Origin of the sequence: Cupriavidus sp. UGS-1, from assembly GCF_021213615.1 — a bacterium.
Lineage (GTDB): Bacteria > Pseudomonadota > Gammaproteobacteria > Burkholderiales > Burkholderiaceae > Cupriavidus.
This window is the reverse complement of sequence record NZ_JAJQJF010000013.1, coordinates 56,872-114,542: the sequence shown is the minus strand read 5'-3', so window position 1 is coordinate 114,542 and position 57,671 is coordinate 56,872. Positions and strand designations below refer to the sequence as shown.

48 protein-coding genes (2 of these 48 only partly in view) are annotated in these 57,671 nt (G+C 66.9%); 25 read left to right on the top strand and 23 right to left on the bottom strand.

Translation table 11 applies throughout. From position 1 onward, the window contains the following. Positions 1-724, top strand: partial view of a serine protease gene (locus LRR16_RS17170; protein WP_232206624.1) — the 3' portion only. Its footprint begins 266 nt before the window's first position; 724 of the gene's 990 nt are visible here — the last part of the coding sequence; its start codon lies off the left edge, out of view; its stop codon occupies positions 722-724. A 59-nt stretch (positions 725-783) separates the two neighbouring features. On the opposite strand, the gene LRR16_RS17165 is transcribed toward LRR16_RS17170, so the two are convergent. Then, complete coding sequence (locus LRR16_RS17165; RefSeq protein WP_232206623.1) at positions 784-2,766, bottom strand: tetratricopeptide repeat protein; 1,983 nt, start codon at positions 2,764-2,766, stop codon at positions 784-786. 436 nt (positions 2,767-3,202) lie between these two features. On the opposite strand from LRR16_RS17165, the gene LRR16_RS17160 reads away from it, so the two are divergent. Next, positions 3,203-3,619 (top strand): VOC family protein, encoded by a 417-nt coding sequence (locus LRR16_RS17160; RefSeq protein WP_232206622.1) that lies wholly within the window; start codon positions 3,203-3,205, stop codon positions 3,617-3,619. Here the strand turns inward: LRR16_RS17160 and LRR16_RS17155 are convergent. Further along, entirely contained in the window at positions 3,597-4,526 is a 930-nt protein-coding gene (locus LRR16_RS17155; protein ID WP_232206621.1) for a LysR family transcriptional regulator, read from the bottom strand. The genes LRR16_RS17160 and LRR16_RS17155 overlap by 23 nt on opposite strands. A 137-nt stretch (positions 4,527-4,663) precedes the next feature. On the opposite strand from LRR16_RS17155, the gene LRR16_RS17150 reads away from it, so the two are divergent. Beyond that, positions 4,664-5,809, top strand: a complete 1,146-nt coding sequence (locus tag LRR16_RS17150; protein ID WP_232206620.1) for a pyridoxal-phosphate dependent enzyme — start codon at positions 4,664-4,666, stop codon at positions 5,807-5,809. 25 nt (positions 5,810-5,834) lie between these two features. Beyond that, positions 5,835-6,803: a tripartite tricarboxylate transporter substrate binding protein gene (locus LRR16_RS17145; protein WP_064574039.1), complete on the top strand. Its 969-nt coding sequence runs from the start codon at positions 5,835-5,837 to the stop codon at positions 6,801-6,803. Positions 6,804-6,832: 29 nt separating this feature from the next. Here LRR16_RS17145 and LRR16_RS17140 read toward each other — a convergent pair whose 3' ends face one another. The 10 genes from LRR16_RS17140 to LRR16_RS17095 all read right to left on the bottom strand — a co-directional run bounded on the left by LRR16_RS17140 (position 6,833) and on the right by LRR16_RS17095 (position 19,558). Beyond that, on the bottom strand, positions 6,833-8,251 hold the full coding sequence (locus tag LRR16_RS17140) for a 3-deoxy-D-arabino-heptulosonate 7-phosphate synthase (RefSeq protein WP_232206619.1): 1,419 nt from the start codon (positions 8,249-8,251) through the stop codon (positions 6,833-6,835). Positions 8,252-8,320: 69 nt separating this feature from the next. After that, entirely contained in the window at positions 8,321-9,427 is a 1,107-nt protein-coding gene (locus LRR16_RS17135) for a nitronate monooxygenase family protein (protein WP_232206618.1), read from the bottom strand. A gap of 26 nt (positions 9,428-9,453) precedes the next feature. Then, entirely contained in the window at positions 9,454-10,341 is an 888-nt protein-coding gene (locus tag LRR16_RS17130) for a LysR substrate-binding domain-containing protein (protein WP_232206617.1), read from the bottom strand. 180 nt (positions 10,342-10,521) lie between these two features. Then, positions 10,522-11,988: an MFS transporter gene (locus LRR16_RS17125; RefSeq protein WP_006575754.1), complete on the bottom strand. Its 1,467-nt coding sequence runs from the start codon at positions 11,986-11,988 to the stop codon at positions 10,522-10,524. A gap of 144 nt (positions 11,989-12,132) precedes the next feature. Then, complete coding sequence (locus LRR16_RS17120; protein ID WP_232206616.1) at positions 12,133-13,074, bottom strand: VOC family protein; 942 nt, start codon at positions 13,072-13,074, stop codon at positions 12,133-12,135. 178 nt (positions 13,075-13,252) lie between these two features. Then, on the bottom strand, positions 13,253-14,605 hold the full coding sequence (locus LRR16_RS17115) for an MFS transporter (RefSeq protein ID WP_232206615.1): 1,353 nt from the start codon (positions 14,603-14,605) through the stop codon (positions 13,253-13,255). A 285-nt stretch (positions 14,606-14,890) separates the two neighbouring features. Then, on the bottom strand, positions 14,891-15,697 hold the full coding sequence (locus LRR16_RS17110) for an alpha/beta fold hydrolase (protein WP_232206614.1): 807 nt from the start codon (positions 15,695-15,697) through the stop codon (positions 14,891-14,893). Further along, positions 15,694-17,427, bottom strand: coding sequence for a benzoate-CoA ligase family protein (locus LRR16_RS17105; protein ID WP_232206613.1), 1,734 nt, complete (start codon positions 17,425-17,427; stop codon positions 15,694-15,696). Before LRR16_RS17105 ends, LRR16_RS17110 begins: the two co-directional genes overlap by 4 nt. A 71-nt stretch (positions 17,428-17,498) precedes the next feature. After that, positions 17,499-19,067, bottom strand: coding sequence for a 3,4-dehydroadipyl-CoA semialdehyde dehydrogenase (locus tag LRR16_RS17100; protein ID WP_232206612.1), 1,569 nt, complete (start codon positions 19,065-19,067; stop codon positions 17,499-17,501). Beyond that, positions 19,064-19,558 carry a DUF4863 family protein gene (locus LRR16_RS17095; RefSeq protein ID WP_006575749.1) on the bottom strand — a complete coding sequence of 165 codons (495 nt, stop codon included), beginning with the start codon at positions 19,556-19,558 and terminating at the stop codon, positions 19,064-19,066. The genes LRR16_RS17100 and LRR16_RS17095 overlap by 4 nt, the downstream gene beginning before the upstream one ends. A 395-nt stretch (positions 19,559-19,953) precedes the next feature. On the opposite strand from LRR16_RS17095, the gene boxC reads away from it, so the two are divergent. The 3 genes from boxC (at position 19,954) to boxA (ending at position 24,570) form a co-directional block, all read left to right on the top strand. Next, entirely contained in the window at positions 19,954-21,612 is a 1,659-nt protein-coding gene (gene boxC / locus LRR16_RS17090; protein WP_232206611.1) for a 2,3-epoxybenzoyl-CoA dihydrolase, read from the top strand. A gap of 132 nt (positions 21,613-21,744) precedes the next feature. Then, complete coding sequence (gene boxB, locus LRR16_RS17085) at positions 21,745-23,172, top strand: benzoyl-CoA 2,3-epoxidase subunit BoxB (RefSeq protein ID WP_232206610.1); 1,428 nt, start codon at positions 21,745-21,747, stop codon at positions 23,170-23,172. A 108-nt stretch (positions 23,173-23,280) separates the two neighbouring features. Next, positions 23,281-24,570, top strand: a complete 1,290-nt coding sequence (boxA, locus tag LRR16_RS17080) for a benzoyl-CoA 2,3-epoxidase subunit BoxA (protein ID WP_232206609.1) — start codon at positions 23,281-23,283, stop codon at positions 24,568-24,570. Between the two features lie 111 nt (positions 24,571-24,681). Here the strand turns inward: boxA and LRR16_RS17075 are convergent, their stop codons facing one another. From LRR16_RS17075 to LRR16_RS17060, 4 genes are all read right to left on the bottom strand, one after another. Beyond that, on the bottom strand, positions 24,682-25,830 hold the full coding sequence (locus LRR16_RS17075) for a CaiB/BaiF CoA-transferase family protein (RefSeq protein WP_232206608.1): 1,149 nt from the start codon (positions 25,828-25,830) through the stop codon (positions 24,682-24,684). 13 nt (positions 25,831-25,843) lie between these two features. Further along, positions 25,844-26,827 (bottom strand): tripartite tricarboxylate transporter substrate binding protein, encoded by a 984-nt coding sequence (locus tag LRR16_RS17070; protein ID WP_232206607.1) that lies wholly within the window; start codon positions 26,825-26,827, stop codon positions 25,844-25,846. Between the two features lie 105 nt (positions 26,828-26,932). Beyond that, a complete protein-coding gene (locus LRR16_RS17065; RefSeq protein ID WP_232206606.1) occupies positions 26,933-28,144 on the bottom strand; it encodes an acyl-CoA dehydrogenase family protein in 1,212 nt (403 codons plus the stop codon). 38 nt (positions 28,145-28,182) lie between these two features. Continuing rightward, complete coding sequence (locus LRR16_RS17060) at positions 28,183-29,736, bottom strand: AMP-binding protein (protein WP_232206605.1); 1,554 nt, start codon at positions 29,734-29,736, stop codon at positions 28,183-28,185. Positions 29,737-29,842: 106 nt separating this feature from the next. Here LRR16_RS17060 and LRR16_RS17055 point away from each other — a divergent pair, with 106 nt between their 5' ends. Next, positions 29,843-30,733 (top strand): LysR family transcriptional regulator, encoded by an 891-nt coding sequence (locus tag LRR16_RS17055; RefSeq protein WP_232206604.1) that lies wholly within the window; start codon positions 29,843-29,845, stop codon positions 30,731-30,733. Positions 30,734-30,858: 125 nt separating this feature from the next. Next, entirely contained in the window at positions 30,859-31,470 is a 612-nt protein-coding gene (locus LRR16_RS17050) for a LysE family translocator (protein WP_232206603.1), read from the top strand. Between the two features lie 56 nt (positions 31,471-31,526). Here LRR16_RS17050 and LRR16_RS17045 read toward each other — a convergent pair whose 3' ends face one another. Further along, complete coding sequence (locus tag LRR16_RS17045) at positions 31,527-31,952, bottom strand: hypothetical protein (protein ID WP_232206602.1); 426 nt, start codon at positions 31,950-31,952, stop codon at positions 31,527-31,529. A gap of 79 nt (positions 31,953-32,031) precedes the next feature. Next, entirely contained in the window at positions 32,032-34,125 is a 2,094-nt protein-coding gene (locus tag LRR16_RS17040) for a TonB-dependent siderophore receptor (RefSeq protein WP_232206601.1), read from the bottom strand. A 353-nt stretch (positions 34,126-34,478) separates the two neighbouring features. Here LRR16_RS17040 and LRR16_RS17035 point away from each other — a divergent pair, with 353 nt between their 5' ends. Continuing rightward, positions 34,479-35,084: a DUF2062 domain-containing protein gene (locus LRR16_RS17035; protein WP_232206600.1), complete on the top strand. Its 606-nt coding sequence runs from the start codon at positions 34,479-34,481 to the stop codon at positions 35,082-35,084. Positions 35,085-35,255: 171 nt separating this feature from the next. Beyond that, complete coding sequence (locus tag LRR16_RS17030) at positions 35,256-35,441, top strand: hypothetical protein (protein WP_006575737.1); 186 nt, start codon at positions 35,256-35,258, stop codon at positions 35,439-35,441. Positions 35,442-35,589: 148 nt separating this feature from the next. Here LRR16_RS17030 and LRR16_RS17025 read toward each other — a convergent pair whose 3' ends face one another. The 4 genes from LRR16_RS17025 to LRR16_RS17010 form a co-directional block, all read right to left on the bottom strand. Further along, positions 35,590-35,985: a 2Fe-2S iron-sulfur cluster-binding protein gene (locus LRR16_RS17025; RefSeq protein ID WP_064574001.1), complete on the bottom strand. Its 396-nt coding sequence runs from the start codon at positions 35,983-35,985 to the stop codon at positions 35,590-35,592. Positions 35,986-36,033: 48 nt separating this feature from the next. Then, positions 36,034-36,327: a hypothetical protein gene (locus tag LRR16_RS17020; RefSeq protein WP_006575735.1), complete on the bottom strand. Its 294-nt coding sequence runs from the start codon at positions 36,325-36,327 to the stop codon at positions 36,034-36,036. A 25-nt stretch (positions 36,328-36,352) separates the two neighbouring features. Beyond that, on the bottom strand, positions 36,353-36,706 hold the full coding sequence (locus LRR16_RS17015) for a 2Fe-2S iron-sulfur cluster-binding protein (RefSeq protein WP_006575734.1): 354 nt from the start codon (positions 36,704-36,706) through the stop codon (positions 36,353-36,355). Between the two features lie 77 nt (positions 36,707-36,783). Then, positions 36,784-38,334, bottom strand: a complete 1,551-nt coding sequence (locus LRR16_RS17010) for a hypothetical protein (RefSeq protein ID WP_006575733.1) — start codon at positions 38,332-38,334, stop codon at positions 36,784-36,786. Between the two features lie 348 nt (positions 38,335-38,682). Between LRR16_RS17010 and LRR16_RS17005 the strand changes: the two genes are divergently transcribed. The 14 genes from LRR16_RS17005 to LRR16_RS16940 all read left to right on the top strand — a co-directional run bounded on the left by LRR16_RS17005 (position 38,683) and on the right by LRR16_RS16940 (position 55,893). Further along, positions 38,683-39,480 carry a sulfite exporter TauE/SafE family protein gene (locus LRR16_RS17005; protein ID WP_232206599.1) on the top strand — a complete coding sequence of 266 codons (798 nt, stop codon included), beginning with the start codon at positions 38,683-38,685 and terminating at the stop codon, positions 39,478-39,480. Between the two features lie 65 nt (positions 39,481-39,545). Beyond that, positions 39,546-40,466, top strand: a complete 921-nt coding sequence (locus LRR16_RS17000; protein WP_232206598.1) for an ornithine cyclodeaminase family protein — start codon at positions 39,546-39,548, stop codon at positions 40,464-40,466. Between the two features lie 251 nt (positions 40,467-40,717). Next, positions 40,718-41,449, top strand: coding sequence for a TenA family transcriptional regulator (locus LRR16_RS16995; RefSeq protein ID WP_064573995.1), 732 nt, complete (start codon positions 40,718-40,720; stop codon positions 41,447-41,449). Positions 41,450-41,527: 78 nt separating this feature from the next. Beyond that, complete coding sequence (locus LRR16_RS16990) at positions 41,528-42,973, top strand: aldehyde dehydrogenase family protein (RefSeq protein ID WP_006575729.1); 1,446 nt, start codon at positions 41,528-41,530, stop codon at positions 42,971-42,973. Positions 42,974-43,031: 58 nt separating this feature from the next. After that, positions 43,032-43,511, top strand: a complete 480-nt coding sequence (locus tag LRR16_RS16985) for a heme-binding protein (protein ID WP_006575728.1) — start codon at positions 43,032-43,034, stop codon at positions 43,509-43,511. 76 nt (positions 43,512-43,587) lie between these two features. Beyond that, positions 43,588-44,589, top strand: coding sequence for a 2Fe-2S iron-sulfur cluster-binding protein (locus LRR16_RS16980; RefSeq protein ID WP_232206597.1), 1,002 nt, complete (start codon positions 43,588-43,590; stop codon positions 44,587-44,589). Between the two features lie 165 nt (positions 44,590-44,754). After that, the gene (locus LRR16_RS16975; RefSeq protein WP_023264630.1) at positions 44,755-45,459 is read left to right on the top strand and encodes a GntR family transcriptional regulator; all 705 of its coding nucleotides are present in this window, start codon (positions 44,755-44,757) and stop codon (positions 45,457-45,459) included. A 369-nt stretch (positions 45,460-45,828) separates the two neighbouring features. Beyond that, positions 45,829-46,020: a hypothetical protein gene (locus LRR16_RS16970; RefSeq protein ID WP_232206596.1), complete on the top strand. Its 192-nt coding sequence runs from the start codon at positions 45,829-45,831 to the stop codon at positions 46,018-46,020. Positions 46,021-46,484: 464 nt separating this feature from the next. Next, the gene (locus tag LRR16_RS16965) at positions 46,485-47,960 is read left to right on the top strand and encodes an amidase (protein ID WP_232206670.1); all 1,476 of its coding nucleotides are present in this window, start codon (positions 46,485-46,487) and stop codon (positions 47,958-47,960) included. 109 nt (positions 47,961-48,069) lie between these two features. After that, complete coding sequence (locus LRR16_RS16960) at positions 48,070-49,404, top strand: MFS transporter (protein WP_232206595.1); 1,335 nt, start codon at positions 48,070-48,072, stop codon at positions 49,402-49,404. A 217-nt stretch (positions 49,405-49,621) separates the two neighbouring features. Then, complete coding sequence (locus LRR16_RS16955) at positions 49,622-50,077, top strand: hypothetical protein (protein WP_006575723.1); 456 nt, start codon at positions 49,622-49,624, stop codon at positions 50,075-50,077. A 154-nt stretch (positions 50,078-50,231) separates the two neighbouring features. Then, positions 50,232-51,605 carry a TolC family protein gene (locus LRR16_RS16950; protein WP_232206594.1) on the top strand — a complete coding sequence of 458 codons (1,374 nt, stop codon included), beginning with the start codon at positions 50,232-50,234 and terminating at the stop codon, positions 51,603-51,605. A 2-nt stretch (positions 51,606-51,607) separates the two neighbouring features. Further along, positions 51,608-52,768 carry an efflux RND transporter periplasmic adaptor subunit gene (locus LRR16_RS16945; RefSeq protein ID WP_006575722.1) on the top strand — a complete coding sequence of 387 codons (1,161 nt, stop codon included), beginning with the start codon at positions 51,608-51,610 and terminating at the stop codon, positions 52,766-52,768. A gap of 5 nt (positions 52,769-52,773) precedes the next feature. Further along, entirely contained in the window at positions 52,774-55,893 is a 3,120-nt protein-coding gene (locus LRR16_RS16940; protein WP_043440510.1) for an efflux RND transporter permease subunit, read from the top strand. A 220-nt stretch (positions 55,894-56,113) separates the two neighbouring features. Here LRR16_RS16940 and LRR16_RS16935 read toward each other — a convergent pair whose 3' ends face one another. Further along, on the bottom strand, positions 56,114-57,671 hold the 3' portion of the coding sequence (locus LRR16_RS16935; protein WP_232206593.1) for a hypothetical protein. The gene runs 86 nt beyond the window's last position; only the last 1,558 of its 1,644 coding nucleotides appear in the window; its start codon lies beyond the right edge, outside the window; it ends in the stop codon at positions 56,114-56,116.

Here is a 57,671-nt window from a genome sequence, read left to right as displayed (position 1 = left end):
GCTTGAAGTGGAGGGGATCAGGTTCGGCCGGCTCGTGCTAGGCGCAGACGCTTGGCGGTCGCTGGCTGGATTGTTTTCCCTGTGTGGCATCGAAGCTCTGCCTTTTCAGTCGCCGCATCTTCGCAATGTAACGGAACTGATTGTGTTGAAGATACGGCCGGGAACTCGGCCCTCCGAGGCACCTCCGTACTGGCCGGTTGATTTACGACGGTGGCGGCCTACGCGCGGCGAGCGTGTTCTCGCACTGGGATTCGCGGGCCTCGATGCTGAAGAGGGCGACGAGGATCGCCCGATTTCCCAATGCCTGTATGGATCCTTCGGCCAGATAACAGACGTGGAGCCAGCGGATGTGGCACGTGGCCGCCCCTGGCCGATGATCAGAGTAGCCGCGGAATGGCCCGGTGGCATGAGCGGTGGCCCAGTGTTCAATGAAGCCGGCCACGTCATTGGCGTGGTCAGCAGCGGCATAGCCGGAGGGACCGGGACGGCCACGTTCTTTTCCGGCTGGAACATGCCGGAGCGGATCATGGGATCGATCGACCCGCACCACCCCGGACGTTTCATGTGTCACGGCGTTTTCGACGATACAGGCAAGCTAGTCCACGCGACGCAGGATGCAGAACGAGCAAAGCGTTTCGCTGAGATCCATGCGTTGACGGATCGCTCCGTCGTTTCCGTCAACCCGCTTCAGGAGGGGGACTGGATGCGAGTGAACGGGCATTAGTGATGCGAAGGCCGGGGCCGTCCAAATTTGTCGTCGGGCATTTCCCTGCTCCAAGTCTTCTACTGAGCGCTAACGCGGGGTTGGTCGGCACTCGGATCGCTGAACAACAATGGCAAATCGCGCTTAAGCTTGGCGCTTAGCTCATGGTCGGGGAATTGCTCTATCGCCGTCGTCCAAACCCTTACGGCCGATGCTGCATCACCGCTGTTCCAATGTGTGCCACCAAGGTTGAACATCGCCGCGGCATGGTCTGGGTCGAGCTTAAGCGTCGTTTCGTAGGCCTCGATTGCATCTGACCACCTCCTAAGGCGGTCGTAGGCCGAAGCCAATTGAAACCAGCTCATAGCATCCGGCTGAACGGTCTGGGCCTGTTCGCGCAATAACGGCACACTCTCGTCGAACCGCTCTTGTTTGTTGAGCGCAATCGCCAGGCAATAGCCGTAATCGCCGCCCGCCAACTCGTACGCCTTGCGAAAGCAGCGCTCCGCCTCTCTCCAGTCGTCATCATCCTGTGCCCAGTGGCCCAGACGGTCCCAAAGCAATGCGGCGTTGTCCGCGTCAATATGGGGGATGTGCCTATCAAATTCCTCCCGGAACTCGCTGTAGGTCTTCGCGATACTTTCGCCTTGGCCGCGTAGGTAGAACGTTGCCATGAGAAGTTCTGCCTTCCCTGCTGGATCCTCCGGGTTCGCTTTCACATAACGTTGCCAGAAGGGAAGAGCTTGGCGGGCGTTGCCCACATTCACGCGTCCGAAGCTGGCGACCAGACGGCGACACCAGGGCCAAATCCAACGAACGCGGTCTGCCTGAGCTACTAGGCCATAGATTTCTCGAAACGCTGCTCGGCCGTCTTCGAGGTTAAAAAGTACGTTGGCGCGCCAGCCGGCCACCGCAGAGGTCCGGCCCTGCATTTGTTCCGAGAAGATGACTTGGTCGAAATGCCACAAGGCGTCCTCGTAATTGCCTAAACGGACATGGTGGATACCTATCGCGTTGTGGGCTTCAGCAAGGTCCGGATTCAATCGTAATGCCTCACGGTAGTGGCTCATCGCCTGTTCATGGTTGCCGAGTGACGCGTGACTGGAGCCAAGGTTCTGGTGTACCTGCGCCGCAAGTTCGGGAGAGGAAGCGAGCGCTGGGTCGACAAGCGCAGCTGTGAAAGCGCGCAATGCTTCCTGTTCGTCACCGATAGCGTGAAAGGCGTTTCCGATCGTGTAGTGCAAGTCGCCGACGTGGTATCTATCATCAGCTAACTTCGTCCGAAAATAGCGGATGGCCTCCTTAATCCTCTCTGGGTGGTCGCTCATGCCGTCCATGCCGAGGTTGATCTCGGACATATAGCAAAGACTCATTCCGTCACTGCTTGCCCCTAGAACTGCCTCGAACTTGGTAAAGGCCGCGCTAATCGTCTCGTCTGCATTCTTTTCGTAGAGTTGCGCGAGCAGCTTTCGTGCTAGGGCGCGCTCCTCCGGAACATGAACGTCCGGCGGAGCCTCTAGAACGTGGCTGGACAGGTGGGCCGCAGCCACGCCGACTTGGTCCACGCGGCGATCGCGGGACGACTGGGCGCCCGCACGAGCGAGATCCGCGAGCTGGCGAAGGCGCTCCACAGTTAGTTCTTCAACGAACGAGACTGTCAACGAGCGCTGGTCGGTCCAGTTTTTCCCACCGTGCTTATATTGACGAGTAACACTTTCTGTCGTACGAATGCGTAGGGAGCCCGTCGGGGCGTGATAAGCGACATACACGCTGTAGGGCTGCATAAGTAGATAGTTGAGGTTAGCGCGACGTACCTCGACGCTGAACGAACCGTCGGCGTTCAGCGTACTCTCGGTTCCCTTAAGTTGGACATGGACTCGGGCGTTAGTCGCACGCTCATCAGCCACCACCTCGATCTGGCAGTCTGTCCCATAGTCCTTTCGGTCGGCCCCCTGGAGAATGAAAGCGCCACTTTCCTCGAGCCGCATTTGGAATATGGCAACCGCCTTGTCCTCAATCTTGTGATTCCGGTCGCGATATGGTAGTTCGTCAAAGTGGCTCATCGGCTCAGCTTGTTAGGGACGTTATTACATTGCTGTGGAAATACATACGGAGTCTTGATAAAGCCAAATCATGCTGCGGCTAGCATGGATTAACACCCGAAGTCTGTGTCGGCGTCGTTTATCTTATCAAGGAGTAACTTCCATTTCTTATAGCCGCTTGCACCAAGTTCTGTTGGCATGGAATGGCCGTAGCCGAAGGGGAAAAGTCTCATCCTTGAGACGTGGAGGTGGCCGGTTATGGCCGCTTCCCGCTATCCGACAATCCGTTGCTTCTCGACCAAAGCGGATACTCGTACGTTGAATTCGCGGCGATATGTTGTCTGACTCAATGGGGTTCAGCAGGCCGGTCGCTACGGCCGTTCCACCTCGTACAACCGGGCGCAAGCACTCCGGTCGATTTTAGCCATCACGCACCCCAACTTTGCTCAGGAGCCCCATGTTCGACCACGTGAAATTCGGCGTCACCGACTACACCGCGAGCAAGGCCTTCTTCCTCAAGGTGCTGGAGCCGCTTGGCGTAACGGTGGCGTCGGAAGGCCCCCCATCATACGGCGTCGAACTCTGCCCCCCAGGCAAGCCCTCCCTCTGCCTCTTCCAAACCACCGAAAAACCAGCCCACCTCCACCTCGCCTTCAAAGCCGAAACCCGCCAGCAAGTAGAAGCCTTCTATCGCGCAGCCCTTCAGGCCGGCGCCAAAGACAACGGCCCACCCGGCCTACGTCCGCACTACCACCCCAACTACTACGCCGCCTTCGTCATCGGCCCTGACGGCCACAACATCGAAGTCGTTTGCCACGAGCCCGAGGCCGAGCCGGAAGCCGACGCTAAGCCTACCGCTGCACCAAATCCCTAACCCCCTGCCGACAAAGACTGACGAAATGCTGGGCCGCCGATGACTGACCGCGCCCGGGATGGAACGCCAGAATCGCCCGAAACCGAACCGCCCCAGCAAACGGAACGCTCCTGAGCCCAAGCGCCAAATAGGTCCGAGCAACCAACGGATTCGTGACCGCAAGCCCCGCCCCCGCCAGCACCAGCGCGCACTGCGTATGGCTATACGGCGTCGTCGCGACGAAGCGGGGCGCGATATGGTGTTCGGCGAAGGCAGCTTCCAGTTGCCGTTGGGCCGGGTCCGCGGCGTCGAGGCCGATCAGTGGGGCGTCGGCCAGGTCGGTGACGCTGACTCTGGCGCGGGCCGCGAACGGATGGGTTGCGGGCACGATGCAGACGGCTGGCACGGCGTAGAACTCGGAAGCCGTCAGGCCGCTGGTGTCGACCTCATCGCCCATGAAGGCCAGGTCGAGTTCGCGTTGGAGCAGGCGTTCGCGCAGCGCGCGAGAGCTGTCTACCTCGAGCCGGCAATGGCTGCGCGGATAGTTGTGCGAGAAGCTGGCGACGGCCATGGGCATCACGCTGGCGGCCATTGCGTGCAGGGCGCCGACGCGCAGCACCGTGTCCTCGTGCTGGCGGAGCAGGTCGATCTTGCGTTGGACGGCGTCGAGGCCGATATAGACGCGTTCGACTTCGTCCATCAGCGCGGCGGCCTCGGCGGTCGGGACCATGCGGCCCTTGCTGCGGTCGAACAGGCGTAGCTGCGCGATCTTTTCGAGTTGCAGCACGGTCTGGGTGACCGCCGGCTGGCTGATATGCAACGCCTCGGCGGCGCGGCGTGCGGAGCCGAGGCGCATGACCATGCGGAATACCTCGATCTGCCGGGCGCTGATGGACGGTTCGCCGGTGTCTCTGGCCGCCTCTTTCATGTGGACCCTATAAGTTCGTCTTATCAAAAAGCCACGACAGCTGTCATCGCTGGAGCATGGCGCGCCGTAGACTTCGGCCTATGCAATCGTTGTCTATCGCCATGTCCCTCGACCGTTCATCGACGCCGTTCCCTGCCTTGCAACCGACCCTGAATCCGGCGCTGCACGCGCTGCAATGCATTAGCTGCGAGGCGATCTATCCCGTTTCGGACCTGCCGGAAGGCTGCCCGGCCTGTCACAGCCGGGGCCGGCCCAGCAGCGTCGAGGCGGTCTACGACGCGCGAGCGTTCGATTTTGCACCAAAAAGCACAGGTTATCGCTGGGGGCATTGCCTGCCGTATCTGAATGGCGTGACGCTGGGCGAGGGCGACACGCCTTGTCTGCCGGTCCCTGCGCTGGCCGAGGTGGCGGGCGTTGCGTCGTTGTGGATCAAGAACGAAGGCGCGAATCCGACCGGCTCGCACAAGGACCGCATGTCGTCCCAGGCCGTGAGCCGCGCGATTGCGGTTGGCGCGAGCGAAGTGGTGCTGGCCTCGAGCGGTAATGCCGCGGTATCGGCCGCGGCTTACTGTGCGGCGGCGGGCCTGGCCTGCGAAGTCGCGACTTACCGCGATTTGCCGGCGATCTTCGATGCGGCGCTGCGTTACTACGGGGCGCGACGCATCGTCTGCGAGACCGGCCATGCGCGATGGGAGCATGTGCGCCGCCGCGTGCAGGATGATGGGGCGTTCGCCTTGACCAACTACAGCATTCCGGCGGTGGGCAGCCCGGTGTTCGGGGTCGAGGGCTATCGCGCCGCGGCGCTGGAATGGGCGCACCAGGGCTGCGAGCCGGACCACGTGATCGTGCCGACCGCGCGTGGCGATCTGCTGTGGGGCATCTATAGCGCGCTGCGCGATCTGGTGGCGGCGCGGCGGCTCTCTCGCGTGCCGAAGCTGTGGGCGGTCGAGCCGTTTCCGCGGCTGTCGCGGGTGCTGGCCGGCGAGCCGCAGCAGGGCGATTTTGCGGGCGCGACGCAGCAGTTCTCGACCGCCGGCTCGACGGTGACCGCGCAGCAGGTTCAGGCGGTGACGCGTTCGGGTGGTGGCGCGGTGGTCGTTGGCGACGAGGCGGCCCGTGCCGGCACGGCCGCGTTGGCGGCGGCGGGATTCTGGGTCGAGCTCTGCGCGGGGGCAGGACTTGCCGCGGCGCAAACGCTGCGCGCCGACGGGCGCATCGACGCATCGCAATCGGTTCTTCTGATGTTGACGGCACGGGGCGATCGCGACCCCGCGCAAAGCTGATCCCTACACTGGCTGGAGTTTTCCCATGACGTTGCGCTATTTGATCGCCTCCCTCGCAATCTGCCTGACTGCCCATGCGCCGGCGGCAATGTCCGCCTATCCCGAAAAACCCATTCGCATCGTGGTGCCCTGGGCCGCGGGCGGCAGTACCGATGCGCTGGCGCGCGCCGTGGCGCAGCGAATGAGCGAGTCGATGGGCCAGCCGGTGGTCGTGGAGAACCGGGCAGGGGCCTCGGGCCGCATCGGTGCCGAGGCGGTGGCCAAGGCGGCGCCGGATGGCTACACGCTGGGCGTCATCGAACTGGCGCATACGGTGGCGCCGGCCGTGTTCCGCCAGATGCCATACGACCTGCTGCGCGATTTCACGCCGGTTTCGCTGCTCGGGGAATCGCCGCTGGTGCTGTTCGCCGATAGCACCCGCTATCGGGCCGGCGAGGCGCAGCGCTTCCTTGCCGATGCGCGCAAGCAGGGCAAGCCGCTGCAGCTGGCCACGAGCGGCAACGGCACGATCAGCCATCTGGCGGCCAAGATGTTCGAGGCGCAGGCCGGTGTGCCGATCGATGCGGTCCCCTATCGGGGCTCCGCGCCTGCGCTGACCGACGTGTCGGCCCAGCTGGTCGCCGGCCATTTCGCCACGCTGGCAAGCGGCAGCAGCCTGCTTGGCGCGGGCAAGATCACGGCGTTGATGGTGACCGGACCGGCGCGCATTCCGGCGCTGCCCAATGTGCCGACGGCCGCGGAGGCCAAGCTGCCGTCGCTGCAGATCAGCCAGTGGTGGGCCATCGTGGCACCGGCACGCACGCCGTCGACCGTGGTCAGCAAGCTGGGCGACGAGGTACGTGCGGCGCTTGCCAATCCGCAGACCAAGGCTCGCCTGGATAGCCAGGGCATCGACCTGAAGGCCTCGTCGCCCGCGCAGCTCGGCGACCGGCTGCGCGGCGAGGTCGATCGATGGGCGGCACTGGTCAAGCAGGCGGGAATTCAGCCGGAATAAGTCAGCCGGAATAAGCCAGCCGAAATAAGTCAGCCGCGTCGGCCGGTTTCGGCGATCGCCGCCAGCAGATCGTCCGCGTGCACCATGAACTCTCGTACTTGCCGCAGGGTCCGGTATTGATTCAGCACGGCGCTCCACTGCGGCGATTCGATCAGTTGATGCCAGACCGGCTCGAGGTCGCGCGAATCCGCGTGCTGCTGGTCGATCAGCTTGCTGGCGAATGCGAGCGTGGCGGGTGCCGACAACAGCTGCATCCGGCTGGCGGCACTCAGCATGCGCGGAGTGGTTTCGGCAGGCGCATCGCTGCAATACAGGATCCGATTCGAAAGATCCGCTTCGTCGGTCGGCAGGGCACGCAGCGCGGCACCACGAAGGCGTACCGCTCCTTGCTCGGTCTGGAACGTATAGATGACGTGCTCTTCGGCATGTGCGAGCAAGCGCAGGCCACGCAGCAGCCGGGGCAGGTCCGTGGTCGCGGCGTCCGCCGAGGCTTTTGCTTCCACTAGCAGGCAGACGTCCCAGGCCGGCGTATCGTCGCCGGCGTCATCGGCCTTTTCGCGCGCTGTCTCCGCGCGCCTCAGCAACACCGCATCCCATTCGGTCTTCGCCCGCTCGTGGCTGGCCGGCAGCGATGCCGGCACGCGCATCGAGGTGACGACGCGGTAGGGTGCCGACGAGCCCTCCAGTTCGTTGAGCCGCTGCGCCAACGCGCGCAGCGCCTGTGCGGCCAGCGCTTCGACGGCGGCCCCGCGCTGCCGCGAGGAGACGCCCTGCGCCGTCGCGGTAGCGGTTCCCGAGCGCGGACCCTGACGGTCCCACAGCGATCGATATTGGCGGACGAGCTCGTCCGAGAGCAGCGCTTCAAGCCGCCGCAAACGCTGCAGTGCGGGGCTTTCCAGCAGTTGCATCAAGCCGTGATGATCGGGCGTGTCGTTGGCGATCTCCGGCATCGCTAGCAGAGTGCGAACGGCGTCCTGCAGATCGGACCACGCTGACGCGGACGCAGCAGCATGGAGCTTCGCCATTGCCTCCCGCAGCCGACGCGCCGCGATCCGCTGCTGCTTGTTCGGGTGCGCCACCGCGTTGACGGCCGCCAGCACGGCCCTGCGGTCCTGATCCGCCCGGGCCGCAAGCGACGCGTACTCGCGCACATGGGCCACCCGGTGGCGAAGCGCCATCGCCTGGAATGCCGGATCGCCGGCATCCGGCCGGATCGCTTCGCGCACCATGCGCGCGAGCGACTCGACGAACAGATGCTTCAGCGCCGCGCCCGGGATTTCTCCGTTCGCCAGCGCGAGGCGAGCCTGCTCGATGGTGATCGCCAGCGCTGTCGCCGGATTGGCCTCATGAATCCGCTCCGCTACGGCAGCGATCGGCGGCAGGCGATACCGCCGTGCGACGGTGCGCAGCGTGTCGGCGAGCATGGCGGGCAGTGGCGGCAGGGACATGAGCGCAATGGTAGCAACGCCGGCACCGGGACGCGCCGCGCCGTCCCGGCGGCCGCCACACCGCTTGGCTCAGCGTGCGCGTGCGAGGTTGCCCAGGTGCCCCAGTACGTCGTCCAGCTCGGCGTTCAGCGTCGCGATCAGCTCTGCCGCGGGCAGCGAACGTGCCAACGGTGCGGCCTGGCCGGCCCATTGCGCGGCGAAGTCCGCGCTGCCCTTCGCCTTGGCCGCGGCGTGCAGCGCCTTGCCGGCGTCGTAGGTGATCGGGTAATCAGGGATCGGGGGCGCGTCGGCGGCGATGCCCAGTTCGGTGAATCGATTGACGAAGCCGCGCGCGGCGCGTCCGGAGATCGCGCGCGTCAGCGTTGTGGGGCGCGTCTGGTCCGCCAGCAGCGCTTCGCGATACGCGGCGTCGGCCACCGTTTCGGGGCACGCGACGAAGGCGGTGCCCAGCTGCGCGGCCACGGCCCCCAAGGCCAGCGCGGCCGCGATGCCGGCACCGTCCATGATGCCGCCGGCGGCGATCACCGGCAGGCTGGTCTTGCGCACCAGCAGGCGGACCAGCGCCATCGTGCCCAAGCCTTCGTCGAAGGCCTGCGTGTCGACCACGCCGCGATGGCCGCCGGCCTCGATGCCTTGCGCGACCACGGCGTCGATCCCGGCCGCTTCGACCTGGCGTGCTTCGGCGATCGTCGTCGCCGACGCCAGCAGCACGATGCCGGCCTCGCGCAGCGCGTCAATCCATGCCTGTTTCGGCAGGCCGAAGTGGAAGCTGACGACGGCGGGCTTCTCTTCCAGCAGCATCTCGTACATCGCGTCGTCGGCGACGAAGCTGCGATAGATCTCGCGCAGCGAGGCCGGCGGGGTCGCGCCGAATTCGGCAAAGCTTGGGGCCAGATAGTCGAGCCAACCGCGCTCGCGCTGCGCATCGGCCCGGGCCGGCGCATGGCAGAACAGATTGATGTTGAACGGGCGATCGGTCAGCGCGCGCGTGTCGCGGATGGCCTGGCGGGCGGCATCGGCGTTCATCGCGCCGACGCCGAGCGAGCCAAGGCCGCCGGCGTTGGAGACGGCCGCGGCCAGTGCCGGCGTGCTCACGCCTGCCATCGGGGCCTGGATGATCGGCGTCGACATGCCTAGCCGGGCCAGCAGGCCGTTTGCAGCGGAAGAGGGGGACATCGGATGCTCCTTCGGGATCGGGCCGCTTAGCCTTGTCGCAGCTCGTGCAGCAATGCCTCGTAGGCGGCGGTGGTGAAGCCGGCGCGCTTGACCAGGAAGGTATGCGCGGATCGCACCGGCACGGTGTGAAAGTCGTCGCGGTCCGGATGCAGGGCCAGCAGGGACTTCGGCAGGATGGCGAAGGCCGAGCCGGCGCTGACGCAGGCCAGGATCGCGTGGTAGGACGGCATCTCGCGCACCGTCAGGTTGCGGCGCAGCGCTTCGTCGGCTTGCGCGAGCCATTCCTCCGCGCAGCGGCGATACGTGCAACCGCGCGAGAAGCCGGCCAGCGTGCGCAGCGTGACGTCCTGCGGCCGGCGCACGCGTGGATGGCTGGCGGGCAGTACCAACACCAGTTCTTCGGTGAACAGGAATGCGCCTTCGAGGCCCGGCGCCATGTCTTCCATCGACAGCTGGCGTGGCGAACCGATGCCCGGATGGGCGACGATCGCGCAGTCGAGCTGGTGCGAGGCGACGGCATCGGCGAGCGCCTGGGCGGTGCCGGTGCGGATCTCGACGTCGACCAGCGGATAGCTTGCGTGATAGCGGGCCAGCGGTTTGGGCAGGCGGGCGGCCGCGGCGCTTTCCATGCTGCCCAGCCGCAGCTTGCCGGTGGGAACATCGTGCCGCATCGCTTGCCGCGCTTCCTCGGCCAGCGCTAGCAGCCGCTCCGCATAGCCAAGCAATTTTTGCCCTTCGGCGGTCAGCGTCATCCGCTTGCTGTCGCGCTGGAACAGCGTGACGCCGAGGCTGTCCTCCAGCTGCTTGATGCGGGTGGTGACATTGGACTGCACGCGATCGAGCGCGCGCGCGGCGCGCGTGACGCTTTGCTCCTGCGCCACGGCGCGGAAGATTTCCAGTTCGGCCAGTTCCATCGGATGCGGCGCGGCGTATCGAGCCGTTCTCAATTAAGGAATGAATACGGATTAAATATCCTGTATCGAGATCGATAAGTCAAGGCGGCCCACAAAGCAAAAAGGGAGAACGCAGTACGCGTTCTCCCTCCTGAAGCAATCGGCAGGGTGGCCCGGCGTGGCCGGCCCCCCTAGGCCCGATCAGAAATCCTCTGCATCCACATCGTAGTTCGCCGGCTCCCAGCGGATCGCCAGCAGCGCCAGCAGGCCGGCCAGCGGAGCCAGTGCGATGACCCAGAACACCTTGGTGCTCAGTGCCGCGGCCAGTACCGGGAACAGGAACAGCGACAGCGTGGAGCTGGCGCGCATCAGCGTCTGGTTGAAGCCGACGCCCACGCCGCGCAGCGAGGTCGGGTAGCTCAGCGACGCATAGGTCATCGTATGCGCGCCCGGACCGAAGCCCTGGCCCAGCAGGAACACGGCCAGCAGCGCGATCGCCGCCACCACTTCGGTCACGCCGTCGGGCTTGCCGACCAGCGCCAGGCCGACCAGCGCGGCCAGCTGGAACGCGTAGCCGACCACCGTCAGCTTCCACGCACCGACCCGCGGCACCAGCCGCACGCCGATCAGCCCGCCGACGAAGGCGAACAGCAGGTTCAGCGCCAGCGAGATCAGGATGGTGTTCAGCATCGTCTGCGCCAGGAAGCTGGCGATGATCACCGGCAGGCCGAACGCGACCGCGTTATAGGCGAACGACGAGGCGATCGACATGATCGTCGCCAGCACCGTGCGGCTGCGGTAGACGCCCTGCAGCAGCACCGCGTAGTTGCCCCAGGACGCCGCGCGCTTGGCCGGTTTGGCCACTGCATCGGGCGCGACCACCGCGTCGATGCCATAGGACCGCTTCAGGATCCGCGCGGCGCCTTCCAGGTCGCCCTGGTTGGCCGCCCACACCGGCGATTCGCTCATGTACTTGCTGCGCACCGCGATGATCACCAGCGCCGGCACCGCGCCGAAGCCAAGGATGATGCGCCAGAGCAGGCCGCTGTGCGACTCGGGCAGGACCGCGTAGCACAGCAGCACCAGTAGATAGGACACGCAGATCGCCGCATACCAGGTCGGGCACCACATCGCCACCCGCGCGGCCTTGTTGCCGCGGCCCTGCAGCTTGGAGAACTCGGCGAGGAAGGCCATCGCCACCGGCAGGTCGATGCCGACGCCCAGGCCCATCACGAAGCGGGCGCCGGCCAGCACGTATTCATTGGGGGCCAGCGCACAGGCGATCGCCGCTACCACGAAGAACAGCATGTCGGCCATGAAGACGCGATAGCGGCCGATGCGGTCGGTGAAATAGCCTCCGAGGAAGGCGCCGACGATCGCGCCGAAGGTGATCGCGGACGCGACCATGCCGGTGCCGGCCGGCGTCAGGTTGAACTCGCGGGTGACGTCCTTCAGGCCGAAGGCCAGCGCGCCGAGGTCGTACGCGTCGAGAAACACGCCGCCCAGCGCGATCGCGACCACCATGCGGGCGTTGCTGGCCTGGGCGCCGCCCTGGTTGACCAGTTGCGAGACATCGGCGGCGGAGCGGATGACGGCTTTGTTCGGTGGGGCAGCGCTGGCGGTCGCCTGTTGCGCTTCGGCGGGGGAGAGGGTGAGGTCGACGGACATGGGAATCGTGATGGGAGCATGCGCCGCACCGGCAGGGCGGCGGCGCGGCGAATGCTACGCCAGCACGATCGGTGATCCAAATGACTTATTGTTATATCTTTAAGGACGCGGGAATTCTGGCCTCGGCGATTCGCGTCCCATGTCTCAAGCCCCGCCGCCGGTGCTTCCCTCGAAGGCCGAGCGCAGCGACGCGACATCGAGCTTCTTCATCGGCAGCATCGTCTGCACCAGCCGATCGATGGCCGCCTGGTCGCCGGAGCGCATCAGCGTCTCCATGTCGGCCGGCACGATTTGCCAGGAGACGCCGAACGGATCCTTGCACCAGCCGCACGCCTCGGCTTCCGGTACCGCGGATAGCTTGGACCAGTAGCGGTCGATGGTCGCCTGGTCTTCGCAGTGCACCATGAACGAGATGGCCTCGTTGAAGCTGAAGCCATGCGGAAAGCCGCTGTCCATGGCTGCCATCCAGGTATTGCCGAGCCGGAAATCGGAGAACATCACCGTTCCCGCCGGATTGGGCTCCATGCCGGGACCGTAGCGGACCAGTTGCCCGGCCTGCGAGCCGGGGAAGATCTCGCGCCAGAACTCGCCTGCTGCCTCGGCCTTGCCGCAGGCTTCGCCGGAAAACATCAGCGCCGGCACGATCGGCGGACGGGATTCGCCGGAGGGATCGGTCAGCATCAGCTGCCAGGACAGGCCATAGCGGTCCTGCACCCAGCCGAATCGTTCGCTGAACGGATAGGCGTCGAGCGGCATCAGCGCCTGGCCGCCGTCGGTCAGTTTCTCCCACGTGGCGTCGAGCCGTTCGCGCGCCTGCGGATCGCGGCCCGGATCGAAGTAGACAAAGAAGGAAATCGACGGATTGAAGCGGAACATCGGCCCCGCGGAGATCGCCATGAATGGCTGGCCGCACAGCGTGAACCGCACGATATCGCAGTCTCCGGAGGGCGTATTGTGGATCTGCGTGACGAAATCGACGGCCGAATCCGGAAATACCGATACATAGAAGCGCGCCGCTTCCACTGCCTCGCGGTCGTACCAGAGGTGCGGAATAAGAGTGACAGGCGCGGTGACGGGCGTGGTCATGTCCCCAGGCTCCTTTTCAGGCGTTTCAAAATGCGAAACGGCGCCATGTCGGCCGCCGTTTTTCGCGACAAAACTCCAGAGTAGTCGCCCCTCGTGCGATCGACAAAGCCGCCTCATAAAAAAATCCCCAGGGCGGGAGGTCCCCTGGGGATTGCCAGTTTGAGCTTGCCGCGCCGTGCTACTTCTGCACCGCCGGCGCCGGCGTGCCCAGCGTCGTCTGGTGGCTGGCCGAGGCCGAACGCCGGTGGTCGATCATCGAGACCGCGAGCGCGGCGATCACGGCGGGAATCGCGATGGCGACGAAGTTCTGCTGCAGCGGCAGCGCCATGCCGACCAGCATGCCGATCACGATCGGCGCGAGGATCGCGCCGCTGCGCCCCACGCCCGAGGCCCAGCCGATGCCGGTGCCGCGTGCGGCCATCGGATAGAACTGCCCGGCATAGGCGTAGGTCACGATCTGCGTGCCGATCGTCGATGCCCCGGCCAGGCCGACCAGCACGAACAGCATCGGCGTCGGCACGGGATAGCCGAGCAGCGTGATCGATACCGCCGCCAGCGCATACATGCCGACCAGCACGTGCTTGATGTTGAAGCGGTCCGCCAGCCAGCCGCCGCCGACCGCGCCGATCATCGCGCCGAAATTGAGCACCAGCACGAAGGTCAGTGCCGAGCCCAGGCTGTAGCCGGCGCTGGCCATCAGCTTGGCCAGCCACGAGCTCAGTGCGTAGACCATGAACAGGCACATGAAGAACGCGACCCAGAACATCACGGTGCTGAAGCCGCGGCCATCCTGGAACAGCTTGCCGATCGGCGCCTCGCCGGCCTTCAGCTCGGGCAACGCGAAGCGGTCGTCGGCTTGCGGGCGATACGCCGATTCGAGGCGGCTCAATACGTTCTTGACCTCGTCCAGGCGTCCGGCGCGGATCAGGAAGGGCATCGATTCCGGCAGCGACTTCATCACCATCGGGATCAGCAGCACCGGCAGTCCGGCGGCGATAAACACCGATTGCCAGCCGTAGCTCTCGATCAGGCCCTTGCCGACCACCGCGGCCAGCATGCCGCCGACCGAATAGCCGCTGAACATCAGCGTGACCATGGTGCCGCGGATCTTGCGCGGCGAGTACTCGGTCATCTGCGCGACGACGTTGGGCATCACGCCGCCGATGCCAAGGCCGGCCAGGAAGCGCGTGACGCTGAACGTCACCGGATCGCTGGTAAAGCCCGCGGCCGCGGTAAATACGGAGAACAGCAGGATGCAGATGGCGATGGCCCAGCGCCGGCCGATTCGATCGGCGATGGTGCCGAGGAAGATCGCGCCGAACATCATGCCGAACAGCGCGGAGCTGACCATGAAGCCGGCCTGCGTCGCATCGACGCCCATCGATTGCATGATCGACGGCAGCGCGATGCCGGCCACGGCGAGGTCATAGCCGTCGAAGATGATGATCAGCGCGCACCAGAACAGCACGAGCCCATGAAAGCGGTTGAAGCGGGCCTCGTCGGCCAGCTGGTGGACGTCGATTTGACGCATGGTTGTCTCCTTTGCCGAGCTCGGACGGCTCGCTTGTCATCGTGGATCTGAATACGCCGTCGTCCCCGCGCAGGCGGGGAATCAGCGGCTCTGCTTCGGCCGTGGTTGAAGCCACTGGGCCCCCGCTTTCGCGGGGGCGACAGTCAAAGTCGTTGATGCACCCATTCGTCGTCCCCGCGAAGGCGGGGACCCAGCGGCTCTGCTTCGGCCGTGGTTGAAGTCGCTGGGCCCCCGCTTTCGCGGGGGCGACAGTGGGAATCGCGGGGGCGACAGATGTAATGGGCCCTACTGCACCGTCTCGCCGACGAAATCGACGATCGCCGCGATCAGCGCGTCCGGCTGGTCGCGATGGGGCGAATGGCCGCAGTCGGGCAGCTCGAGCAGGCGCGTCTGCGGTACGCGGCGCGCGATGCCGCGGATCTGCTCGAGCGTGCCGTACTCGTCGTCGAGCCCCTGCACCGCCAGCAGCGGGCAGGTTATGCCGGCGATCTCGGCCTCGATCGACCAGTGGCGGAACGGCGGATGCAGCCAGATGCCGTTCCATCCCCAGAATGCCGAGTCCGGGTCGTCGTGATAGCGCGCCAGCCGCTGGCGCAGATCGGTGTTCAGATAGGCTTCGCGCGCCTTCTCGATGCTGGAGACCGACAGGTCCTCGACCAGGATATGCGGCGCCAGCACGATGGTCCCGGCCACGCGCGACGGAAAGCGGGCGGCGTACAGCAGCGCGATCGAGCCGCCATCGCTGTGTCCCAGCAGCCAGGGTGGCTCGGCCTCGGCATCGATGCCGAGCGCCGTCAGCAGGGCAGGCAATACCTCGTGCGCCTGGCGGTGCATGAAATTCGGGTGCCACACCTCGTCGGCGGCCCGCGGCGTCGAGCGCCCATAGCCCGGCCGCGAATAGACCAGGCCGCGGCAGCCCAGCGCCTCGCAGACGCGCTGCGGAAAGTCCCGCCACATCGCCACCGAGCCCAGGCCCTCGTGCAGGAAGATCAGCAGCGGAGCGCCGGCGTTCCGCTCGCCCAGCCGCTGGTACTCGATCCGCACCGGGCGGCCGGCCCAGTCGATCTCGGCGAATTCGACCGGCGCGCTCATTGCAGCCCCGCCAGGGCCAGTTGCCCGTCGGAAGCAATCAGCACGTTCGATCCGACCGCGTCGGCGCCGCACTCGCCTTGCCGCCGATCTTGCCCTGGCCCTTGCTCTTGTTCCCGCTCGCGCAGCCGGAAGCGCTGGATCTTGCCGGTCGCGGTCTTTGGCAAGCTATCGACGAACTCGATCAGCCTCGGGTACTTGTAGGGCGCCAGCCGTTCCTTGACGAAGGCCTTCAGTTCGTCGTCGCCGCACTGCGTGCCGGGTTTGAGCACGACAAAGGCCTTGGTGCGCGTCAGCCCTTGCGGGTCATTGACGCCGATCACCGCGGCTTCGAGCACCGCGGGATGCTGCATCAGCGTGGCCTCGACCTCGAACGGCGATACATAGATGCCGCTGACTTTCAGCATGTCGTCGCTGCGGCCCGCATAGCAGTAGGTGCCATCGGCGTTGCGCACGTACTTGTCGCCGCTCTTGGTCCAGCTGCCCTGGAAGGTCTCGCGCGACTTGTCGCGGTTGCCCCAATACATCAGCGCCGCGCTCGGTCCCTGGATATAGAGGTCGCCGACCTCGCCATCGGGTACCGGCCGGCCTTCCTCGTCGCGTAGTTCGACGGTGTAGCCGGGCACCGGCCAGCCGGTGGTGCCGTAGCGGACCTGGCCCGGGCGGTTCGACAGATAGATATGCAGCATCTCGGTCGAACCGATGCCGTCGATGATCTCGCAGCCGAAATGCGCGGTGAAGCGCTGGCCCAGCTCCGCGGGCAGCGCCTCGCCGGCCGAGGAGCACAGCCGCAGCGCCACCTGTTCACGCGCGGGCAGCGCGGGGGAGGCCAGCATGCCGGCATAGCCGGTCGGCGCGCCGAAGAACACCGTGGCGCGGTGGTCGAGCCAGCGCCGGAAGATTGCCTCGGGCGTGGGGCGCTCGGCCATCAGCACCACGGTGGCACCGACGCTGAGCGGGAAGGTCAGGCCGTTGCCCAGGCCGTAGGCGAAATACAGCTTGGCCGCCGAGAAGCAGATGTCGTGCTCGGTCAGGCCGAGAATGGGTTTGGCATAGAGCTCGGCGGTCCAGTACGGATTGGCCTGGCTGTGCAGCACGCCCTTGGGGCGGCCGGTCGAGCCGGAGGAATACAGCCAGAAGCCGGGGTCATCGGGGCCGGTGGCCGCCGCCGAGGGCTGCGGCGCGTGCTCGGCGATCAGCGCATCGAGCGAGCCCGTGCCGGCGGGCAGCGCACCCTCCGGGCGCGACACGATCACGTGGTCGACCTCATGGCCGCCTTCCGCCATCGCCTTCGCCATCGCCTGCTCCAGCACCGGCAGCAGCGCCGCCGACACCAGCGCCGCGCGGGCGCGGCTGTGCCGCAGCATGTAGGCGTAGTCATTCGGCGTCAGCAGCGTGTTGACCGCGACCGGCACGATGCCGGCGTAGATTGCCCCGAGGAAGCAGACCGGCCAGTCGCTGCAGTCGTGCATCAGCAGCAGCACGCGTTCCTCGCGCCGCACGCCGAGGGATTGCAGCGCGGTCGCGAAGCGCCGTATGCGTTCGGCGAGTTCGTCGTAGCGCAGCCGGCCGTGGTCGTCGATATAGGCGGTCTTGTCGCCGCGATGCTTGTTGGCGTCCAGCAGATACTGGGCGAAGTTGAAGGGCGTGGTGGGCGCCACCACCGGCGGCGGGTCGGAGCCCGGTGCGCCTGTCGTGATCGTGGTCGCGGTAGTCGTCGTCGCGGCTGCCATGCGTTGTCTCCCCATCTGTTCTACGAATGCTTGCGATACGGCAAATACTGGTACTGGTACTGCGTGTCTCCTTACAGCCGATCCAGCAGCGCCGTGCTGGCCTGCACGGCGCTGCGGCGATGGTAGAAGTTCAGTGCGCGCAGACCGCCCAGCTCTTCGCCGCCACCGGCGCGGCCGGGGCCGCCATGCAGCGATTGCGGCATGACGTTGCCGTGGCCGGTCTGCAGTTGCGCGACATCGGGCGAGATCACGTGGACACGGCCGTGGCTGTCGGCCAGCTGAAGCGCCGCGGCGGCCAGTGCCGCGGGGTCGCTGCCATAGAGCGACGCAACCAGCGAGCCTTCGCCGCGGCGTGCCAGCTCGAACGCATGGCCGGCGTCGATGCCATCCTCGCCTTGCCGCTCGCGATAGGGCATCAGCGTGGCGACCGGGCCGAATACCTCAATCTGATGGACCAGCGCGTTGCCGTCGGGATCCCGGGTGCCCAACAGCGTCGGACCGATGCAGCAGGCCACGGCCGGGTCGGCGTCGATCAACGGCTGGTTCGCGCCATCGTGCAGCGTTTGCGTTTGCGCCTGCAATTGCGCCAGGCCCTCGCGTACCGTGGCCAGCTGCGCGCGGCTGACCAGCGCCCCCATGCGGACGTCGGCGTTGCGCGGGTTGCCGACGGTGATCTCGCGCAGCCTGGCGGCGATGGCTTCCGCAGTCGCGTCGTACAGCGACTCGGGCACCAGCACGCGGCGGATCGCCGTGCATTTCTGTCCCGACTTGACCGTCATCTCGCGCACGACTTCGGCGGCCAGCAGCGGCAGCGCATCGTCGCCGCCGGCCTCGCGCGGCAGCAGCAGCGCCGAGTTGACGCTGTCGGCCTCGATATTGACGCGCACCGAGCGCTGGGCGATCGCCGGATGCGAGCGGATCCGCGCGGCGGTCTGCGCCGAGCCGGTGAACGACACCACGTCGAAGGGCTCCAGCGCGTCGAGCAAGCCGTCGGCACTGCCGCAGACGATCGACAGCGCGCCCGGCGGCAGGATGCCGGCCTCGACTACATCGTGGACCATCCGGTGCGTCAGCCAGGCGGTCGACGTGGCCGGCTTGACGATCACCGGCACGCCGGACAGCAGCGCCGGCGCGGCCTTCTCCCACAGGCCCCACGAAGGGAAGTTGAAGGCGTTGATGCACAGCGCGACGCCGCACGTGGGCACCAGCACGTGTTGCGACTGGAACAACGGGTCCTTGCCGAGCCGCGCCGCCTCGCCATCGAGCAGATAGCGCCGGTCGCCGAGCGTCTCGCCCAGCTTCGCATAGCTGCCCAGCGTGAAGATCGCGCCATCGATATCGACCGCGGAATCGCGCTTGACCGTGCCGCTGTTGGCGGTCGCGATCTCGTAGTAGGCGTCGCGGTGTTGCTGCAGCACCTGCACGATCGCGCCCAGCAGTTGCGCGCGCTTCCGATACGTCAGCGCCCGCAGCGCGGCGCCGCCTTGCTCGCGTGCAAAGGCGAAGCCCTCGGCCAGATCGAGCCCGGTGGCATCGACGCGCGCCAGTTCATCGCCGAGCACCGGATCGAACAGCGCCGCGCCCTTGCCGCTGCCATGCTGCCAGCGGCCGGCCAGATAGCTCGGTAGCGACCCGCTCATGCTGCCTCCTGTCGGGTGAACTCGATGCGCCCTTCGGGCAGCAGATAAAGGACCAGCGCGCGCCCGTTCGACACCGTGGGGCGATGCGCGCTGCCGGGCGGGCAGACCAGCCAGCCGGCGGGCCGTCCGTCGAAGCGGGCCTCGCCCTCGATCGGCATGATCAGGTCGATCTCGCCATTGGGATGGGTGTGATGCGGGCCGGCGATATCGTTCATGTCGACCACGTCGACCGAAAAGCCGTGCAGGTCGTCGGCGGGTTTGAAGATGCGGCCATAGCGGATACCGCCGCCTTCGCGATCGCACAGCCAGCCTTCGGCGACGCCGGTTTCGCAGGCGGCCTTCAGCGCGCGGTAGGGCTCGGTATCGGGGCCGTATTCGGCGTTGAGCCAGGCATCGAGCGCGGCGTCGAGCGGACGGCCGGCCAGGCGGGCGGTCAGTTCGGCCAATTGCTGGCGGAAGGCCTGGGCGGCCGGTGGGAGGGTGGGGGACATCGGCAAGTGCTCCGTCACGTCGGGGAAAACCTAACCGGTTTGCACGTCGGCTTTTGATGCATTATTGTGCATGGGCGAACCATAGAGGTCGACGCCGGCGCTGTCAAGAACTATATTGCAGGAGTGTCGACGGATGCGCTAGGCAAAGACTGCGCGCGCGAAGGAAAGCTGATGTTGTTGTGGGCCTGCGGCCACGCCGCCTGCGTGCACTATATGAAGTAAAGCGCAGCATGGCCGCTATCCGAGTACATGCACAATAATTCTTGACGTCGATCGAGATGATGCACTATGATGCGTGACATCGGAGTCCAATCCATGCACTATCGTGCTTTACCGCACGAGGCGCACAGGCTGAACAGACAGCGATGTCAGCACAGAGAACAGGAGACAATGCCGTGACCCAGGTCCCCCGCGTCGACTACCAGACCGACCCCTCCCAATACAAGCACCTGAAGCTGCGGTTCGATGGACCGGTCGCCACGCTGGTGCTCGATATCGACGAGAACGCCGGCCTGCGTCCCGGCTACAAGCTCAAGCTCAACAGCTACGACCTCGGCGTCGACATCGAACTGAATGACGCGCTGAACCGCATTCGCTTCGAACATCCCGAAGTGCGCAGCGTCGTGGTGACCAGCGGCAAGGACAAGGTGTTCTGCTCCGGCGCCAATATCTTCATGCTCGGCGTCAGCAGCCACGCGTGGAAGGTCAACTTCTGCAAGTTCACCAACGAGACCCGCAACGGCATCGAGGATTCCTCGAAACACAGCGGCCTGAAATTCCTCGCCGCGGTCAACGGCGCCTGCGCCGGCGGCGGCTACGAGCTGGCGCTGGCCTGCGACGAGATCCTGCTGGTCGACGACCGCTCGTCGGCCGTCAGCCTGCCCGAAGTGCCGCTGCTCGGCGTGCTGCCCGGCACCGGCGGCCTGACCCGCGTCACCGACAAGCGCCATGTGCGCCACGACCTGGCCGATATCTTCTGCACCACCACCGAAGGCGTGCGCGGCCAGCGTGCCAAGGAGTGGCGCCTGGTCGACGACATCGCCAAGCCGGCGGTGTTCGCGCAGAAGGTACAGGAGCGTGCGCTGGCGCTGGCCGCGCAGAGCGATCGCCCCGCCGACGCGCAAGGCATCGCGCTGACGCCGCTGGAGCGCACCGTCGAGGCCGATGCGCTGCGCTATGGCTACGTCGACGTGCAGATCGATCGCGCCGCGCGTACCGCGACCTTCACGATCCACGCGCCGCGCGGCCCGCAGCCGGAGACGCCGGCCGCGATCGCCGAGGCCGGTGCGGCCTGGTATCCGCTGCAGCTGGCGCGCGAGCTCGAGGACGCGATCCTGTCGATGCGCACCAATGAGCTGGGGATCGGTACCTGGCTGATCAAGACCGCCGGCGACGCGGAAGCCGTGCTGCGGATGGACGCCACGCTGCTGGCGCATCGCGACCACTGGCTGGTGCGCGAGACCATCGGGCTGCTGCGCCGCACGTTCAGCCGCCTCGATGTGTCATCGCGCAGCCTGTTCGCGCTGGTCGACGAGGGCACCTGCTTCGCCGGCTCGCTGCTGGAACTGGCGCTGGCCTGCGATCGCATCTACCACCTGGCGCTGCCCGACGACGAGGCCCGCGCGCCAAAGATTACCGTCGGCGAAACCAACTTCGGCCTCTATCCGATGGCCACCGGCCAGAGCCGCCTGGGCCGCCGCTTCTACGACGAAGCGCCGGCGCTGGAAGCGGTGCGCGCCAAGGCCGGCCAGCCGCTCGATGCGGACGCCGCCTTCGCGCTCGGCCTGGCGACCTCGAACCCGGACGACATCGACTGGGCCGACGAGCTGCGCATCGCGATCGAGGAACGCGTGGCGATGTCGCCCGACGCGCTGACCGGCATGGAGGCGAACCTGCGCTTCAACGGCCAGGAGACCATGTTCACGCGCATCTTCGGGCGGCTGACCGCCTGGCAGAACTGGATCTTCCAGCGGCCCAATGCCGTCGGCGACAAGGGCGCGCTGAAGGTCTACGGCAAGGGCGACAAGGCGGCATTCGACTGGAACCGCGTCTGACTGGATGTCGTCCCCGCGAAAGCGGGGACCCAGCGGCTTTCAGCGACGCAGAAAGCAAGCCACTGGGCCCCCGCGTTCGCGGGGGCGACAGGGATGGCAACGACACAGCGACATATCACCGGGAGACCAACGATGTCCGGTATCAACTACAGCGAGAAGATCCCCAACAACGTCAACCTCAGCGAGGACCGCACGCTGCAGCGCGCGCTGGAGCAGTGGCAGCCGAACTACCTGAGCTGGTGGAACGACATGGGCCCGGACGGCTCGCAGAACTTCGACGTCTACCTGCGCACCGCGACCAGCGTGGATCCGCAGGGCTGGGCGCAGTTCGGCTACGTCAAGATGCCGGACTATCGCTGGGGCATCTTCCTGAATCCAGCGGAGCAGGGCCGCAAGATCCATTTCGGCGACCACAAGGGCGAGGACGCCTGGCAGGACGTGCCGGGGGAATACCGTGCCAACCTGCGCCGCATCATCGTGACGCAGGGCGATACCGAGCCGGCCTCGGTCGAGCAGCAGCGCCATCTGGGCCTGACCGCGCCGAGCATGTACGACCTGCGCAACCTGTTCCAGGTCAATGTCGAGGAAGGCCGCCACCTGTGGGCGATGGTCTATCTGCTGCACAAGTACTTCGGCCGCGACGGCCGCGAGGAAGGCGAGGCGCTGCTCGAGCGGCGCAGCGGCGAGCAGGACAACCCGCGCATCCTGCAGGCGTTCAACGAGCGCACGCCGGACTGGCTGTCGTTCTTCATGTTCACCTACTTCACCGACCGCGACGGCAAGTTTCAGCTGTGCGCGCTGGCCGAGAGCGCCTTCGATCCGCTGGCCCGCACCACCAGGTTCATGCTGACCGAGGAAGCGCACCACATGTTCGTCGGCGAATCGGGCGTGTCGCGCGTGATCCAGCGCACCTGCCAGGTGATGAACGAGCTGAAGACCGACGATCCGGGCAAGCTGCGCGCCGCCGGCGTGATCGACCTGCCGACGATCCAGCGCTACCTGAACTTCCACTACAGCGTGACCATCGACCTGTTCGGCGCCGACGAGTCCAGCAATGCGGCGACCTTCTACAGCACCGGCCTGAAGGGCCGTTTCGAGGAAGGCAAGCGCAACGACGACCATCTGCTCAAGGACAGCACCTATCGCGTGCTGCAGGCCGCCGGCGGCCAGCTGGTCGAGAAGGAAGTGCCGATGCTCAACGCGCTGAACGAGGTGCTGCGCGACGACTACATCAAGGACAGCGTGGCCGGCGTCGAGCGCTGGAACCGCGTGATCGACAAGGCCGGCATTCCGTTCCGACTGAAGGTTCCGCACAAGGCCTTCCACCGCAATATCGGCGCGCTGGCCGGCGTCAAGGTGTCGCCGGACGGCCGCGTGATTTCGGACGCCGAATGGCAGGCCAATGTCGGCCAGTGGTTGCCGACCGAAGACGATCGGGCGTTTGTCGCCAGCCTGATGGGCCGCGTGGTCGAGCCCGGCAAGTTCGCCAACTGGATCGCGCCGCCGGCGATGGGTGTCAATCGCCAGCCGGTGGATTTCGAATACGTGCGGTTCAACTGAGCGACGGCGAGAGCAACGGCAATATCGGCGCAACAGCGCCAGCAACAACGACAGCGACCGCGCGTGACCGAACGCAGCGCCGAGCCGCGGCAGCATCTGGAGACGGCCATGGATATGGCAGACATGCAAATCATCAAGCAGCATCTGATCGACCCCGAGATCTGCATTCGCTGCAATACCTGCGAGATGACCTGCCCGGTCGGCGCGATCACGCACGATTCGCGCAACTACGTGGTCGACGCCGACAAGTGCAATCTGTGCATGGCCTGCGTGTCGCCGTGCCCGACCGGCTCGATCGACAACTGGCGGATGGTGCCGCGCACGCGGCCCTATACGCTGGACGAACAGCTCGGCTGGGACACGCTGCCCGACGAACTGAGCAGCGAGCAGCTGGCCGCCAGCGGCGTGGGCGCCGAGGCAATTGCCGAGGCGCAGGCGCTGGAGGCGGTGGAGGAGCCGGTCGATCCCGCGCTGGCGCAGATCGCGCCGTTCAACAGCGCGCAGTACGGTGCGACGCTGCCGCCGTGGTCGGCCGCGCATTGCTACACCAATCTGTACGGGCCGAAGTCGGCGATCAAGTCGGTCACGGCCACCGTGGTCGGCAATGTGCGCGTGACCGAGGTCGGGCGCGACTACGACACCCATCATCTGGTGCTGGACTTCGGCGCGATGCCGTTCCCGGTGCTGGAGGGGCAGTCGATCGGCATCGTGCCGCCGGGCGTCGACGAGCAGGGTCGCCCGCACCATGCGCGGCAGTACTCGGTGGCCAGCCCCCGCAATGGCGAGCGGCCGGGCTACAACAACCTGTCGCTGACGATCAAGCGCGTGCTCGAGGACCATCAGGGCAATCCGGTGCGGGGCGTGGCCTCGAATTACCTGTGCGACCTGCAGGTTGGCGACACGGTCGAGGTGATCGGCCCGTTCGGCAACAGCTTCCTGATGCCGAACCATCCGCGCTCGAATATCGTGATGATCTGCACCGGCACCGGCAGCGCGCCGATGCGGGCGATGACCGAATGGCGCCGCCGGCTGCGCAAGTCGGGCAAGTTCGACGGCGGCAAGCTGATGCTGTTCTTCGGCGCCCGCACGCAGGAGGAATTGCCGTACTTCGGTCCGTTGCAGAACCTGCCGAAGGACTTCATCGATATCAACCTGGCGTTCTCGCGCACGCCGGGCCAGCCCAAGCGCTATGTGCAGGACCTGATGCGCGAACGCGCCGCCGACCTGGCGCAGCTGCTCGCCGATCCGGACAGCTATTTCTATGTCTGCGGGCTGAAGAGCATGGAGGAGGGCGTGGTGCTGGCGCTGCGCGATATTTCCGAGCAGGCCGGTCTGGACTGGGAGGCGGTGGCCGCTTCGCTGAAGCGCGAAGGGCGGCTGCATCTGGAGACGTACTGAGCTTGCGTATTGCCCTGACCGGGGCTTCGGAGGTTCACAGGGCCGGCCGCCGCGCAAACGCGGCGCCGGCCTTGTTCTTTTAATCGTTTAATCGTTTAGTCGTTTAGTCGTTTAGTCGGTCCAGCTGGGCCGATGCTCGCCCAGATCGGCGACATGGTCGTCGCCATCGGGCAGGCCGAGCGAGAAGCGCACCGGAAAACGGACCGCGATGCGATCCTGGTCCGGGTCCGACACCGCACGAATCGTGCCGCGTGCCTGCACGTGCGGGTCCTGCAGCAGCTCTTCGGCATTCAGCACCGGCGAGATCGGCAGATCGACGCCGGCCAGCAGATCGAGCCATTGCGCCAGCGTGCGGCTGACGAAGATCTGCGCCAGCAGCGCGTTGACCTCGACCTTGTGGCGCTGGCGACCGGCCCGCTCGGCGAAGCGCGGGTCCTTCAGCGACGGGAATTTGTCGCCCAACGCGTCGCGCAGGTTCAGCCAGAACTTGTTCTCCAGAATGCCGAGCGCCAGATGGCGGCCGTCGCGCGTCTCGAACAGATCGTTCTCCGGCACCACTGTGGGAGAGCGCAGCGGGGCGTCGGCATGCTGTTGCGCGGCCCAGGCGCCGTGGGCGGTCCACGACAGCATCGCATCGTGGATCGAGACATCGAGATGCTGGCCGCGCCCGTGCTGGCGCGCGCTGAGGATGGCGACGGTCAGTGCCAGCGCCGCGTAGCTGGAGGCCGCATAGTCGGACACCCGCACGCGCGGCCGCGCGACCTTGTCGCGCACCTGTACCGGCGCGGCCCAGTAGCCGGCCAGCGCCAGATAGTTCAGGTCGTGGCCGGCATGGTCGGCATAGGGCCCGGTCTGGCCGAAGCCCGAGATCGAGCACAGCACGATGGCCGGATTGGCCTTGGCCAGCTCGGCGTAATCGAGGCCGAGTCGCTGCATCACGCCGGGACGAAAGCCCTCGACCACCGCGTCGGCATCGCGCACGAGCTCGAGAAAGGCCGCCCGTCCCTCGGCCTGCTGCAGATCGAGCGCGACCGAGCGCTTGCCGCGATTGAACTGCGCGAACACCGAGGCGCTCAACGCGCGCGAGGTATCGCCGACGCCGGGCCGCTCGACCTTGATCACCTCGGCGCCCAGCTGCTGCAACTGCAGCGTCGCGTGCGGGCCGGGCAGCAGCTGGCTCAGATCGATGATCCTGACGTCCTTCAGGCAGGACCAGTCCGGCTTGGCCGATGGCTCGTTCGATGGCTTGGCCGATGTCATTGCCGGGACTCGATCAGCCGATATCGGCCGTCATGCCGATATCGCGCATCAGCGATGCATAGCGCTTGGTCTCGGCGGACACCATCTCGCGAAACTGCGCGGGCGACGCGCTGCGGCGAAGTTCGCCCGCGCTGGCCTCGAGCAACGCGTCGAGCTTGCCGCTGGCCTGGACCTCGTTGATCGCGGTGAACAGGCGCTGCGTCAGCGCCGGCGGCAGGTCGGCCGGCGCGAACAGGCCGCTCCAGTTGTCGAGCACGAAGCCGGGCGGCAGCGCCTCGGCCAGCGTCGGTACATTGGGGAAGTAGCGCGAGCGCTCGGCCGTGGTCACCGCAAGGGCGCGAACCTGGCCGTTGCGCAGGTACGAGGTGGCGGTGCTGAGCACCGGCATGCCGAACTGCGTTTGCCCCGTCAGCATCGCCGTCAGGATCTCGGGCGCGCCCTTGTACGGCACGTGGACCGCTTCGGTGCCGGTCTGGTGCAGCATCGATTCGACGGCCAGATGGGCGATGCTGCCCTTGCCGCCGGAGCCGTAGTTCAGCTTGCCCGGTGCGCGCTTCATCGCGGCGATCAGTTCAGCCGCTGTGCGGTACGGCGAGTTGGCCGGCACCACCAGCGCGGTCGGGCCGCCCGACAGCGGCGCGATGCAGGTGAAGTCGCGCGCCGGGTCGTACGGCATCTGCTTGTACATATGGATGTTGATCACGTGCGTGTTGGCCAGCACGCCGAGCGTGTAGCCGTCCGCCGCGGCGCGCTTGAGCGCGCGTCCGCCGATGATGCCGCCCGCGCCGGGCATGTTCTCGACGACCAGCGGCTGGCCGAGCTTGGGCGCGAGTTCGGCCGACAGCGCGCGGGCCATGTTGTCGGGCGAGGTGCCGGCGAGGAACGGCACGATCAGCCGGATCGGCCGGTTCGGATAGTCGCTGGCGGCGTACGCGCGCGGCAGGATGCCGCCCAGTGCCGCGGCGCCCGCGGCGGCCAGCCATGTTCTGCGATGCATTTGCTGTCTCCTGTACTGATGGCGCAGTCTGGGGCTGCGTCGATCGTTGCCTGGTTGGGGATCGTGGTGGGATGGCAACCGCCACCCAACAAACCCCTGCGCTACCTATCGAGCCTTCTCGCCCGCAGGCCCTTTCCCCGCCTGCTCCATCAGCGGCTCCAGAATCGCCCGCGCAATGGTATTGCGCTGGATCTCGCTAGTGCCGGTGAAGATGCGGAACATGCGCAGCTTGCGGAAAGTCTGCTCGACCGGATGGCCTCGCGTGACCCCCACATTGCCGTGGATCTGCACTGCCTTGTCGGCGATCTCGAAGCAGCGCTCGGACACGAACAGCTTGCAGGCCGCGGCTTTCATCCGCAGGTCGGCGCCGCTGTCGGCCAGCGCGGCGGTCTGCGCGATCATCGCCTCGCACGCCCACAGCGCCGCCGCCATATCGGCGAGCATATGCTGGATCGCCTGGAACCGCGCGATCGGGCCGCCGAACTGCCGGCGCTTGCCCGCGTACTCGACCGAAGCGCGATACACGCTGGTGGCAAGACCCAGCATGCTCGGGCAATGCAGCAGCCGGTTGACGTTGATGCGGGACATGCTCAGCTTGAAGCCGTTGCCCTCGCCGCCAAGGATATTGCTGCGCGGCACCCGCACATCGACCATGCGGATATCGGCGTCGATATGCTGGCCCGACATCGGCGTGTATTCGGTATCGACGGTGACGCCCGGCAGATCGAGATCGACCAGCACCGCGCTGATCGACGGTGGCGTGGTGCTGGCGTCGGTCACGCACAGCACGATCGCGAAGTCGGCGAACGGCGCGCCGCTGATGTAGTGCTTGTGGCCGTTGATGACCAGCTCGTCGCCGTCGACGACCGCGGTCGTCGAGATGCTCATCGCGTCCGACCCCGAATGCGGCTCGGTCATCGCGAAGCAGGTCGAGCGCTCGCCGCGGATCACCGGACCGAAATAGCGCTCGATCTGCTCCGGCGTGGCGTACTTCAGCATATTGCCGACGCGCGGCGGACCGCCGAGGTCGCCCAGCACATGCGGCGCCAGCGAGCAGCCGCTGGCGGCGATGTCGGCCTTCAGCGCGCACTGCTCGGCGATATTCAGGCCCTTGCCGCCCAGTTCGACCGGCAGGCAGGCGGCGTACAGACCCAGCTCGCTGGAGCGTCGCCACACGCGGCGCAGCACCTCCTTCGGCCACGGGTCTTCCGAGCCCAGGCCGAGCTCGCGCTCCATCGGCCGCAGTTCCTCGTCGATAAAGCGCCGGATGGCGGCCCGCGTCTCGACCAGCACGGGATTGGTCAGGTATTCGAACATGGCGTCGTTCCTTGGTGTCTTGGGCGGTGGGTCGCGCGTCAGTTCACGCGCCGTTCCTGACCCTGCCAATAGCGCTCGCGCACCAGCTTGCGGGCGAGCTTGCCGCTGGCGTTCTTCGGCAGCTCGCTGACGAAGTCGATCGAGCGCGGCGTCTTGTAGTCCGCGATGCGCGCACGGCAATGCGCGATCAGGTCAGCCGCGCTCAGTTCGCGCCCCGGCCACAGCGTGACCACGGCCTTGACGCTCTCGCCCCAGGTCGCATCGGGCACGCTGATCACGCAGGCTTCCATCACGTCGGGATGCTGGTACAGCGTCGCTTCGACCTCGGTCGGATAGACGTTGAAGCCGCCCGAGATGATCATGTCCTTCTTGCGGTCGACCAGGTAGATGAAGCCTTCCTCGTCGACACGGGCCAGATCGCCGGTATGCAGCCAGCCGTCGATCAGCACCTCGCGGGTCAGTTCCGGTTCGCCCCAGTAGCCCTGGAACACGTCCTCGCCGCGGATCACCAGTTCGCCGATCTCGTCGCCGCTGACTTCCTCGCCGCGCTCGTTGACCACGCGCACCTCGGTCTCGCCCATCGCGCGGCCGCACGAGGCCAGGCGCTCCGGACGATTGGCCAGCGCATCGGCATGATCGGCGGTGGACAGCCGCGTGACGCCGGAGGTCGATTCGCTGGCGCCATAGCCCTGCGACAGGATCGGGCCGATGCGCTCCCACGCCTCGCGAATGCGGGCCGGGGCCATCGGCGCGGCGCCATAGGCCAACGTCTTCAGGCTGGACAGGTCGGCAGTGGCCAGCGACGGCTCGGCCAGCACCATATTGATCATCGCCGGCACCATGAACACATGGGTGATGCGCAGGCGCGCGATCTCGGCGAGGAAATGCGCCGGCTCGAACTTGTCGAACAGCACCAGCGTCGCGCCGCAATACAGATAGGGCTGCATCAGCATGCCCGACGCGTGCGTGACCGGGCCGATCAGCGCCAGCCGGTCGCCGGAGCGGGCGGGGCGGTCCATGCCGAGCACGATCTTGCGCAGCGAGGCGATGCGATTGCCGTAGCTTTGCATCGCGGCCTTGATCTTGCCGGTCGAACCGGACGAGAAGTGCAGCACCGCGAGATCGGACGCCTGCGGCGTGTAGTCGGGCGCCCGGGTGTCGCCACGGCTGACGACATCTTCGTAGTCCAGATAGCCGGGCGCCGCTTCCCCGATTGCGATAAAGGTCTCGACCGAGCCGAAGCCAGCCGTCTGCGGGTTGTAGCCGGTGTAGCCCCGGCCCGCGATCATCACGCGCGGCCCGCAGTTCTCGACCACCTGGGTTGCCTCGGCGGCGGTGAAGCGCGGATTGAGCGCCGCCTTGACCAGCCCCGCCTTGAACAGCGCGCATTCGATCTCGACCAGCTCGGTGCAATTGCGCGACTGCACCGCGACGCGGTCGCCCTTGGCCAGGCCCAGTCCCAGCAGCGCATTGGCCAGCCGGGTCGAGCGCTCGTCCAGCTGGCGATAGCTGAGCGCGCGGTCGCGATACAGCACCGCGGGGCGGTCGCCCCAATAGCGCGCGGCACGCCGCAGGAAATAGGCGAAGGTCATCGATGTCTCCTTGATCTGCTTTGGCGCAGTTTGGAAGACGCGAGACATCACTACAATGCTGCATTGGAAATAAAGCCATAACCGACGGGAATGCGAGGGAAGCGGCATGGAGACACGCGATCTGGAGTACGTGCTGGAGGTGGCCGCCCATGGCGGCATCGGTCGGGCCGCCGAGGCGCTCGGCATGAGCCAGCCGGCATTGACCAAGGCGGTGCAGCGGGTGGAAGGGCAGATCGGCCTGCCGCTGTTCGAGCGCAACGCGCTTGGCATGCGGCCGACCCAGGCCGGCGCGGCCTTTATCGAGCGCGCCCGGCGCATCCGGCTGGAATATGAGGACGCGCTGGCAGAGATGCGCGGCATCCGCACCGGCGAGCAGGGCGTGTTGCGGCTGGGTTATTCGCCGTCGATTCCAAACCCGGTGGTGCTGGACGCGTGCCGTCAGCTGATGCAGGAGCGTCCGGTCGCGCGGTTGCGCTTGACCAGGCGAATGGCGCGCGACCTGATGGATCCGCTGCTGGCCGGCGAACTCGATCTGGCCATCGCCCCCGTGCCGCGCCAGCGGACCGACGAGTTCGTCGTCCACGACCTGTTCGACGACACGCTGGCGGTGGTCGCCGACGAGTCGCACCCTTTGCATCGCAAGCGCGGCCTTATGCTGGCCGACCTGGTCGATCAGGAATGGCTGCTGCCCGGCGCCCATATCCTGCTGCGCCAGCAGCTCGAGGCCGCGTTTCAGCAGCGTGGCCTGCCGCCACCGAACCTGCGCGTCGAATCGGATTTCGGCAGCGCCTCGCTGTTCTATCTGATGCGGGGCACGCGGATGCTGAGCATTGCCGGTGCGCAGATGGCCCGGCCGCTGGCGGGTTTTCGTGCGTTGCGGCTCAGCAGCGAGGAGCTGGATTTGCGGCGGCGGGTCGGCGTGATCGCGCGCGCCGGGGCCTACCTGTCGCCGCTGGCGCAGCGGATGGTGGCGATCCTGCAGGCGAGGGCGATATAGGACAGTGCGTCGGCATGCCGTGTCTTCGGCAGGGAAGGGAAGGGAAAAGAAAAGGGAAGAGAAATGGGAAGAGAAATGGCACGCCCGCCCGCCGCTATACTGAGGCACCGTTGCACCGACCATTTGTGGACGACAGCACCATGAATATCTGGCTATTTCTCGTTCCCTTTGCCATTGCGGCCGCATTGCCGGGGCCCGCGCAAGGTGCCATGTTTGCCAGGGTCGTCAGCATGGGCACCGCGTCTGCCTGGTCATTTATCGTGGGCATGGTGGCGGGCAATGCCGTCTGGCTGCTGGCGGCCGTCTTCGGGCTTTCGGCGCTCGCGGTCCGTTTTGCCACCGTGTTCGTGGTGGTCAAATGGCTTGGCGTGCTGTTCCTGCTCTATATGGCATGGCGGCTGTGGAAGTCCGATGGCCACCGCGCGGCGCAGCAGCCGGCGCGTTCGGGCAGCGGTTTTCTGGCGGGCGCCTTCCTGACGCTTGGCAATCCCAAGGCCATGGTGTTTTTCGGCGCGGTATTGCCGCAGGCATTCGATATGACGGCGTTGACGGCGGGGCAGATCGTGCTGATCGTGACCCTTGGCGTGGCCGTCGATTTCCTCGTGCAATTGTTCTACCTGATGCTGGCGCGGCAGACCCGGACCTTCATTTCCTCCCCGAAACGCGTACGGATCGTCGACCGCACCGCGGCGGCGATGATGGCCGGCTGCGCCGGCGCGATTGCCGCGAAAACGTAGGGGATTCCAGTCCCGCGTTTTGGTCGTCCGAGCAAAAATACAACGGACACAGAGATTTAAAAAGATTTCATATCGGCAAGCCCTTTGTTGTTGTATTTGTATTGGCCAGAACGGGCTGCATAAATACAAGGTCGGCGCGAGCCAGCGCCAATGCCGATACGATGAAATTCTCTGTCTTTCTGCTCGGAGCCGGAACCATCGCCGTAATGCTGATGGGCGCGGCACAGGTCAAGGGCACGCTGACGAACGCGCCGATCGCCGCGCTGGCCCCGGGTTTTCACGCCGATGGCGATCATTTTGGCGGCAGGCCCTGCGCCGAGCCGTGCGCCGAGTTGTTCCAGGGCTATGCGTGGGCGTTGATGCACGACGTGCGCCATGCCCGGTCCTGCGAAGCGGTACAGCCGGACTTTCGCGCCGGCTGCATGCAGTACGTCGATGATCTGAACATGCGGCGCAGCGCCCGGGCCGTTGCGCAGCGCCAATCCGGCCCATCCGACATCCCGGCGACGGGCGGGTCCGCGAAACCGATCGGACCCACGCCGACGCTGGTGCTGCCAGTCTCTACATCCGGTACCGCAACGTCGCCATGACGCTGCGCGGCGCGCCCGGCAGGTTCAGGTTCGGGCTCGAACCGTGGCCCGAGACGATATAGCCCTTGTCGAACAGGTTGTACAGGTTCAGCTGCAGCTCCATCGGTCCGCGCCGGTACCACGCCATCATGTCGGCCGTTACATAGCCGGGCAGCGTCACCGTGTTCTGCGGATCGGCCATGCGCGCGCCGACCAGGTTCAGGCCGCCGCCGATGCCGAAGCCGTGCCCCAGCTCCTTGGTGACCCAGACATTGCCGCTATGGCGGGGCGTCAGCGTGGCACGCTTGCCTTCGAGCGCGCTGGTCGAGCGGGTGACCTGCGCGTCGAGGAAGGCGTAGCCGGCCAACACCTTCAGGCCCCGGCCCAGATCGCCGGCGACGGTCAGCTCGGCGCCGTCGGTCCGCTGTTCCCCGATCGGCATCAGCGCGGTGCCGGTGGCGTTCGCGACCTTGATATTGGTCCGTTCCAGCCGGAATACCGACACCGTGGTGCTGAGGCGGCCGTCGAGGAAATCGTATTTGGCGCCGATCTCGGTATTGCTGGTTTTTTCCGGGGCCAGCTCGGCGTTATTGGCGGCCAGCGAGAAGGCTTCGCCCGACGGCTGGAACGAACGGCTCCATGACAGGTAGTACGACTGCGCCTTCGACGGCTGCCACACCAGGCCCGCGCGCGGGCTCCACGCGTCGTCGGTACGCGCCAGGCCGCGCTGGTTCGGGCGGCGATCGACGGTCTCCTGCTCGAAGCGGTCGTAGCGGATGCCGACCAGCGCCTTCCACTGTTCGCTCAGCGTGATCATGTCCTGGGTATAGAGGCCCAGCGTCTTGAAGGTGCCTCGGTTGGTGGTGCCCGGCGTGCCGCCGAGCAGCCGCGGCAGCGTCGGCAGCACCGGATGGAACAGGTCGACGGTGGCGACGTTGTTGCGCGAATAGTTGACCAGGTCCTTGTTTTGCTGGCCGACCTCGACGCCGTACAGCAGTTCGTGCTTCATGCCGAACAGCGTGGCCTTCTGCGTCAGGTCGGTCTGGTTGAACCAGCCATGCTCCTCGCGGTAGACGTTGGAGCGGTTCAGCGACACCGTGCGCCGCGCCGCGTTGACGGCGCCGGGCAGCGTGTTGTTGCGGTCCAGCGAATAGTGGTAATAGCGCGTCGCGTTGCGGATCGACCATTGGTCGTTGAAGCGATGCGTCAGCGTGGCGGTGCCCGAGTACACGCGCGACTGGCTGTAGTCGGCGTCGCGTGCATTGGCCGCGCCGTAGTAGGTGGACGCCGGCACCTCGACCGGACGGCCGTTGAACGCCGGGATGCCGAAGTCGGTCACGCGCCGGTCTTCCAGATAGTCGGCCTGCAGCAGCAGCTTGGTATCCGGTGCGAGCTTCAGGTCCAGCGACGGCGCGATCGCGGTGCGGTCCAGAAACTGCTGCGAGCGGTAGCTGTCGGCGCGCTGCACGGCGCCGGTGATACGGAACGCGGCCGCGCCATCGCCGAATACCCGGCCGACGTCGACCTCGCCGCGCCGGTCGGCCCACGAGCCGTAGCTCAGGCTCAGGTCGGTGATGTCCAGGCCGGGCTTCTTGGTCACGCGGTTGATCAGGCCGCCCGACGAGCCGCGGCCGTACAGCACGGCGGCCGGTCCCTTGATCACCTCGATCCGCTCGACGTTCGACAGGTCGCGGAAATACAGCGCGTCGTCGCGGATGCCGTCGACGAACTGGTCGGCGATCGCGGTGAAGCCGCGGATCGTCACCTGGTCGCGCTGTCCATCCCCATGCGAGAAGCCCACCCCCGGCACATTCTTCAGCGTGTCCTGGATCGAGGTCGCGTGCTGGTCGCGCATGACTTCGGCCGTCACCACGTTGACCGTCTGCGGCACGTCGCGCAGCGGAACATCCATCTTGGTGGCGGTGACGGTATCCGGCGGGTTGTAGCCCTCGCCCAGCTCCCGGCTTGCGCTGGCCTTGACCTTCACTTCGGGCAGCGTTTCAGTGGCCTGGGCTCGGACCGCGGCAGGGGAAAGAACGGAGGCCGCCAGCAGGGCGGCGGTGATCGGGTGACGCTTGGCTCGCATTTTGTAATGAACTGTAATATTTTGACGGAATGCGAATTATTATCATTACAAGATATGCGGTCAACTGCCTAATCACCCATTCGTGGGGTGCGGCCAACGCAGCGTCCGCGGGTGAGTGTCTCTTTCGGTACTCCGTGATCCCGGTGGACGGCGATGAACGGCGCGTGAAGCGGCGAAGAATTCACGGCCAGCACCGTTCAGGAACACGCGGCGGGCGTATGCTTGCACGGTAGTCAGCCGTCCTGTCACCCATGTCACCGCTTCGCTCGCCCCGCCAGTCTTCCACTTCCCGTGATCCGCGCAGTTCCTCGCCGTTTCGCCATTTCCGCCGCTTCTTGCCCGATCCCGAACGGTTGCAACAGCACCGGTGGCTGCGCTGGATGGGGCCGATCCTGCAGCACCCCCGTCTATGGCATGTCAGCCGACGCGGCATCGCGCTTGGCGTCGCGCTAGGCCTGTTCTTCGGCCTGCTGCTGCCGATCGCGCAAATTCCGATGAGCGGCGCGGTGGCGGTCGCGTTGCGTGCCAACGTACCGGCCGCGGTGGCCAGCACCTTCGTCAGCAATCCATTGACCTTCGGCCCGATCTACTACGCCGCGTGGCGGCTGGGCAGCGCGGTGCTGGGAGAAGGCGGCCCGCCTCCGGCGCCGGAAGCGCTGGCGGCGGTCGCGGAGCCGGGCGCGATGGTCAATCTCGTTCCGGGAGGTGCCGCGCCGGCGGCACAGCCGGCCCAAGTGGAAAAGGAGAGCTGGTGGACGGAAACCCGCCGCCGCCTGCTGGGCGTCGGCAAGCCGCTGCTGCTGGGCCTGGCGCTGACGGCCACCGTGACCAGCGTGTTGTTCTATTTCGGCGTGTCGTGGGTGTGGGCGCTGCGCACGCGCCGGATCCGGCGCCGGCGTGTGAAAGCGGCGCAAGCCGAAGCGAAACTGGGTGGCCGTGGCCCGCGCGCCAAGCCGTGAACAAGGCAGCCATCGGTCGCCCGGGTGGCCTTTTCGGCAAGTGATGCCCGCGATTTTGCTTTAGCTGTTGCTTTCCGGCATACGCATTTCTACCTAATGTTGCATTGCGTCAATCCTTTGCCTACAATTCGGGAAAACCCCATAAGGGTTATCCCTGAAAGGAAGGACGCCATGAACACCCAATCCGATATCAAGCTGACCGATCAACTGGAACGTGACCTGATCGAGCGTGAACTCGACGCTCCGCGCCTGGGCTTCGCCTACGACGTCAAGCGCGCCATCGCCGCCGTGCAAGGCGTGCTGGCCCGCCTGCAGTCGGACGCCCGCAAGGCCAAGATCGTCTTCGCGAACGGCTAAGCAGCCGGCTCGACCCCTGCATCGCGATAGTCCCCCGCTGTCGCGCTGCAGTAAGCAGTAGGGTCGGCCAATCAAAAACCGGCCCGGTATCGGCCTCGCAGCAATGCGCTGCGGGACCGATGCCGGGCCGGTTTTTTTGTTGGGCCGATCAGCGTGTGCTGCTTTCCGATTCGTTCGGCGTTCCGTTCGTACCGTCGCCGGCGGCCGCTTCCGCGCGTGCAGGGATTGGGGCGGGGCGGCTCACCGCCGCCGCGGCGGGACGCGGCTGCCACGACACGCTGATGTCGCCGTTGACGAAGGTCTGGCAGGCCAGCCGGTGGCCGCTCGCCAGCTCCTGCTCGGTCAGCAGTTTTCTCTCCTTGGCCTTGACCTCGTCGGTGTGCTCGAGGCCGCTGTCGATGTGGCACTTGCAGGTCCCGCAAAGGCCGCCGCCGCACTTGAACGGGATGCCGCCCTGTTCGCGCAGCGAGACGCGCAGCAGGTTGCTGTTGGGCGGGGCGGTGGCGGTCTTGCCGTTGTTGCTGACGAAGGTGATCTGGATCATGGCGATGCGCTGCGAGAGAGCGTGTTCGGGATTTCGGGATGTCGGATGTCAGATGGCGACCAGCGTCAGTTCCATGCTGCCGAACGAGGCGAGCCGGCGCAGTTCCTCGCGCGCCGCTTCGACGGTGGCGTACTTGTCCAGGAACTTGGTCGGGACGTGGTTGACGATGCCGGGCGGCGTTTCCTCGACCACGCGGACCTTGGCCTCGTGCTCGAGCCGGGCGATGACGAAGCGCACGGTGGGTTTGCCGTAGAAGCGGTACTCGTAGCGTTCCACCGGCGTGACGCCGTCGACCGGCTCGGTGCGGAACTGGCCGGGGCGGCTGGTCAGGATCACGTACATGGCTTGCGACTCACGATGCAGGCCATCAGGCCTTGATGCCGGCCGGTACGCGGCCCGCGGCGCCGGCGGCTTCCTCGGCCGGCGACAGTTCATCCTGCGCCAGCTCGATGTCGTGTTCGATCCAGAGCTGGCAGATCAGCCGGTAGCCCTGCTCGAGCCGCTCGCCCAGCTGCTTTTTCTCTTTCCAGTTCGGCGGCGGCAAATGTTCGGCGCCGGAGAGCACGCGGCAGGCGCATTTCGAGCACTTGCCCATGCCGCACTCGTAGCGCAGGTTCGGATAGGGAAACTGCCGGATCCCGGCGCGCACGACCAGATTGGTACGAGGTGCGACCTCGTCGCTGTGAACCTGGCCGTGCCGGTGAAGAAGAACCTTGGGCATGATGTCGTCCTGCTTGTTGCTGTCTACTTGGCTATCTGTCTAGCTATCTGCGGATGGGAGGCGAGGGCGGCGGCCGCTCAGGACCACAGCAGCATCGCGGCCACGGTCGAACACGCCAGCCCGATCACCACCGGAATCAGCAGCGCGCGCACCGCGTCGAGCACCGGCACCCGGGCGAAGCCGGCCACCGCGATCAGCGAGGACCAGGCGATCAGCGTGCCGCCACCGGTCCAGACCGCGCCCATCTGGCCGACCGCCGCCAGCGTGGCCGGATCGAAGCCCACCACCGGGCCCAGTGCGCCGGCCAGCGTGCCGGTCAGCGGCAGGCCGGCGAAGCCGGAGCCGTCGATGCCGGTGATCATGCCGACCAGCAGCACGCCGAACGCGACCAGCATGTGGTTGTCGGGAATCAGGTGCTGATACGACTGGATCAGTTCGAACAGCAGGCTCGGGGCCTTGCCTGGCGGCAGGCCGAGGATCTGCGCGGCAGTCTCGCCGGCGCCGACGAAGAAGAAGCCGGCGATCGGCAGCACCGAACCCATCGCCTTGAAGGCGAACACGAAACCGTCGGTGATGTGCTCGGGGCAGACATCCAGCATCCGGCGCGGGCCTTCGGCGGCCAGCGTCGCCAGCATCATCAGCACCGCGGCCACGCCGCCGACCAGAGCGGCGGCCTCGCCCCCCTTCAGGTCCTGCACGCCGGTGCCGAGCTTGGGCAGCACCATCACGGTGACCACCGCCAGGAAGGCGATCGGCGTCACGATGGCAAAGCACTTCGACCATTTGATCCGCTTGCGCTCGACCATCGACAGGCTGGCCTCGATATTCGATTCGGTGGCCAGCGGCTCCTCATGCGCGGTGGCGCGGGCGATCTCCGCCTTGTCGAAGGTGCCACCGCCGCCGCCGTCGTCACCTAAGCCCAGCGCGGCCCCGCTGGCGCGCTGTTGCCAGCGGTCCAGCAGCGTGCCGCTGGCCGGGACGATGTGCTTGCGCATCGACAGGTAGGCCAAACACAGCGCGATCGCGCCGGTGATGATCGACAGCGTCAGCGCGCGGTCGGCGACCACGGCCGCGCTGACTGCGGCGCCGGCCGCCTTGGCGCTGATGCCCGGGGCGACGCCGATCACATAGTCCGACGACAGCGCCATGCCCTGGCCGGCAATCGCGATCGCCATCGCGCCCGCCAGCGGCGGCAGTCCGGCCGCGATTGCCGCTGGCAGCAGGATCGCGGAGACCAGCGGCACCGCGGGCGTGGGCCAGAAGAACAGCGAAATCACATAGGTCACGCCGGCCAGGATGAAGAAGGCGCTGTGGCCGTTCTTCATCACCACGCGAAACGGCTCGACCATGCGGATATCCGAGCGCAGCGTCTTCAGCGCGTTGAGCAGCGCGGTCATGAAGGCGATGACCAGGAAGATATTGAACAGCTCCTTGGCGGCCACCAGGCTGGCCGAGAACACGCCCGCCAACGCGGATACCGGGCTGCCGGTCAGCGCGAACACGACCAGCGCGGTCCCCACGATGGAGGGCACGACGACATTGGCGCGCAGGATCATCGTCAGCACGATGACCGCGACCCCCATGAGATATATCCAGTGCGCGGCACCGATCACGACTTCGTGTTGCATGAAAGCTCCGTGGGGCGAGAGGTGGTTCGTCTAGCTCGACCGTCCTTCGGGTGGGGGTCTGAACGGTATACTATATTCCGCACGGCTACGCCGACAAGCGAAATCGTATACGGATATACGCTGATACCGGGGTGGGGTAGATCGCCGGAAAGGCGCACCAGCACTGGGATTGATGCCCTGCGAGCAGCACCGTTGCGGTGCGCCGGTCACGGGGTGGCTTGCGTTCTGAGGGATGCGTTATGTAGACTGTATACCACTACGGGCGGCCCGGGCATTTTGCAGCCGGCCATTGCCCGTCTCTGAGACGTGCCGCCTCGAGGCGGTCCGCTCCTCCAACCCCTCTTCCTCATGACCACCACGCTGCCCGCGCTGATTGCCAGTCTGTTGCCGACGCTGTCGCCGGCGACGTCCTTGCTGCCTGACGTGCCGCTGTCCGAATACGGGTGGATGGGTGCGACGATCTTCGCGGGCGCCTGCCTGCAGGGCGTGGGCGGCATCGGCTTCGCGATGCTGGCGGCACCGCTGGCCGCGATGTTCTTTCCGCAGCTGGTGCCGGGGCCGCTGTTGGCGATGGGCGGCTGCCTGTCGCTGCTGGCCGCGCTGCGCGAGCGCGAGGCGATTGCCTGGCGTTTGACCGGAACCGCGTTGCTGGGCCGCACGCTCGGCGGCCTGATCGGCGTGCTGGCCATTGCCTGGCTGCGGCCGCAGTGGCTGGCGGTGGTGTTTTCGTTGTCGATCCTGCTGGCGGTGGCGCTCAGCGCCCTTGGCTGGCGCGTGCGGCCCTCCGCTGGGAATCTGGCCATCGCCGGCACCGCGTCCGGCTTCATGGCGACGCTGACGTCGGCGGGCGCGCCGCCGTTCGCCATCGTGATGCAGCACATGAGTCCGGCGGCGATGCGCGCGACGGTCGGCTGCATTCTCGGTGGCGGCGCCGTGTTGTCGCTGGCGATGCTGGCCGGCGCGGGACGCTTCGGTATTGCGGACCTGACGTTGAGCGCGCTGCTGGCGCCGTTCCTGCTCGCCGGGTTTGCGGTGTCGAGCCGGCTCAAGGCGCGTGTGTCGGCGGTGGCCGTGCGCCGGTTGCTGCTGGCTTTGTGCGCGGCGGGCGCGATCGCCGTGCTGGTCAAGGTGGTGGTGCAGGGCTGAGCTGCCTGGCCCCCTCTACCTCGCTTCAACTTCAACTACATCCATCCACCATCGCAGGAGACCCGATGCAGCACATCACAGACGAAATGGTCGATCGCCACGTCGCGCCGGAAGACGTGCAACGCATCATGCTGGAGGCGTTCCGCAGCTTCGGCCAAGGCAAAGCCGCCATGCAGCAGCGCATCCGTACCGAGGCGGGCGGCGTCAAGCTGTCGACGCTGGGCGCGGTGATACCGGATCAGGGCGTGGCCGGCGCCAAGGTCTACACGACCATCGACGGGCAGTTTTCCTTCGTGATCCTGCTGTTCTCGACCGAGGATGGACGGCCGCTGGCGTCGTTCGACGCGGGCGCGATCACCCGGCTGCGCACCGCGGCTTGCACGGTGGTCGCGGCGCGCCATCTCGCGCGGCCCGATGCTCGCACGCTGGCGCTGTTCGGTGCCGGCACGCAGGGCGCCGCGCACGCGAGGCAGTTGAGCGCCGCGTTGCCGCTCGAGCGCATCCTGCTGTGCGATCCGTATGCGCCGGCCGATCTGCCGGAGCGGCTGAGCCAGAGCTGCGGCATTCCGGTGCTCGTGACGGAGAACGAGGCTGCGGTGCGAGAGGCCGACATTGTCGTCACAGCCTCGCGCTCGACCACGCCGCTGTTTTCCGGGGAGGCGATCAAGCCCGGGGCATTCGTGGCGGCAATCGGTTCCAGCCTGCCGCATACGCGCGAACTCGACGACGTGGCGCTGTCGCGCGCCTCGGCGGTGGTCGTCGAATGGAAGCCACAGTCCACGCGCGAAGCCGGCGACATCGTGATGGCGGGGCAGGGCGTGCTGCCCGAGTCGAAGCTGATCGAGCTGGCCGACGTCGTGCTGGAGCGCGCGCAGCCGCGGCGAAGCGACGACGACATCGTCATCTACAAGTCCGTGGGCGTGGGCCTGGAGGATGTGGCATTGGCCGGGCTGGCGTGGCAGCGGGTGCAGGCGGCGGCGCGATGAGTCGTTAAGCCACTCGGTCGCCGCCTGCGCGGGGACGACATGGAAGTGTTCCGTCGTCCCCGCGAACGCGGGGACCCAGCGACTTGCTTCGCGGCCGAACTCCGACTCGCCAGAAACCCAAGGTAAACCCCGACGAATAAAGCCGCCCAGGCCCTTGTCCGTCCCGCTTAAATGTATATAGTATACAAACATCGGATGAACGATCCGTCCGACCCAACCATCCCGAACCGTCAGCCAACAAGGAGCCCCACATGGCCGAACTGATGAACCGAGAAGAATTCCGCGCCGCGCTGGAAGAAGCGATCAAGGGCAAAAGCGCCAACCAGGCGCCGTTCAGCAAGGCCTGGGCCACTGGCAAGCTGAGCCGGGCGCATCTGGCCCGCTGGGCCGAGAACCACTATCACTATGTCGGGCCGTTCGCCGATTATCTGGGCTACATCTACGCCCGGATGCCGGATCGGTATACCGAGGCCAAGGATTTCCTGCTGGCCAATATGTACGAAGAGGAAATCGGCGGCGACCGCCACACCGACCTGCTGATCCGATTTGCCGAGGCCTGCGGCACGACCCGTGAGCGCGTGATCGATCCCGACAACATGTCGCCGACCACGCGCGGCCTGCAGTCGTGGTGCTATGCGGTGGCGATGCGCGAGGATCCGATCGTCGCGGTGGCCGGCCTGGTGGTCGGGCTCGAGTCGCAGGTGCCGTCGATCTACCGCAAGCAGACGCCGACGCTGCGCGAGAAGTACCAGTTCACCGACGAGGAGGTCGAGTTCTTCGACCTGCATATCGTCTCGGACGAGATCCATGGCGAACGCGGCTACCAGATCGTGCTCGAGCACGCGAACACGCCCGAGCTGCAGCAGCGCTGCCTGAAGATCTGCGAGATCGGCGCCCAGATGCGGCTGCTCTATACGACCGCGCTGTACTACGACTACGTCGCGCATGAGCTGCCGCTGCCCGAGCTGGAAATGGCTGCCTGAGCGCGACGCTCGAACCGTGCCGCGCGGCGCCTACCGGCGCCGCGCTCTTTCCCTGACCGCCTGATGAGCGCCGCAAAGATGGAACCGTTCTACAACTACATCGATGGCGAATGGACCGCGTGCCAGTCCGGCCGAACCTTCGACAACATCAATCCCGCCGATACGAACGAAGTGGTGGGCCGCTTCCAGGCATCCGCCGCCGAAGATGGCCAGGCCGCAGTGGCGGCCGCCGCCGCCGCGTTCGAGGGCTGGAAGAACACGCCGATCGGCCGCCGCGCGGCCATCCTGAACCGCGCCGCGCAGCAGCTCGAAGCCAATGCCGACAGCGTCGCGCGCGAACTGACGCGCGAAGAGGGCAAGGCGTTGAGCCTGGCGCGCGACGAGGTCCTGCGCTCGGCGCAGACGCTGCGCTTCTATGCCGTCGAAGGCCAGACCTTCACCGGCGAATCGTTCCCCAACGACGACGGCGACATGCTGGTCTACACGCAGCGCGAGCCGCTGGGCGTGGCGACGGTGATCTCGCCGTGGAATTTCCCGATCTCGATCCCGGCACGCAAGATCGCGCCGGCGCTGATCACAGGCAATACCGTGGTGTTCAAGCCGTCGTCCGATGCGCCGCTGAGCGGCTATCGCTTGGCCGAGGCGCTGATCGACGCGGGCCTGCCCAAGGGCGTGCTGAACTTCATCACCGGCAGCGCCGCCGACGTGGGAGCCGCGATCACGCAAGCCCCGGCCGTGCGTGCGATCTCGTTCACTGGCTCGACCCGCGCCGGCGAGCAGATCCATCGCTCGGTGCCGCTGACCACGCGCACGCAGATGGAGCTGGGCGGCAAGAATCCGCTGCTGGTGATGGAGGACGCGGATCTCGACCAGGCCGTCGGACTGACGATCAAGGGCGGTTTCTCGCTCAGCGGCCAGGCCTGCACCGGTACCAGCCGCGTGCTGGTCGCCGAGTCCGTGCGCGACGCCTATACCGAGAAGCTGCTGGCCCGCGTCAAGACACTGAAGATCGGCAGCGGCCTGACGCCCGGCATGGACCTGGGTCCGCTGGCCACGCGCAACCAGCTCGACAACGTGCTGCGCTATATCGACATCGGCAAGTCCGAGGCGACCCTGCTGTGCGGCGGCGAGCGGCTCGGCGGTCCGGAGTTCGACAACGGCTTCTACGTGTCGCCCGCCGTCTTCACCGATGTCACGCAGGACATGCGCATCGCGCAAGAGGAGATCTTCGGGCCGGTGATCGCGATCATCGCGTTCAGCGACTACGCCGACGCGATCGCCAAGGCCAACGACAGCGAGTACGGCCTGGCCGCGGCGATCGTCACGCGCAATCCGCGCTACATGCATCGCTTCGCCGCCGACATCGAGGCCGGCACCGTCAAGATCAACCGCACCACCACCGGCAATCTGGTCAACGCGCCGTTCGGCGGGCTGAAGCGCTCCAGCACCTCGACCTTCCGCGAGTCCGGCCGCACCGGCCTCGAGTTCTATACCCAGATCAAGACCGTCTACCGCGGCCTGTAAGCACTACGTATCGCAGCATCGCAGCATCGCTACACCGTATCGACCAGGAGAACATCGCATGAAACAAGCCATCAAGCTCGAACTGCGCGAAGCGCGCCATATGGTGGCCGCGGCCATCGCCAAGTCCGAGGAGATCGGCGTGCTCGAATCCATCTGCGTGGTGGACGAGGGCGGCTATCCGCTGGTGCTGGAGCGGATGGACGGCGCCCGTATCACCGGGCCGCAGATCGCCTGGAACAAGGCCTTTACCGCGGCCGGCCACAAGCGCTCGACCCATCTGTTCACCACGCCGCCGAACGGGCCCGCGCTGCCCGGCAACGAAGCCTTCGGCATCCAGTGGAGCTTCGAGGGCAAGTTCGCCGCCTTTGTCGGCGGTTTTCCGATCGTCGTCAACGAGCAGGTGATCGGCGGCATCGGGCTGAGCGGCGGCAACGGCGAACAGGACACGCAGGCGGGCCTCGCCGCGCTGCAGGCGCTGCAGGAATTGCTGGCACCGCAGGACCTGAAGGTGGTGGTGCAGGCCGATATCAAGCGCTGAACCGAGCGCTGACCCAAGCGCTGCACGAAGCGCTGAACCCCCGCCGCATCCTTCAACCGGCCATTCGGAACGCATCATGTCTCACCGCATCCAGATCCTCGAAACGCAGCAGGCCTTTTTTGTCGAGCGAGGCGAAACGCTGCTGCAGGCCGCGCTCAAGGCCGGTATCGCGCTGCCGCACGATTGCCAGCTGGGCGGCTGCGGCACCTGCCGGATGAAGCTCGTCGAAGGCGAGGTCCGCTACGAGGAAGAGCCGATGGGGCTGGCGCCCGACGAGGCGGCGGCGGGCTATGCGCTGGCCTGCCAGGCGCAGCCGGTTGGGGATCTGGTGATCAGCACCGCGCGCGAGGACGAAGCCTGCGCCGAGCCGATGCGGCATCGCGCGCGCATCGAGCAGGTTTTTCCGCTGACGCCGACCGTGCTGCAGGTCCGGCTGGAGGTGCCGGATCTCGACGCGGCGCTGGACTATCGGCCGGGCCAGTACCTCAAGCTGATCGCGGCAGAGGGGCAGGCGCGCAGTTTCTCGATGGCGTCGGTGCCGCAGGGCGGCAGCATCGAACTGCATGTGCGCCGCATTCCGGGCGGCGCGGTCACCGACCGCATCCTGCCGGGCCTGGCGCCCGGCGATGCGGTCGAAGTCGAGCTGCCGCACGGCAACTTCTTCTATCGCGCGCGCGACTATCGTCCGTTGCTGATGGTCGCGACAGGCACCGGCATCGCGCCGATCAAGGCGATTCTCGAATCGCTGATGGACGATCCCGATTGCCCGCCGGTATCGCTGTACTGGGGCATGCGGGAGGAGGGCGATCTGTATCTGCACCAGCAAATCGAGGGCTGGACCGAGCGCCTGTACGACTTCCGCTATGTCCCGGTGCTGTCGCGCGGCGCAGGCAGCTGGCAGGGCCGCCGCGGTTATGTGCACCACGCCGCGGTCGACGATCTCGGCGACCTGTCCGAGCACGCGATCTACCTGTGCGGCTCGCCGGACATGATCCGCGACGCGCGGCAGGCCTTCCTCGATCGCGGCGCCAGCACCGAGCATATCTACGCCGACAGTTTCACGTTCCAGCGGGACTGAGGCCCGGCGGCCGTGGAGGGGCGGCGACCGCGCCGCTTCGTTCGGTAGCTGGTATACAATGACGCCAGCCTTTGGCGCGGGCTCGCACCGACCCGGTGCCTCGCCGCAGCGCCTGGGTCCCCGCCAATTCGCGCGCTGTCCAATCCGATCGCCTCGCCATCCGCCATGTCCCTCCGCCCGTCCGTTTCCGCCGCGCCCGATCAGGAAGTCGTGAGCCTGGGCGCCAGCCATTCGCCGCTGTTCGCGCTGGTCACCGACAAGCTGCGTGAGCGCATCCTGAAGGGCGACTACGAGCCGGGCGAACGCCTGGTCGAGAACAAGCTGTCGGCGGAACTGGGTGTGTCGCGCATCCCGGTGCGCGAGGCGCTGCGGGCGCTAGCCAGCGAAGGGCTGGTGCTGATCGAACCGCGCCGCGGCGCCTCGGTGGCCAAGCTGTCGCCCGATATCGTCCGCGAGATGGTGGAGGTGCGCGCCACGCTGGAGGGGCTGAACGCCAAGCTGGCCGCGCAGCGGCGCGATCCGGCGCTGATCGCGGAGCTCGAGGCGGTGTTGCAGCAAGGCATGGAAGCGGCGGCCCAGGGCAAGGCCGACGAACTGCTGACGCTGAATTCGCGCTTTCACGAGGTGCTCGGCAATATCGCCGCCAACAGCGTGCTGCAGGAAATGATGCGCTCGCTGCGTGAGCGTACCGCGGTGCTGTTCGGGCCGGCCAACACGGTGCGCGCCCGCCAGAACTGGGACGAACACGCGCAGATCCTGCAGGCGGTGATCGCCGGCGATGCCGATCTTGCGGCCCTGCTGGCCGCGCGGCATGTCTACAGCGCGGCCAAGGCGGCCGAGCTGCCGGTCGGCGAGCAGCACGCCGCCTGACGCCTGTTGCCTGACGCATGTTGTCTGAGGCCTGTTGCCGCCGAGGGCTGTTGCGGCCTGACGCCTGTTGACTGACGCCGGCGGCAGGTCCTCCGGTCTCTCTGCCTTTTCTCTTTTCCCTTTCGCGATTCCTCTTTCCCGATTCCTCTTTCGCGATTCCTCTTTCCCGATTCCTCTTTCGCGATTCCTCTGTCGCGATTCCTCTGTCGCGATTCCTCTGTCGCGATGCACCATGGGCGCGGTGCGCCTTGCCGCCGTGCCCCGGCATCGGCCGCGCGCACGGGTCCGGGGCGTCCGGCGCACCGTCATGGCGCAATGCACAAAAATTGTGTATACTGTCGACTGTTGTAAACGCAATAGAGAAAGACCATGACTTACCGCGACACCAATGCCCGGGCGTCGTACCTGAAGACCCCGGTCGGCCAGCAACTGCTGCGCCACTACGCGGCCCGCGACGCGGTCCGCCACGCGACGCCGCTGATCCCGCTGCGGATCGCCGACGTGCTCCGCTTTGTGCAATGCCTGTTCGACCGCGCCGGCTGCGGGCATCGCCCGGCATAACGGCGAAGACCGATACAGCGCTCACGTCGTTCCCGCGCAGGCGGGAATCCAGTGTCTTCAGAAGCCTCGGGGTTCCCGCCTACGCGGCGACGACGACGGCGCAAGCAATATGAACCGCCCTTCGGGGCGGTTTTTCTTTTCCGGCCGCTCTCGTGTGCGGCACTGCTTCGAATGCGCGGCACCGCATCGTGCCGCGATCTTCCCGGACCGATTCTTGCGTCCAGCGCCAGCCACGTACCGACAGCCCGCCAGCGGTGCGAGGGTTTCCGCCAATGCCGACGAGCCTTGGTCCGCCCTAAACTATTGCATATAGTATACCGACGCAGCACTTAGCCTCGCCTCCGCCAGAGGGGCAGGCGTGCTGCCGTCAGGGTCGCGGCATAGAACAACAGGCAACAACAAGAACAGGAGCCGACGTGAGCCTGCCAACGTCCCCGTCCATCCCGGCCCGCGCCGGTGCTTCCCTGCGCCAGCAAACAGCCGCCGCCCCGCCCGCCGCGCGCTATCGCCCGCTATGGCAGGTCGCCGACGATCTCGCCGAGGGCCGCACCATCGCCGAGCAACTGCTCGATCTCTGTCACGCCGCCTGGGCCGAACGCAATCCGCTGCTGAACGCCATCGTGCTCGCCGACTTCGATGCCGCCCGGGAGCAGGCGCGCGCCAGCGATGCGCGCCGCCGCCAGGGCAGGGCGCTGGGGCCGCTCGATGGCGTGCCGTTCTCCGTCAAGGAATCGTTCGACGTGGCCGGCTGGCCGACCACCTGCGGCAATCCGGCGCTGCGCGAGCACGTCGCGCAGCGCGACGCCACCGCGGTCCAGCGGCTGCGCGAGGCCGGTGCGGTGCTGGTCGGCAAGACCAATGTGCCGCTCGGCCTGCGCGACTGGCAAAGCTATAACGCGGTCTACGGCACCACGCGCAATCCGCACGATCCGTCGCGCACGCCGGGCGGTTCGTCGGGCGGCAGCGCGGCGGCCGTCTGCGCCGGCATGAGCCTGTTCGACATCGGCTCGGACATTGGCTCGTCCCTGCGCAATCCCGCGCACTACTGCGGCGTGTTCTCGCACAAGAGCAGCCACGGCATCGTGCCGCTCAGCGGTCATGGCACCGGCGCGGCGTCGTTCGGCATCCGGGACATCAACGTCGCGGGCCCGATCGCCCGCAGCGCGCGCGATCTCGAACTGGTGCTGCAAGCGATCGCTGGTCCGGAAGGCGCCGACGCGCAGGCTTTTCGACTGGCGTTGCCGCCGTGCCGGCTCGATTCGCTGGCGCAATTCCGCGTCGCGGTGCTGCCCTCGCACCCGCAGGCCGAGGCCGACCGCGAGGTCAGCGACTGCATCGAGGGGTTGGGCCGCTGGCTCGAAGGGCAGGGCGCCAGCGTTGCCTGGCATGTACGCCCGTCGTTCGACGCCGAAGAACTGTGGCGTGTCTACGTGCTGCTGCTGCGCGCGACCACCTCGGTCCATATGCCGGACGGCGCGTTCGCGGATGCCATCCAACAGGCCGCGGCCGCCACGCCGGACGATGCCCGCTACGCGACTCTGCAGCATGTCGGCGCAACGCTCCGCCACCGCGACTGGCTGCTGCTGCAGCACGCACGCGAGCGTTTTGCCGGGGCCTGGCAGCGTTTCTTCGATGACTACGACGTGCTGCTGTGCCCGGCGGCGACGACGACCGCCTTCTCGCTGAACGAATCCGGCGAGCCCTGGCAGCGCCATCTGGACGTCAACGGCAAGCCGCAAGCGATGACGACCCAGCTGTTCTGGGCCGGCCATTCCGGACTGTGCGGACTGCCCTCGACCGTCGCGCCGATCGGCCCCGCCAGCAACGGCCTGCCGGTCGGCGTGCAGATCGTCGCCGGACGCTACCGCGACCTGACCGCGCTGCGCTTCGCGAATCTGCTGGAAGCGGCGGGCTTCGCCTTCCGGCCGCCGCCGGGCTGAGCACGCCTCGCTGACACCACGCAAACACCAGGCAAACACCCCACCGAATTCGCACGCCGCGCGGCGCGCCACGCCGCCGCGATGCCCACACTGACAAGGAGCGACGATCATGCTGGACTGGTTCAAAGAGCTATCGCGGATGGAGCGCAAGGGGTTCTACGGCGCGTTTCTTGGCCATGCGGTCGACGTGTTCGACTTCATGATCTATTCGTTCCTGATCTCGACGCTGCTGACGCAGTGGCAGATGAGCAAATCGACCGCGGGCGCGATCGTCACGTGGACGCTGGTGTCGTCGCTGGTCGGCGCGATCGGCGCCGGCATGCTGGCCGACCGCTATGGCCGCGTGCGCGTGCTGCGCTGGACCATCGTGGTCTTCACCGTCGCCTGCTTCCTGTGCGGGCTGGCCAATTCGCCCGAGCAGCTGATGCTGTTCCGCATGATCCAGGGCATCGGCTTCGGCGGCGAATCGTCGCTGTGCATGGTGCTGGTGACCGAGATGATTCGCAATCCGGCGCACCGCGGCAAATACTCGGGCTTCACGGCAAGCAGCTATTCGTTCGGCTGGGGCGCGGCAGCGCTGGCCTATGGCCTGACCTTCAGCCTGTTCCCGGCCGAGACGGCCTGGCGGGTCTGCTTCTTCCTGGGCATCGTGCCGGCGCTGGTGGTCTTCTATCTGCGCCGCAACCTCGACGAGCCCGAGGTCTTCGTCAAGACGCGCGCCGAGCGGGCCGCGTCGCAGGGCTCCGCCTGGCTGGAGCTGGGCCGGCTGGTGCGGCGGCCGCTGCTGCGCAAGACCGTGCTGTGCAGCCTGCTGTCCGGCGGCATGCTGGGCGCCTACTACGCGATCGCGACCTGGCTGCCGACCTTCCTGAAGACCGAGCGCGGCCTGTCGGTGTTCGGCACCAGCTCCTATCTGGCGGTGACGATCCTCGGCTCGCTGGTCGGCTATGTGGCCGGCGCCTACGCCACCGACCGGCTGGGACGGCGGCCGACCTATGTGCTGTTCGCCGCCGGCGCCTTCGTGATGGCGCTGATCTATATGGTGATCCCGGTCTCCAACCTGTCGATGCTGTTCCTCGGCTTTCCGCTGGGCGTGCTGATGCAGGGGGTGTTCTCCGGCATCGGCGCGACCATCTCGGAGTCGTATCCGAACGATATCCGCGCGACCGGCTACGGCGTCTCGTACAACCTCGGCCGGGTGATCGGCTCGTTCTTCCCGCTGTCGGTCGGCTGGCTCAGCTCGGGCCGGACCTCGTTGCCGCTGGCTATCGCCATCGTCGCCGGGGCCGGCTATGCGCTGGTCGTGTTCGCCGCGCTGATGCTGCCGGAGACCACCGGCATGGATCTGGACAAGGCCGGCGGCGACGAGGCCGACCGGGACGACAAGGTGCCGGGCAAGGTCGGTTTGGCGCCGGCGCCGGGCATCGGCGGAACCGCGGCCTGATCAGTCCGAAATGACATCGAACCGGGGGAACGGGCAGGGCGGAAACGCCCCGCCCGATATCCAGATCGTCACGTTTTCGGGAACAACCTAGGGCTAACCCTGTCCATGCGATTGCATTCGGTTACAATGCCGCACTTGCGTCTTATTACGCAGAGCACTAACCGTCATATTTTTGGCGTAGTGCCTCTGCCCGCATACCGACGCCAACTTCCCCTTGATGCGAGCCTTTCTACCGTTTCTGATCGCGGCCTGCCTGTTCCTGCTCTCCTTCGGAGCGCAGGCGAGCACGCGTCTGGACGCGGCGGCGGGGCTCGGGCAAGGACAGATGCGCGTGGGGCCGCTGGTCTGCAGCATGGCCGCGGTCGCCGCGGTGGCGGCCCGGGCGGTTTCCAGCGATGACGACGGCAGCCGCATCGTCGCCCCGGGCGACGACGGCATCCATGCCGACGACGACGTCGCCGAAGCCGCCTCCCACCCGGGCTACTGCAATATCTGGTCGGCGGACCTGCTCGATCCGCCCGACGTGCTCGACGAAATCGAGGAATCGAGCGCGCTGTTCGCCTTGCCGGCGGCCCCGCTCGAACTGCCTTCCGGCGATGTCTCTCCGCCTCGCCACGGCCGCGCGCCGCCACTGCCTGCGGCGCTGTTCAAGCCCCCCATCTTCTCCGCCTGATTGCTGACGCGCCGGTCCGGCTCCGTATCGGACCGGTCGCGCCTCCTATCTGCGTGTCTTGCTCGCGGCGTTCGCTGCCGTGGGCCGTGTGCTTGTCGCGGTAACGCCGTCCGCGCGTAGCCGGCATGCAGTGGTCCGGCTTTTTCTCGTTGCCATGAAGATCTCTACGCTTACCCTGATAGCGTCGCTTTCGCTTGGGGTGTCGTCGGCCTTTGCCGCCGATGCCTTCTCGCTGGAGCAACTGCTTTCCCTGTCCCAAAACTCGAACAAGGGCGTGGCCGCCGCGCATGCCGGCGTGGACGCCGCCAGCGCCGCCGTCACCAGCGCGGGCGCCTATCCGAATCCGCAGGTCGAAATGATGTACGGCCGCCTGCGCGGCCGGCAGGCCGGCGTCGCCGAGGGCAACACGCCCAGCTTCTCGATCACGCAGCGCCTCGACTACCCCCAGCAGCGCAGCCTGCGCCGCTCCATCGCCGAACGCAATCTCGACGCGACTGAAGCGGGTCTGCAGGCCTTCTATGCGGACCTCGCCGGCCGCGTCAAGACCGGCTACTTCGGCGTGCTGCGCCGGGAGAGCGAACTGGCGGCGGCACGGGAAGACCTGGCGATGATGAAGCAGGTCCATTCGCGTGCGCGGCTGCGCGTCGAGGTCGGCGAGGCGCCGCGCTATGAGCTGATCCGGGCCGAGACCGAACTGCTGGCGGCGCAGAAATCGCTGCAGAGCGCCGAGTACCGCGTCGACCAGGCCAAGGCGGCGCTGCGCCAGCAGGTCGGCGGCGCGCTGCCGCCGAAGTTCGCGCTGGCCGGCAGCCTCGGCCAGATCCCGAACGTGCCCGATCTGGCGGTGATGCGGGAGCGCCTGAGCACGGCCAATGCCGAACTGGTCCAGCGCCGCATGGAGCTGGAGCGCGCCAATCTGGCCGTCGACTACCAGCGCTCGCTGCGGTTGCCCGAGCTGGCGGTGCGCGCCAGCACCACGCGCGAGCCGGACAACAGCGTGTCCCAGGTCGGCCTGGTGCTGACCATCCCGTTGTGGGACCGCCGCAAGGGCCCGGTGGGCGAGGCGGTCGCGCAAGCCACGCAGGCACGCAGCGCCTATGAGCTGCGCGAATTCGAATTGGCGCAGGAACTCGAGTCGGCGTACCGCCAGCTCGAAATCACGCAGGCCCAGGTCACCGCGCTGGAGTCCGGCATCGTCCGTGAGGCCGAGAACGCGCTGCAGGTCGCGCAGGCGGCCTACCGCTACGGCGAGCGCGGCATCCTCGAAGTGATCGATGCCCAGCGCACGCTGCGCAACGCGCGCAACGAACTGATCGCCGCCCAATACGACCAGCAGATGGCCGTGATCCAGATCGAACGCCTGCTGTCGATGGCGCCCGGCATGTCCACGCCCGGCGTGACCCCGGGCAGGACTTCGGACGTGACTCCGGATGTCAGCCCGGCTATGACCCCGGCCGTGACCTCCGCCACGACCCCGGCCATGACCCCGACCGCCGCGACCCTCTCCACCGAACCGAACAAAGACTGACCATGCGCCCCATTTCTCTCCGTACCCTGGCGGTGGCTGCCGCCATGATGTTGACGCTCGCGGCCTGTTCCGAGGAGCCGCCGCCCGCAGCCGAGGCGCCCAAGCTGCCGCCCGGCGTGGTCAAGCCCGAGCCCTCGTTGCAGCAGCAGCTGAAGGTCGCGCCGGTGACCGCCAGCCCGTTCAGCGAGATGCTGCACGTCGCCGGCCGCATCGATTTCGACGAGCAGCGCGTGGCCCGCATCGGCGCCTCGGTGACCGGCCGCGTGACCGACCTCTACGCGATGCCCGGCCAGGAAGTGAAGGCCGGCCAGGTGCTGGCGCGCCTGCACAGCAGCGAGCTGGGCGCCGCGCAGATGTCCTACCTGAAGGCCTTGGCGCAATCGCAGCTGCAGGCGCAGAACGCCGAGCGCGCGCGCCAGCTGTTCGCCGCCGACGTGATCGGCCGCGGCGAGCTGCAGCGCCGCGAGAGCGAATATGCGATCGCCCAGGCCGAGATGAATGCCTATCGTGACCAACTGCGCGTGCTGGGCATGTCCAAGGCCGCGATCGCCGAGCTGTCCAAGGGCGGCAGCATCAACTCGTATTCGCCGGTGTATTCGAGCATCAGCGGCACCGTGGTCGAGCGCAAGGTCGCCCAGGGCCAGGTGGTGCAGCCCGCCGATTCGCTCTATACGGTGGCCGACCTGTCGCGCGTCTGGGTCGTGGCCGAGGTGCCCGAGCAGCAGGCCGCGCTGGTGGCCGAGGGGCAGACCGTCGAGATCGACGTGCCGTCGCTGGGCGCGGGTACGGGCCGCAGCCGGATCGCCGGCAAGCTGATCTATGTGGGCCGCACCGTCAATCCCGAATCGCGCACGGTGCTCGTTCGTACCGAACTCGAGAACCGCGAGGGACGCCTGAAGCCGGCGATGCTGGCCAGCATGGTGATCGCCAGCCGGCCGACCGAGCGGCTGGTGGTGCCGGGCTCGGCCGTGGTCCGCGACGGCAACGAGGAACAGGTCTACGTCGAGCAGGGCGAGGGCCTGTATCGCGCCGTGCCGGTCAAGCTCGGCGCGGAGAGCGACGGCATGCGCGTGGTGCAGAGCGGCGTCAAGGCTGGCGACCGCATCGTGGTCAATGGCGCGTTCCATCTCGATAACGAGCGCAAGCGCCTCGAGCAAGGTTGACCACGATGATCGAATCCCTAGTCCAAGCTGCCATCAAACAGCGGCTCGTGGTCTGCGTGATCGCGGTCGTGCTGTTCTTCTTCGGGCTGCGCGCCGCCGGCAAGCTGTCGGTCGACGCGTTCCCCGATGTCACCAACGTGCAGGTGCAGATCGCCACCGAGGCGGCCGGCCGCTCGCCCGAGGAGGTCGAGCGCTTCGTCACGGTGCCGATCGAGATCGCGATGACCGGCCTGCCCGGCCTGGTCGAGATGCGCTCGCTGAACAAGGCGGGCCTGTCGCTGATCACGCTGGTGTTCACCGATGCCACCGATGTCTATTTCGCGCGCCAGCTGGTGATGGAGCGGCTGATCGAGGTCGGCGGCCGCATGCCGGAAGGCGTGACGCCGGTGCTCGGCCCGGTGTCGACCGGTCTGGGCGAGGTCTACCAGTACACGCTGGACCGCGCCGATGACGGCGACCGCGAGCTGACGCAACAGGAACTGTCCGAGCGCCGCATCGTGCAGGACTGGGTCGTGCGCCCGCTGCTGCGTTCGATCCCGGGCGTCGCCGAAATCAACTCGCAGGGCGGCTACGTCAAGCAATACCAGGCGCTGATCAATCCGGACCGCATGCGGCACTACGGCATCTCGGTGCAGCAGGTCTACCAGGCACTCGCCAACAACAACGCCAACTCGGGCGGTGGGGTGCTGCCGCACTACGCCGAGCAGTACCTGATCCGCGGCGTGGGTCTGGCGCAAGGCGTTGAGGACCTGAAGAGCATCGTGCTGAAGGAGATCAACGGCACGCCGGTCTACCTGCGCGACGTCGCCGAGGTCACCATCGGCCATGAAGTCCGGCAGGGCGCGCTGATCAAGAACGGCCAGACCGAGGCGGTCGGCGGCATCGTGATGATGATGCGCGGCGGCAACGCCAAGGAGGTCGTCAGCCGCGTCAAGCAGCGCGTCGCCGAGATCAACGAGCGCGGCATGCTGCCCGGCAAGCTGCAGATCGTGCCGTACTACGACCGCAGCGAACTGGTCGACGCCGCGTTGTGGACGGTGACCAAGGTGCTGCTCGAAGGCGTGGTGCTGGTGGTGATCGTGCTGTTCCTGTTCCTGGGCGACCTGCGCTCGTCGGTGATCGTGCTGGCCACGCTGGTGCTGACGCCGCTGCTGACCTTCATGGTGATGAACCAGGTGGGGCTGTCGGCCAACCTGATGTCGCTGGGGGGGCTGGCGATCGCGATCGGCCTGATGGTCGACGGCTCGGTGGTGGTGGTCGAGAACGCGTTCGAGCGATTGGGGCGCAAGGATGAGCTGAGGCTGTCGAAGACCGAGGTGCTGGTCAAGGCGGTGCAGGAAGTGGCGACGCCGGTGATCGTCGGCGTCGGCATCATCATCCTGGTGTTCCTGCCGCTGATGACGCTGACCGGCACCGAGGGCAAGATGTTCGCGCCGCTGGCCTTCACCATCGCGATCGCGCTGGCCATCTCGCTGGTGCTGTCGCTGACGCTGTCGCCGGTACTGTCGTCCTACATCCTGAAGGGCGGGGCCGAGCACGATACCCGCGTGATCGCCTTCCTGAAGCGCCACTATCTGCGGATGCTGAAGGTGGCGATGGCAAACAGCCGCAAGACCGTGGTCGCTGCCGTCGTCGCGTTCCTGGGCACGCTGGCGATCGTGCCGCTGCTCGGTTCGTCGTTCATGCCGGAGATGAAGGAAGGCTCGATCGTTCCGGCGATCGACCGCGTGCCCAACATCTCGCTGGAGGAATCGATCAAGCTGGAGAAGGAGGCCAACAAGCTGGTGCTCAGCGTACCGGGCGTCAAGTCGGTGGTCTCCGGCGTCGGCCGCGGCGAAAGCCCGGCGGACCCGCAGAGCCAGAACGAGTCGACCCCGATCGCCAGCCTGAAGGACCGCGACGAGTGGCCCGACGGCTGGACGCAGGACGACATCGCCGAGCAGATCCGCCAGAAGCTGCGCGCCATTCCGGGCGTGCAGATCGTGATGGCGCAGCCGATTTCCGACCGGATCGACGAGATGGTCAGCGGCGTGCGTTCGGACATCGCGGTCAAGATCTTCGGCGACGACCTCGGCAAGCTGCGCGAGCTGGCCGGCGAGGTCGCCCGCGTGGCCGGCGGCATCCAGGGCTCGCAGGACATCCGCATCGAGCGCATCACCGGGCAGCAATACCTGTCGATCGACATCGACCGCCAGGCGATCGCGCGCTACGGGCTCAATGTCTCGGACATCCACGACATCATCGAGATCTCGATCGGCGGCAAGCGCGCCACCGACATCTTCGAGGGTGAGCGCCGCTTCAGCGCCGCGGTCCGTCTGCCGGAGCGCTTCCGCCACGATGTCCAGTCGATCCGCCAGCTGCTGGTGACCACGCCCGACGGCATCCAGGTGCCGCTGCAAAGCGTGGCGAAGATCGAGGTCAGCGACGGCCCGGCGCAGATCAGCCGCGAAATGGCCAAGCGCCGCGTCGTGGTGATGATCAACGTCAAGGACCGCGACCTCGGCGGCTTCGTCGCCGAGCTGCAGCAGGCGGCCGACAGCAAGGTCAAGCTGCCCGAAGGCTATTACTTCGAGTGGGGCGGCCAATTCCAGAACATGGAACGCGCGATGGGCCACCTGAAGATCATCGTGCCGATCACGATCGCCGCGATCTTCTTCCTGCTGTTCCTGCTGTTCAACTCGCTGCGCTTCGCCACACTGATCATCACAGTGCTGCCGTTCGCGTCCATCGGCGGCATCATCGGCCTGTTTATCACCGGCGAATACCTGTCGGTGCCGGCGTCGGTGGGCTTTATCGCGCTGTGGGGTATCGCGGTGCTGAACGGCGTGGTGCTGGTGTCCTACATCCGCAATCTGCGCAACAACGGCATGGACCTCGACGAGGCGGTGATCCACGGCGCCACCATGCGGTTCCGTCCGGTGATGATGACGGCGACCATCGCGCTGCTGGGCCTGGTGCCGTTCCTGTTCTCGACGGGGCCGGGCTCCGAGGTGCAGCGCCCGCTGGCGGTGGTGGTGATCGGCGGCCTGATCACGTCGACGCTGCTGACGCTGGTGATGGTGCCGACGCTGTATCGCTGGTTCGACGACCGCAAGCCAAATCCGGCGACGGACGAGCCGGTGTAAGGTCGCTGTCGCCGCCCCCGCGAAAGCGGGGGTTCAGCGACTGACCTGGCTTTCGAAGCTCACAATCAAAGTCACTGGGTCCCCGCGTTCGCGGGGACGACGGAGTTGGCAGAGGTATGCCACCCACCGTCGTCCCCGCGAATGCGGGGACCCAGTGGCTTTCACCCAGCCCACCCCGTCGTCCCCGCGAATGCGGGGACCCAGTGGCTTTCATCCAGTCCTATTCATCCTGCGCCAGCCGATGCACCGGCTCCGGCAGTGCATCGAGCAGCGGCTTGCCAAAATACTGGCGATCGCTGACCGCCAGCTGCTTCAGTCCTTCCCGCAGCAGCCGCAGCGCCTTTGCCGCCGGCCCCAGCTGGCCGGCATGCGCGGAATACCACGCCAGTTCGAACCACAGGCTGCTCTGCTGCAGCAGCGGATACTTGCGTTCGCCGCGCTGCGATTCCGCCAGGCGCCAGGCGGCGACCTCGTGCCAGGTGTCCGGCCAGGCGGGGCCGGTGAAGGCGTCGGCGAACGGCCCGGCCAATTGGCGCAAGGCCGCCACGCCGATCGGTGCGGTCGCCTGGAATTCGGCCAGCGTGGGCCGCGGCGCGGTATGGCAGGCGCCGCGCGCGATGCGCATCAGGTAGATGGCGTTCCATGCGGACGGATGGCGGTTGCCGGCGCCGCGGCCCAGCCATTCGGACAGGCCGATCCACTGGATCGCGCGCTCCGCTTCTCCATCACGCAAGGCGCCGGACCATCCGATGCCGGCCTCGCCGAACAGCCATAGCGCCATGCCGATATTGGCGGCCACATGCTGCGCGGCATCGGAGACGTTCGATTCGAACGCCGCGGCCAACGCCTGATCGAAATGGGTGGCGGCCTGTTCGGCCAGTGCGCCAGCGGTCGCGGCGTCGTGCGGGGCAGCGGCCAGCGCATTGGACCGCTGGATCAGCGCGGCGAGGTTGTGCCATTCGAAGCGGACATGCGGGTGGGCCTGCACCAGCGTCGCACTGGGCTGGTTCTGCGCCAGCGCCTGCAGCACGGCCAGCGCGCCGGGCAGGTCGCGCTCGTCGTAGGCGCACCAGGCGGCGACGATGCCTTCCATCGCGTCGAGATAGTCGTTGCCGGCGATGGCATGACCGCGCCGGCGCCGCTTCAGTGCGCGCAGCATCTTGCGGGTCTGTGCGCGATCGCCGAGGCGGCGCCACAGCAGCGCCTCGTTCAGCGCGACGAACGCGTGTTCGAACTCGCTGGCGGCCAGCCGCCCCGCGGCGCGGAATGCGGTCAGCGCAGCGGGGGCGTCATGCGAGCCATTTCCACCTGTCCCGCCGGTCTTGGCCGCATCCTCGCGCGACAGCGGCGTCAACAGCCGCCCCTCACGCAACGCCTGCTTGCCGTCGACAAAATGGCGCCAGAACGACAGGTCGGTCTGCGTAACCATCCGCTGCGGGATGGGCGCCTTGCCCTGGCCGGGCCCGTCGCGATCGAGGCCGAGAAACGCCGCAATTTCCGCGGCGCCGGCCGGAGCCCCGTCGACCACGCAGACGATGCGCTGGCGTTCATGCGCGGCAAGCCAGAACGGCCCCTGGCTGCGTCCCTCCAGATTCAGAAAGCGCGGATCGCGGCTGGCGTCGTCGCCCCAACCGACCGCCAGCTCCCAGCGCGCGAAGTCCTGGAAGGCCCGCGTGATCGCCATGCGCAGGGTGCGCGCGTTGCTCATGCGCTCGCGCAGGTCGTCGGCGTAGACCAGCGGCCGGTGCGGCGCCTGTTGGGCCGCGTAGTGCAGCCGG

Excerpts from the sequence above, each read along its gene's own strand:
- LRR16_RS16985 (WP_006575728.1), top strand. The coding sequence starts at position 43,032 with ATGAAACAAGCCATCAAGCTCGAACTGCGCGAAGCGCGCCATATGGTG.
- LRR16_RS17005 (WP_232206599.1), top strand. The coding sequence starts at position 38,683 with ATGACCACCACGCTGCCCGCGCTGATTGCCAGTCTGTTGCCGACGCTG.
- LRR16_RS17095 (WP_006575749.1), bottom strand. The coding sequence starts at position 19,558 with ATGTCCCCCACCCTCCCACCGGCCGCCCAGGCCTTCCGCCAGCAATTG.
- LRR16_RS17020 (WP_006575735.1), bottom strand. The coding sequence starts at position 36,327 with ATGTACGTGATCCTGACCAGCCGCCCCGGCCAGTTCCGCACCGAGCCG.
- LRR16_RS16940 (WP_043440510.1), top strand. The coding sequence starts at position 52,774 with ATGATCGAATCCCTAGTCCAAGCTGCCATCAAACAGCGGCTCGTGGTC.
- LRR16_RS16960 (WP_232206595.1), top strand. The coding sequence starts at position 48,070 with ATGCTGGACTGGTTCAAAGAGCTATCGCGGATGGAGCGCAAGGGGTTC.
- LRR16_RS17025 (WP_064574001.1), bottom strand. The coding sequence starts at position 35,985 with ATGATCCAGATCACCTTCGTCAGCAACAACGGCAAGACCGCCACCGCC.
- LRR16_RS16970 (WP_232206596.1), top strand. The coding sequence starts at position 45,829 with ATGACTTACCGCGACACCAATGCCCGGGCGTCGTACCTGAAGACCCCG.
- LRR16_RS17030 (WP_006575737.1), top strand. The coding sequence starts at position 35,256 with ATGAACACCCAATCCGATATCAAGCTGACCGATCAACTGGAACGTGAC.
- LRR16_RS17105 (WP_232206613.1), bottom strand. The coding sequence starts at position 17,427 with ATGGCAGCCGCGACGACGACTACCGCGACCACGATCACGACAGGCGCA.
- LRR16_RS17055 (WP_232206604.1), top strand. The coding sequence starts at position 29,843 with ATGGAGACACGCGATCTGGAGTACGTGCTGGAGGTGGCCGCCCATGGC.
- LRR16_RS17110 (WP_232206614.1), bottom strand. The coding sequence starts at position 15,697 with ATGAGCGCGCCGGTCGAATTCGCCGAGATCGACTGGGCCGGCCGCCCG.
- LRR16_RS17140 (WP_232206619.1), bottom strand. The coding sequence starts at position 8,251 with ATGTCCCTGCCGCCACTGCCCGCCATGCTCGCCGACACGCTGCGCACC.
- LRR16_RS17160 (WP_232206622.1), top strand. The coding sequence starts at position 3,203 with ATGTTCGACCACGTGAAATTCGGCGTCACCGACTACACCGCGAGCAAG.
- LRR16_RS17075 (WP_232206608.1), bottom strand. The coding sequence starts at position 25,830 with ATGACATCGGCCAAGCCATCGAACGAGCCATCGGCCAAGCCGGACTGG.
- LRR16_RS16975 (WP_023264630.1), top strand. The coding sequence starts at position 44,755 with ATGTCCCTCCGCCCGTCCGTTTCCGCCGCGCCCGATCAGGAAGTCGTG.
- LRR16_RS17125 (WP_006575754.1), bottom strand. The coding sequence starts at position 11,988 with ATGTCCGTCGACCTCACCCTCTCCCCCGCCGAAGCGCAACAGGCGACC.
- LRR16_RS17040 (WP_232206601.1), bottom strand. The coding sequence starts at position 34,125 with ATGCGAGCCAAGCGTCACCCGATCACCGCCGCCCTGCTGGCGGCCTCC.
- LRR16_RS17060 (WP_232206605.1), bottom strand. The coding sequence starts at position 29,736 with ATGACCTTCGCCTATTTCCTGCGGCGTGCCGCGCGCTATTGGGGCGAC.
- LRR16_RS16950 (WP_232206594.1), top strand. The coding sequence starts at position 50,232 with ATGAAGATCTCTACGCTTACCCTGATAGCGTCGCTTTCGCTTGGGGTG.
- LRR16_RS17070 (WP_232206607.1), bottom strand. The coding sequence starts at position 26,827 with ATGCATCGCAGAACATGGCTGGCCGCCGCGGGCGCCGCGGCACTGGGC.
- boxA (WP_232206609.1), top strand. The coding sequence starts at position 23,281 with ATGGATATGGCAGACATGCAAATCATCAAGCAGCATCTGATCGACCCC.
- LRR16_RS17165 (WP_232206623.1), bottom strand. The coding sequence starts at position 2,766 with ATGAGCCACTTTGACGAACTACCATATCGCGACCGGAATCACAAGATT.
- LRR16_RS17100 (WP_232206612.1), bottom strand. The coding sequence starts at position 19,067 with ATGAGCGGGTCGCTACCGAGCTATCTGGCCGGCCGCTGGCAGCATGGC.
- LRR16_RS16955 (WP_006575723.1), top strand. The coding sequence starts at position 49,622 with ATGCGAGCCTTTCTACCGTTTCTGATCGCGGCCTGCCTGTTCCTGCTC.
- LRR16_RS17130 (WP_232206617.1), bottom strand. The coding sequence starts at position 10,341 with ATGGAACTGGCCGAACTGGAAATCTTCCGCGCCGTGGCGCAGGAGCAA.
- LRR16_RS17015 (WP_006575734.1), bottom strand. The coding sequence starts at position 36,706 with ATGCCCAAGGTTCTTCTTCACCGGCACGGCCAGGTTCACAGCGACGAG.
- LRR16_RS16990 (WP_006575729.1), top strand. The coding sequence starts at position 41,528 with ATGGAACCGTTCTACAACTACATCGATGGCGAATGGACCGCGTGCCAG.
- boxB (WP_232206610.1), top strand. The coding sequence starts at position 21,745 with ATGTCCGGTATCAACTACAGCGAGAAGATCCCCAACAACGTCAACCTC.
- LRR16_RS17000 (WP_232206598.1), top strand. The coding sequence starts at position 39,546 with ATGCAGCACATCACAGACGAAATGGTCGATCGCCACGTCGCGCCGGAA.
- LRR16_RS17065 (WP_232206606.1), bottom strand. The coding sequence starts at position 28,144 with ATGTTCGAATACCTGACCAATCCCGTGCTGGTCGAGACGCGGGCCGCC.
- LRR16_RS16980 (WP_232206597.1), top strand. The coding sequence starts at position 43,588 with ATGTCTCACCGCATCCAGATCCTCGAAACGCAGCAGGCCTTTTTTGTC.
- LRR16_RS17115 (WP_232206615.1), bottom strand. The coding sequence starts at position 14,605 with ATGCGTCAAATCGACGTCCACCAGCTGGCCGACGAGGCCCGCTTCAAC.
- LRR16_RS17010 (WP_006575733.1), bottom strand. The coding sequence starts at position 38,334 with ATGCAACACGAAGTCGTGATCGGTGCCGCGCACTGGATATATCTCATG.
- LRR16_RS17155 (WP_232206621.1), bottom strand. The coding sequence starts at position 4,526 with ATGAAAGAGGCGGCCAGAGACACCGGCGAACCGTCCATCAGCGCCCGG.
- LRR16_RS17135 (WP_232206618.1), bottom strand. The coding sequence starts at position 9,427 with ATGTCCCCCTCTTCCGCTGCAAACGGCCTGCTGGCCCGGCTAGGCATG.
- LRR16_RS17120 (WP_232206616.1), bottom strand. The coding sequence starts at position 13,074 with ATGACCACGCCCGTCACCGCGCCTGTCACTCTTATTCCGCACCTCTGG.
- LRR16_RS17145 (WP_064574039.1), top strand. The coding sequence starts at position 5,835 with ATGACGTTGCGCTATTTGATCGCCTCCCTCGCAATCTGCCTGACTGCC.
- LRR16_RS16945 (WP_006575722.1), top strand. The coding sequence starts at position 51,608 with ATGCGCCCCATTTCTCTCCGTACCCTGGCGGTGGCTGCCGCCATGATG.
- LRR16_RS16995 (WP_064573995.1), top strand. The coding sequence starts at position 40,718 with ATGGCCGAACTGATGAACCGAGAAGAATTCCGCGCCGCGCTGGAAGAA.